Source organism: Marinobacter changyiensis (genome assembly GCF_009193265.1).
GTDB classification, from domain to species: Bacteria; Pseudomonadota; Gammaproteobacteria; order Pseudomonadales; family Oleiphilaceae; genus Marinobacter; species Marinobacter changyiensis.
The window spans coordinates 1-56670 of record NZ_VZZZ01000009.1 but is presented as its reverse complement, the minus strand read 5'-3'; the positions used below and the strand labels follow the sequence as shown (position 1 = coordinate 56670).

Sequence of the window (56670 nt, the reverse complement as noted above, 5' to 3'; positions counted from 1 at the left end):
TATTTTGAATCGTTTAATAATAACCAATTCAACCGCTTAACACCCGCTTGGCGGCTGGCCCTTCCGGCCTTGTCCCCCAAGCGAGATGCGCATTCTACAGACACCCACCTCAGTGTCAACGACTTGCTCAGATTTATTTACTCAACGTCTCGATTGCCGGCCACATAGCGGCATAAATTACAGCGTTACCTTAATAGACGCTGCCGCTGCACTGGCCTTCTCCCTCGCCAGCTCAACGGTCTCGGCATTGGCAAGTGCAACGCCCATCCTGCGACGACCGACAATGTCCGGCTTGCCAAAAAGTCGTATCTGGACGTCCGGCTCAGCGAGCGCCGCCTCGATGTTACTGAAAAGAGGCTTGGTTGACTCCCCCTCCGGCAGAATGACTGCCGATGCTGACGGCCCCTGCTGCCGAATGACCGGGATTGGCAAACCAAGAATGGCACGGGCATGAAGCGCAAATTCCGATAAGTCCTGGGAGACCAGAGTTACAAGACCGGTATCGTGGGGCCGAGGTGAAACTTCCGAGAAGTAAACATCATCGCCCTTTATAAATAGCTCCACTCCATACACACCGTACCCGCCAAGGTTTTCTGTGACCGCCGAGGCAACCTCTCTTGAACGATCCAGCGCTATTTGACTCATTGCCTGTGGCTGCCAGGATTCACGATAATCTCCATCTTCCTGGCGGTGCCCTATTGGATCGCAGAAGGCCACGCCAGCGGCATGCCGCACGGTCAGCAGAGTGATCTCGTAATCGAAGTCAACAAAACCCTCAACAATCACCCGCCCTTTGCCGGCCCGACCTCCACTTTGCGCATACTCCCAGCAGGCTTCGGCTTCCTCCAGACGTTTCAGCGTACTCTGCCCTTTCCCGGAAGAGCTCATAACCGGCTTGACGACGCAGGGCACACCCACTTCGTTCACCGCCTCCAGATAGTCCTCGAGAGAGCTGGCAAAACGATACGGCGAAGTCGGAAGCTGAAGCTCTTCCGCCGCCAGGCGACGGATACCTTCACGGTTCATGGTCAGGTTGACAGCCCGAGCCGTCGGAATTACCCGGACCCCTTCCTGCTCAAGCTTTACGAGCTCCGATGTCGCTATGGCTTCTATTTCGGGCACTACCAGATCGGGTTTCTCGAGTTCAACTATTCTGCGCAACTCGGCGGGATCGAGCATATCGATCACATGGCTGCGATGCGCCACTTGCATTGCCGGGGCATTCTCATATCGGTCTACGGCAATAACTTCAACTCCGAAGCGCTGAAGCTCAATAACGACTTCCTTGCCCAACTCACCAGAGCCACAAAAGAGAACCCGATATGCATTTTCTTTTAGAGGTGTGCCTATGCTGACCATATTAGTGTCCAACAGCTGAGGGGTTGAAGAACCTGTTATTGAAGGCATACAGACTAGACGACAAACTTCTGCTCGCGTTTCGCCACTTTCGCCAGAACTTGCCGCTTCTCCTGATTACTCATTTGAGTCCAATGCATAATTTCATCGCCGGTTCGACAGCATCCGGTGCAAATGTCATTTTCATCGAGCACACAGACACTCACACACGGCGACCGAACTTTGTCGCTAACACTCACTTGGAGTGCTCTGCGAGCGTCAACTCTCTTATATACCGCTCACCATTGTGCACATAGTGAGCGGCGCTCAGCTCCAGCATTCTTTTCTGATCATCGCCAAGCTCTCGCTTGATCTTGCCCGGAGAGCCCACCACCAATGAACCGTCAGGCACTACCATCCCCTCCGGAATAAGAGTGTTGGCGCCAATGAGGCAGTATTTTCCGATTTTGGCGCCATTGAGCACCACTGCGTTGATGCCTATCAGGGAATAGTCTCCCACCTCACAGCCATGAAGCATGACTTTGTGCCCCACAGTGACGCCACGACCCAATGTCAGTTTGACGCCCGGATCCGTGTGCAGAACCGAGCCGTCCTGAATATTTGTCTCGGGGCCAACGGTGATCAGATCATTGTCTCCACGGATCACCACGTTGAACCAGATACTACATTTGTCATCCAACAGAACGCTGCCGATCACGGTGGCGTTGTCAGCAACAAAATGGTCACTGCCCCGAAACTCGGGGGAGCGCCCTTCAAGTTCATAAATCATGTGGTTTTCCTCTATCTCGGTTCAAGCAGGTCAATTTTTGCATCGTACACGGCATTCAGAAAGTCGACCAGAATCACCGCCGATAACCCCCAAATCTGATAACGCTCCCATCGGTAACAGGGCACATAAAAAGTGTGGTTAAGGAAGCTCAAAGCATCTGTCCGCTCTCGTCGATCCTCCAGGAAAAAATCAATTGGGACCTGAAAGATGCTTTCTATCTCATCGGGACTTGCGACCAGCGGGTAATCCTCCGGCACCACACCAACGTAAGGTGTTACCAATATCCCGTAGCGGGACATAACCTGACTGAGCGGGGCGATAACATGAACATGCTCTGGCGGAAGGCCGATCTCTTCGTGACTCTCCCGCAACGCCGTAGCCTCGAGGGAAGAGTCGGTAAGGTCTCTGCGACCACCAGGAAACGACACCTGACCCCGATGAGTTTTCAGATTATCGGAGCGGAGGGTAAAAATCAGCTCCGGTTGTTGGTGATTGTTTGTCACGGGCACCAGCACCCCCGCCTCGGGGTAATCCAGCGCGAGCTGCCGGGGGGCGTAGCCAGACAAACGTTCAGCTAGCAAGTTACGCAAACCAGTACTCCTTGTTGGATTCGTTTGTATGAGACACCGGGAGGCTACCTAGTTAAACTGCTATCATCATCCGGTTCAATTCAAGTATACGGGGGAATTAATGAAATATTGCAGCACTTGCGGCCATCCGGTTGAACATCGTATCCCCGCAGGTGATAACAGACACCGTTTCGTGTGCCCGAGTTGCGACGACATACATTATCAGAACCCGCGCATTGTCGCCGGCACGGTCCCTGTATGGGAGGGGCGCATCCTTCTGTGTCGCCGCGCCATCGAACCCCGCTACGGCTATTGGACTCTCCCCGCCGGCTTTATGGAAAATGCCGAGACGACAGTGGAGGCAGCAGAGCGAGAGACGCTTGAAGAAGCACTGGCCACCGTTCATATCGAAGGCCTTTATACAATTATTCACGTGCCTCACATCGATCAGGTCCATATGTTTTATCGGGCAACCCTCACCGATGGCAAGTTCGGCGCTGGTGAAGAATCGCTAGAGACTGAGCTGTTCGCGCTCGACGAGATCCCCTGGGGTGAAATCTCCTTTCCAACGGTTCGCAAGACGCTGGAATATTTCGTTGAAGATGTTGGCAACAACACCTACCCCGTTCGAGTCAGCGATATTCGATACCCTCTAAACAAAAAAGCGGGCTCATAAAAGCCGCTACAGGTCTTCCAGGCGATAGATCTCATAGGCTGGCTCTTCATAGGGGTGAGCGCTCTTGAGTGCGGCCAACGCTCCCCTTATGAGGCTATCCTCGCAAACCATTTCAACCCTGTACTCGCTCACCACTTCAACCGTGCCTTGCTGCCCAAGGTAGGGATTGCTGCCACTCGTGGGCCTGAACTGCCCTTGCCCAAGACACTGCCACGCACAGGAATCGTAATTGCCAATTTTACCCGCCCCCGCCTGAAAAAGTGTCGCTTTCGTGGACTCAACATGAGATTCCGGCACAAAATAACAAAGCTTGTACATACCTTTCTGATCTCCCTTCTGGTTTTTTGTACGCCATTGCCCATGCCAAAACGGACAAAATCATCCATTCATCAGCAGTTAGCGAGTTACCCACAGAAACTGTGGATAACTCTGGGGAAAGATTTTGGGAAACCCCCTCTAACCCCCGTGGTTACAGTACTGACCTCAAATTGGCGACAAATTCACCTAAACAAACAAATCGTTATTTTTCAATTGGTTGCGAGTCCTGATTAAAAGTTGAACCGTCACCCGCAACATTGTTTAAGGATCATCCAGACAAGCGTCGGGAATGTGCATAAAAACCGCAAGTCAAGACAAAAAGTTCTGTTTTAGCACTTGAAAGTGATTGAAAACCGACGCGAATTCATGATGTCTGGCGATGGATTTCCGTTATTCTCCAAGTTTGAAAATTATCAACCACGGATTCGACAAAAATGGTAACGAGTAGTGTTACCAGATCACTCACTTCTGTTTTCGAAAACCCCGATTGCTGAATACAAGACACAAAAAAACCGGCTCAGTGTATCTACCTTAGCAGATACCTCTGGCCGGTTTTCGAGTCCTTTCGACTTAGCTCACGCCAGCCATTTCCGGGCGTTCCTGAACATCCGCAACCAGGGACCGTCTTCGCCCCATTCGCTGGGGTGCCACGAATACTGAGCTGTACGGAAGACTCTTTCCGGATGGGGCATCAGCAGGGTTACACGGCCGTCTTCAGACGTAATACCGGTGAGTCCGCCGGGAGAGCCATTCGGATTGTATGGGTAGCGTTCGGTCGCCTCTCCGCGGTTATCAACAAAGCGCATCGCGACCATGTCGGATTGCTGAAGACTGTCCAGCAGTGAAACGTCCGGGAACTCTGCCCGGCCTTCACCGTGAGCAACCGCAATCGGCATGCGCGATCCCGCCATACCATTGAGGAACACCGACGGTGATGCCTGCACCTCCACCATGACCAGACGAGCTTCGAACTGCTCGGATTCGTTACGAACAAAGCGCGGCCAGCAATCACTTCCAGGAATCAGCTCATGCAGGCTCGATAGCATCTGACAACCGTTGCAGACCCCTAATGATAGTGTATCGGCGCGCTTGAAAAAGGCCTCAAACTGATCTCTGACACGGGAATTGAAAAGAATGGATTTAGCCCAGCCTTCACCGGCTCCCAAGACGTCGCCATAGGAGAAGCCGCCACAGGCTACCATTACCTTAAAACTGTCGAGCGTTACCCGGCCGGACAACAAATCGCTCATGTGAACGTCTACTGCATCAAAGCCCGCTCGATCGAACGCTGCGGCCATCTCAACCTGGCCATTTACACCTTGCTCTCTGAGAACGGCGACCCTCGGTCGGACTCCGGAAGCAATATAGGGGGCCGCCACATCCTCCGAAGCATCAAAGGTCAGTACCGCGCTGAGGCCCGGATCACCACTATCCCGCAGGTTCTCGTATTCTTCCCGGGCGCAGTTCGCGTTGTCCCGGAGGGACTGGATCCGAAAGCTGGTTTCGGCCCAGAGACTGTGAAGGTCCGCACGGTCCTCGTCTATAACGTAGTCTCCACTGAATGAAAACCGGATGCGGTCCTCACTATTCAGCGTACCAATCACAGCAGAGTTTTCACCCAAACCCGCAGCAGAAAGTTGTTGCAGCACAAACGGGGTATCCTCCTGCCGAACCTGAATAATGCAACCCAGCTCTTCATTGAATATTTCACGGGCAAACTGGCTGCTTTCTTCGGCCAGACCATCCAGCTTGATATCCACACCCGTGCGGCCCGCAAACGCCATCTCACACAGTGTGACGAGCAAGCCGCCATCTGAACGATCATGATAGGCCAGCAATTTATCATCACCGTTAAGACCCTGGATAACAGCAAAAAATGCTTTCACGTCTTCAGGATCATCCAGATCAGGCGCGACTGCTCCCACCTGCCCATACACTTGGGCCAGCGCTGACCCGCCCAGCCTGTTCTGGCCGGCTGCCAGATCAATCAGGAGCAGATCTGTCTCACCTTCCGTGCTGCGCAATTCCGGTGTCAGGGTCTTGCGTATATCGGTAACCGGTGCAAAGCCGCTGATCACCAGGGAAAGCGGTGATGTCACACTCTTCTGCTCTCCGCTGTCCTCTTCTTCCCAAACGGTCTTCATGGACATGGAGTCCTTACCGACAGGAATGGTGATACCCAGCGCAGGACACAACTCCATGCCAACCGCTTTAACGGTTTCATAGAGGTTTTCGTCCTCACCGGGATGGCCCGCTGCGGCCATCCAGTTGGCTGACAGGCGGATATCAGATAAACGGGAGATCGAGGCCGCCGCCAGATTGGTGATAGCCTCGCCTACAGCCATTCTTCCGGAAGCCGGCGCATCAATGGTTGCCACAGGCGTACGCTCGCCCATGGCCATGGCTTCGCCTGAGTACACATCGAAACTCGCCGCTGTGACGGCGACATCGCTTACGGGTACTTGCCAGGGCCCGACCATTTGATCACGCGCCACTAAACCGGTAATTGTCCGGTCACCAATGGTGATCAGAAAGCTTTTACTTCCCACAGAGGGAAGCCGAAGCACACGCCGGATAGCATCATTGAGATCGACCTTGGTCGAATCAAAGATCGGCTTGGTAAACGAGGTGCGTTGAACACTGCGATGCATCCGGGGCGGTTTGCCGAACAGGACATCCATCGGCAGGTCCACGGGGCTATTATCAAAATAGGCATCTGCCAGGGTCAGATGGTGTGCTTCCGTTGCTTCGCCAATGACTGCATAAGGGCAACGCTCGCGCCGGCAAATAGCATCGAAGCAATCAATATTCTCAGGTGCAACCGCCAGCACGTAACGCTCTTGAGATTCGTTGCACCATATCTCAAGCGGTGACATGCCCGGCTCGTCATTCGGTATTTCCCGCAGTTCGAATTTTCCACCACGGCCACCGTCCTTGACCAGTTCCGGCATCGCATTGGACAGGCCACCCGCACCCACATCATGAATGAAGGCGATCGGGCTGGTGTCGCCCATTTGCCAGCAGCGATCGATCACTTCCTGACAGCGGCGCTCCATCTCCGGGTTTTCACGCTGCACCGAGGCAAAGTCCAGATTCTCCTGACTGACCCCGGAATCCATTGAGGATGCTGCGCCGCCACCCAGGCCAATCAGCATCGAAGGGCCACCCAGTACGATCAGTTTCGCACCGGCCGGAATATTGCCTTTTTCCACATGTTGCGGTCGAATATTGCCCAGACCACCGGCGATCATTATAGGCTTGTGATAACCACGAACTTCATTGCCGGCAGGACCAGCAACTTCTTCTTCAAAGGTACGGAAATAACCTGTCAGGTTGGGCCGACCGAATTCATTGTTAAAGGAAGCGCCACCAATGGGCCCGTCAATCATGATGTCGAGCGCTGACGCAATCCGGTCAGGCTTGCCATAGTGGCCTTCCCAGGGCTGAGGATCATCCGGTAGGTTAAGATTCGAAACGGTAAAGCCCGTCAGACCGGCCTTTGGTTTCGAGCCCCGACCGGTAGCGCCCTCGTCGCGAATCTCCCCGCCTGAGCCGGTGGCGGAACCTTCGAAGGGGGAGATGGCGGTTGGATGGTTATGAGTTTCCACTTTCATCAAAATGTGGATGTCCTCGGCAGTATATCCGTATATCCCGGACTCCGGATCCGGAAAGAAACGACCGCCTGCACTGCCCGCAATCACTGAAGCGTTATCTTTGTAGGCAGAAAGCACACCCTCGCTATTCATTTCAAAGGTGTTGCGAATCATGGCGAACAAGGACTTCTCCTGGCCTTCACCGTCGATATCCCAGGACGCATTAAATATCTTGTGACGGCAGTGCTCCGAGTTCGCCTGTGCGAACATCATCAACTCAACGTCAGTTGGATCACGGTCGAGGCCGTTGAAAGAGTCAACCAGGTAGTCAATTTCGTCATCCGCCAACGCCAGCCCCAGGCGGGCATTGGCTTCTGTCAACGCGGTTCTGCCCCCCGCCAGGACCGGAACCCGGTTCACCGGACGGGGTTCGTCCTTTCGAAAGAGCAGCTCTGCTCCTCCCATTTCGTGGAAGACCGTTTCGGTCATCCGGTCGTGAAGAATAGCTGCGATCTGTTTGCGCTCGTCGAGGCTCAGCTTTTTATCTGCGTGAATGTAAAAAGCAATACCACGTTCGATCCGCAAAATTTGTCGCAAACCGCAGTTGCGCGCGATGTCGGTGGCCTTGCTTGACCAGGGCGAAAGGGTTCCAGGGCGAGGAACGACCAGAAACAGCACGCCGCCGGTCGCTTCAACGTCAACAGTCGGGCCGTAGGTCAGCAAACGGTCCAGCACCAGTTGATCACTGTCGGTCAGATCGAAGTCAAGATCGGCAAAGTGCATAAACTCGGCGTAAAGGTGGCTTACCCGGGGCACTATAGAGCGCACTTGCTTGATGAGCTTTTCGGAGCGAAATGGCGAGAGAGCGGGGGCGCCGCGGAGTTCCAGCATGGTCAAAACCTGTGTCATGCGAATCGGGGTGCATGGGTGAGATGCTACGCCATATACCAACCTGGCATCTTGATGGCAGCAACCTCACCCGGCTGTCTGAACGGGCGCAATAATACTGGAAACCAGGCTCCGGATACAGCCATGTTAACTTTCGTTTGCTTGTTATTATTCTCGCCTGCAAGCCCCTTTTAAAGCCGTGAGGCAACTGACATCGCGCCTTTCAGGGGTGGTCAGATAACAATCGATTAACAGGGTTTTGCATATTAAATGCACAGTTTCGTTGACCAACTCTCAATATCTGGGAGATCATTGAGCTATGCGGGCGTTTTCAGATGCCTCTTTTGCATGGACAGCTAACCAACGTGATTCGCGGGCGATGTCTGCCGCGGAGCTCCCGATACCAATGATCGGACAGCGGAACGTTACGTACACCTTCGGACTTGATGTACGGGAGACTATGGATTTGGTAAGACAAGCCGCTTTGACTTTTTATTCCAGTTTGCTGGCGGGTTTTCGTTGGCCCCTGTTAATCAGCCTTATACTAGTCACGGCTGGATGTTCACAGCCTACCACACTGGAAGAAATTCGATCTGAAGGCGTTTTACACGTCATCACACGCCAGGCGCCATCCATTTATTACGAGGGGCGAGACGGCCCCACAGGTTTCGAGTACGAACTGGTAAAGCGTTTTGCAGATGAGCTCGGAGTGGAGTTGCGAGTCAGAGTTGTTGAGGGAAACGGAGAGATTCTGTCCGTGCTGGACCGTAATTATGCCCACATAGGACTCGCGGGCCTCACCGTTACACCCGAACGTGAAGCTTCTTACCACACGTTGCCAACCACTCTCGATACCCGGTCGATTGTCATTTACAACCGCGATACGCCACGGCCAGAATCCCCAGAGGACCTCGCCGGCTCACCCGTTCATGTACTGACCGACAGCAACCACATCCGCCACCTGGAAACCTTGAAGGAACAGTCTCCGGGTCTGGCCTGGCAGGCTCACCCGGATCTTGATACCGCAGGCTTGCTGGAGCGCGTTGAATCCGGCGAATTCCCGGTAGCGGTCGTTGATGCCAATGAGCTGGCACTGAATCACGTCTTCTTCCCCGACATCAAGCGAAGCTTCAGCCTGAATGAGCAGGAAAAGCTCGCCTGGCTGTTCCCGGCAGAGCAGGACAACACTCTGTTGGATGCCGCCCGGAGCTTCTTCACGAATATCGAGAACGATGGCAGTCTGGCGCAGATCAAAGAGCGTTTTTACGGCCATCTGGACCGCCTGAACTATGTCGGTGCGCGAACCTTCGTTCATCATGTGCGCAACCGGCTGCCTCGCTACGAATCGTTGTTCCAGGATTACGCGGGAGAGCACAGTATCGACTGGAGGCTGCTGGCAGCGATTGGCTATCAGGAGTCGCACTGGAGACCCAATGCCGTCTCCCCCACTGGCGTCAAGGGCCTGATGATGCTGACCCGCACGACGGCCAAATACATCGGGATCGACAATCGACTTGATCCTGAAAAAAGCATCCAGGGTGGCGCCCGGTACTTCATGATGGTGCACGCGCAGATTCCAGACCACATCCCCGAACCTGACCGCACCTGGTTTGCCCTCGCCTCCTATAACGTTGGTTATGGTCACCTGGAGGACGCGCGCATACTTACTGAGAGCGCAGGCAAGAATCCGGATCGATGGATGGATGTAAAAGAATTCCTGCCCCTGCTGGCGCAAAAAGAATGGTACTCAAAAACCAAATACGGATACGCTCGCGGCCATGAGCCGGTCACTTACGTGCAGAATATCCGACGCTATTACGATGTACTGGCCTGGATGAAAGACCCGGCCGCACCGACTGATCAGCTTGCCCGCCAGGGCCTGTTTGATCTGACCACAGAAAGCATGAATGAGGTCAGTGAAGACGCCTCAACACCGACATTACCGAAGGCGCTTGGGGTAGCGCCGCCGACGCTTTAATTCTCTGTCAGACCCTGCCCGGGTTTCAGGGCTCCAAGGTTTCGCGCACCTCAAGTGCTTGTTCTACCTGCTCACCGGTATAGCCTCGTTGGGCGAGAAAACGAGCCTGCCGGGCCTTCTCCGTCCAGTCGTCCGTAATATCCATAAGCCCGAATTTTTTCTTCCTTGCCTTGAGCGCCAGTGCGACCCAGTCGGCTTCTGTCATACCGCTCAGGCAATCCGGCCACAACCTGACGCCTCGCTGTTGCAGCTCACTGCGAATCCGCACCGGCCCATAGCCCAGATCCCGTCGCTGCCGGCCATACACATCGGCAAACCGCTCGTCGCTGAGCCAGCCCTCATGTTCGTACTCATCGAGAACCCGGTCAATAATCGATTCCGGGGTTTGACGCTGGCGCAGTTTGAGGACTAATTCCTGCCGGCTATGCTCGCGCCTTGCCAATAATCTCAGTGCGGATGCCCGGGCCTTCTGCTCCGGATCATCCTGATTTTTATCAATTACCATCCTGCCTCTTTCCGCCTTCGCGAACAAAGCGCTAGACTAACGCGAGATTGATCATCCAGATGATTCTGTACTCGGCTCCGGGCAACCCCGGAACACCCGATTTGTTGTGTTGCGGCGACTACTCTGCCGGACACAGTATGCTGACTTCAACATTGAAGGATAACTCCATGGCCGCATTCATCCAGAAGTTTTTCAAAGGACGCAAGACATCAGAGAAGCCAGTTCAGGCCGAAAGCACTCCAGAGGCACCGAGCCAGGACCTGCTGGTTGAGCAACAACAGGTGCTTGCAAACAATCCGAGCGATGAAATTCTGGAGCAGCTTGCGCTGGAAGGTAAAACTGCAGAACTGCGCTTGCAGGCTGCAATCAGGCTGACAGACCCAGAGACGCTCCAACGTCTTCAGAAGTCAGCCCGCGGAAGAGATAAAGGCGTCTATCAGGTCGTGCGCCAGAAACTTCAAGAGCTGCGCGACGCCGAAGCCGGACGGCAGCGCCTTGCCGACGCAATCCTGACCGTCATCAAGCAAGCTGAAGATCATGCTAAAACGGATAACACCCAACTTTACGAAGCGCGATTTGAAAATCTTCTCAAACAGTGGGAAACGCTTGAACCCACTGCCTCTAATGAGCAAAAAACACGCTTTCTGAGCGCTGCCCACCGATGCCGTGAACGTATCCAGCAATCCCGGCAGGCTGAAGAGGCAGCGGAGACTCAGGCGGACAAAGCGCGAGAGCGCGCCCAGACCCTCAACGTCCTGAAATCGACTCTGGAGGAACTGAAGGCGCAGCCGGAAGACCGCACCGCGTCGCTGTCCTCCCTCGATGCCATGCAAACCACGCAAGAGAACCGGTGGCTGGAAGCGACCCGGGACGCCGACGTGTCGAAAGCTGAACAGAAAAGCTACGAAATACTCATGCATGATCTGCGAGGCTATATTTCGGCTGTGCAGCGCCTTCAACAACGTAGTGAGCAGATCTCCGCACTGCTTGATACCGGAGTCGGAGACAGCTCCCCGCAACAACACGACCACGAGCTTCTCACTACCCTGGTCCGGGAAATCGACTGGCCTACCGGTTACGACCAACCTTCCGAACTCAACAAAATCCAGGCCATGGCGGGCGACTCGCGACCGAAACCCAAACCCCGGCCGCAAGCAGACCCCCAAACTCCAGAAAAAGAAGAACTGACAAATACACTGGAAGCGTTAGAGCAGGCGCTTGAAGCCAGACAACTGAAAGAATCCAGGCACCATTTCAAACGCGCCCAGCAGCAAATGAGCGCACTGCAGGACCGTAATGGCAAAAGCTTCCAGGCCAGGTTTCAGTTGCTCCACGGCCAACTCCGTGAGCTTCAGGACTGGCAGGGTTTTGCCACCCAGCCCAAACAGATTTCCCTGTGCGAGCGAATGGAGCACCTGGCAGACCAACACATGGAGCCAGAAATAAAAGCTGAAAAAATCAAGGAGCTGCAGAATGAATGGCGGGAACTGGGCGGTTCTTCAGACCGAGACCTGTGGCAACGTTTCAAGCAGGCCTCGGATCTGGCATATGAGCCGTGCAGGGACTACTTTTCGGCAAAATCCGGCCTTAAAAAAGTAAATCTCGAAAAACGTCGGGAGATATGCCACCAGCTGGCACTCTTCGTTGAACAGATCGACTGGGCATCGGTTGACTGGAAAGCCGTTGAGCGAATTGACCGAGTAGCAAAAGAAGAATGGAAGGCAGCCTGGCCAGTGGAATTCCGTGACAATCGTGCGATCCAGAAACAATTTGATGCCTTGCTCGCAAAGCTTGAAGAACCCCTGAATACCGAGCGCGACAAAAATGAGGCGATGAAACGGGCCATCGTCGAACGCGCAGAAGCTCTGATGAGCCATGAGCCTTTGGCAGAGGCCATGGAACTTGCCAAAGCCCTGCAGGGTGAGTGGAAGGCCATCGGTATCACCCGGCATCGTCAGGACAGGAAGCTCTGGCAAGCCTTCCGGGCCGCTTGCGATTCAGTGTTCGGGCGCCGTGACGCACAAAAACAGGAACAGGCCGCGCAGAACCGTGAAGCCGAAGCCCGGATGGAGGGTTTGCTGCAGCGCTCTGCCGAACTAACAGCCGCCGCGGATCAGCCGACGCTTTTGGCAATGGCCGAAGAGCTTCAGAACGCCGGCACCGAGCCCGCCTCGCCCGGGATGACAGGGCGTCTGCGCCTGGAGCTGCAGCGTCTGAAGACCCTGCAACGTGACATTCAACGGGCTGAGCAGTTGGCGGGATGGCATCAGCGCATTCAGGCCAGAGTCGATAGCACGTTGCATCCCGATACTTGCCCGAAGGGCTGGGCTCAGAGGGCGGAAGCACTGGCGGGCATGACAGCTGCAGAACTGGTGATCCGCGCGGAAATACTGACCGAGCAGCCATCCCCCACTGAAGATCAGGCGTTGCGTATGGAGATTCAGGTGAAACGTCTGGCCGATGGTATGTCCGGTAGCAGGCACTCCGGTGACCTTCAGGACCAACTGGAATCCCTGGTAGCCGCCTGGTGCCTCGGCGACGCATCCACAGTCCGGCCCAAAAACTTAGCGGACCGTCTGGCGGCCGCCCTCAACGCAAGCTCGTAAAGATAAGGCGGGATCACTGCCGGCGGGTCTCTCACCCATGAGCACTTTCGCCACTCCGATTGGCAGTGAGTGTCATTACGCCATCAAGCAGTGTCGGGCTATGGTTACCCAATACAGCCACCCATCTCAAAGGATCAGTAATGACCACCGAAGCGTACATCTTCGACGCCGTGCGTACTCCCAGAGGACGCGGCAAGAAAGACGGTTCACTCCATAGCGTCAAGCCCATCACCCTGCTGACAGCCGTTCTCAAGGCCCTGCAAGAGCGCACAAGCCTGGACACCTCACAGGTCGATGACATTGTGATGGGATGTGTCACCGCAGTGGGTGATCAGGGTGCGGACATCGCCAAGACCGCAGCACTGGCTGCGGACTGGCACGACGTGGTGGCCGGTGTGACTCTAAACCGCTTCTGCGCATCAGGCCTCGAGGCCGTCAATCTGGCCGCCATGAAAGTAAGGTCAGGATGGGAGGACCTGGTCGTGGCAGGCGGTGTTGAAGCCATGTCCCGCGTACCCATGGGTTCCGATGGTGGCGCCTGGGCAACAGACCCTGCAACCAACCTGCACACCGGCTTCATGCCCCAGGGTATCGGCGCAGACCTGATCGCGACGCTGGAAGGCTTCAGCCGGGAAGATGTTGACAGCTTTGCCGTCCGGTCCCAACAGAAGGCGGCCAACGCCTGGGGTAAAGGCTACTTCGCACGTTCGGTCATTCCGGTCACCGATCAGAACGGCGTAATGATCCTGGACCGGGACGAACACGTTCGCGCCAACACCACGCTGGAATCCCTGGGCCAGCTCAAGCCCTCCTTCCAGATGATGGGCGACATGGGCTTTGACAGCGTTGCGCGGGAAAAGTACCACTACGTGGAGAAAATCAACCACGTCCACCATGCAGGTAACTCTTCCGGCATAGTGGATGGTGCCACCGCGATGCTGATTGGCAGTGAGGCCAAAGGCAAAGCTTTGGGACTCACGCCGAGAGCCCGTATTGTCGCCACCGCTGTCACCAGCACCGATCCGACCATTATGCTGACCGGGCCAGCGCCAGCCGCCAGAAAGGCCCTCGAGAAAGCCGGTATGACAGCGGATCAGATCGACCTGTTTGAAGTGAACGAAGCTTTTGCCTCGGTTGTCATGCGCTTCCAGCGCGAACTCTCGGTACCCGATGACAAGGTCAACGTGAACGGCGGCGCCATCGCCATGGGCCACCCTCTCGGAGCCACCGGCGCCATGATACTCGGTACGCTGCTTGATGAGCTCGAACGCCGCGAACTTCGATACGGCCTTGCCACCTTGTGTGTCGGTGGTGGTATGGGCATCGCTACCATCATCGAACGCTGCTGAGCCCCTATTCTGAGAGGAGAACCGATTTATGAGCGCCATTGGTTACACTATTGATGCCGACAAGATTCTGACCCTTACCATTGATATGCCCGGGCAGTCCGCCAACACCATGAACAGCGATTTTCGCGAAGCTTTGTCTGAAACCGCCGACAAGGTAAAAGCAGACATCGACACTATTCGCGGCATCATCATCACATCTGCCAAAAAGACTTTCTTTGCTGGCGGCGACCTGAATGAGCTATTCAAGGTTACCCGGGCAGATGCCGCGATGTTTGAGCGCATGGTTACCGATCTGAAAGCCGACATGCGAGCGATCGAAACCTGCGGTAAACCGGTCGTCGCGGCCATCAACGGCTCTGCTTTGGGAGGCGGGCTCGAGATTTGCCTGGCGTGTCATCATCGGGTGGCACTGGATGACGACAGCATTCAGCTTGGGCTTCCGGAGGTCACGCTTGGTTTGTTACCCGGTGGTGGCGGCACCCAACGCCTGCCACGCATGATTGGCCTGGAAGCAGCCTTTCCTTTTCTGATGGAAGGCAGGAAGGTGAACCCGAAAGCGGCGGTGAAAGCAGGTATTGTGGATGAGCTCGCCGCTTCCGCCGAGGATCTGATGGCAAAAGCCCGCGCCTTCATTAATGCCAACCCCACCTGCCAGCAACCATGGGACCAGAAAGGCTTCCGCTTTCCCGGCGGCGCACCGCATCATCCGGCCATGGCGCAAAAACTGGCGATTGCGCCCGCCATGCTGAAACAGAAAACCCGTGGCTGTTATCCGGCTCCGGAGCGTATCCTGTCGGCGGCTGTTGAAGGCGCCCAGGTGGATTACGACAACGGTGACAGAATCGAGACCCGTTATTTTACCGAATTGGTGATTGGTCAGGTCGCCAAGAACATGACCGGAACCTTCTGGTTCCAGCTAAACGCCATCAAGGCGGGCGAAAGCCGACCAAAGGGTATCGGGAAAGCCCGGTTCTCCAAAGTCGGGGTATTGGGTGCGGGCATGATGGGTGCCGGTATTGCCTACGCGACCGCTACTCGTGGCATCAACGTGGTGCTGAAAGATGTATCGATGGAGAAAGCGCAGAAAGGCAAACGTTACTCGGAAAACCTGTTGGCCAAAAAGGTCAGTCGCGGGCACCTGACCGAGCAAGAAAAAGCGGCAACCCTGGACCGCATCACCGCTGCGGCGGACTCTGATGACCTGACCGGTTGCGATCTGGTCATCGAAGCCGTTTTTGAAGACAGTGGCCTGAAAGCCAAAGTCACTCAGGAAGCCGAACCACGGATGGCAAACGGAGGCATTTTTGCATCCAACACCTCCACCATCCCCATTACGCAGCTGGCCGAAGCCACCGCAAAACCCGAAAACTTTATCGGATTGCATTTTTTCTCGCCCGTAGACAAGATGCAGCTGGTGGAAATTATTGTCGGTGACAAGACGTCCGACGACACCCTGGCCAGAGCCTTTGATTACGTTCAGCAAATTGGCAAAATTCCTATCGTTGTCAACGACAGCCGGGGCTTCTTTACCTCCCGGGTATTTGGCACGTTTGTCAATGAAGGTGTCGCCATGCTCGGTGAGGGCATCCACCCCGCCAGTATCGAAAATGCCGGGTTGCTTGCGGGCATGCCGGTCGGGCCGTTGGCGGTCAGTGATGAGGTCAGCCTGACGCTGATCCAGCACATTCGCGATCAAAGCCGCAAAGACCTCGAAGCCGCCGGCAAGGAATGGCAGTCCCACCCGGCTGAAGCCGTCATAGATACTCTGGTGAACGAGCACGGACGCAAGGGCAAGGCAGCAGGAGCGGGGTTCTACGACTATCCGGCCAGTGGCAAAAAGTCGCTGTGGCCTGCGCTAACAGACGTTTTTGTTGACCAGCTCCAAGCGCCCCGGGTCGCACTCCAGGAACTGAAAGACCGGATACTGTTCATTCAGGCTATCGAAACCGTGCGTTGCCTGGAGGAAGGGGTATTGCGAACAGTAGAAGATGCCAACGTTGGCAGTATCTTCGGAATCGGGTTTGCACCCTGGACCGGGGGTGCCATCCAGTTCATCAATCAGTATGGCGTCAGAGCCTTTGCTGAGCGCGCCGGTGAGCTTGCAGCCAAATATGGCGAAAGATTCACTCCGCCGAAATTGCTGTTGGAAAAAGCCGAAAACAACACCGCTCTTGCCTGAACCCCCGGCCCGGTGGTCATGCCGCCGGGTCCGACCTTCCCCGCCCTTCACGCGAATTACTGAAGTCCGTACACCCCGGCAATAATGTGGACATATTGTCACAAGCTGGGACCCGTAGCCTATGGCAACCGGACAGTCCGTTGCCTACAATGAAATTAACCGACAGTCTGCTGCGATCACTGTATCGTATACAAAGCAGGCAATGCGCCATGACCTTACATCCAACATCGGGTACGCACGATTATGACCAACGCGAAATGCACTTCCTCGCCTCGGGCAGCCTCATTGCTGGCGAGCAGGCTTAAACAGGGCTCTCTGGCGTTGGCATTCGGCTTCCTGATCACGCCTGCGCTTTTGTCTGCTAATGTCAAGTATGATTCGGACTTTGAGCCAGTCGCGCCAACGGTAGACCAGGCAAGGGCCAATATCCTGATTTCCCGTCAGCTGCAGTTCACCCATTTCCGAGACCAGAAAATTGACGACACTTTGTCTGGCGAGGTCTTCGACGCGTATCTGGAATACCTGGACGGGCAGAAAATCTACTTGACCCAGCAGGATATTAACCGTTTCAAATCGGTTCGGGCGAATCTTGGCTCAGCACTCAAAACCGGCCGCCTGCAGCCCGGATTCGACATTTACAATACGGTCCAGCAACGCATTATCGAACGCCTGGATTTCGCACTGGGGTTGCTTGACGACGGCATTGATCAATTCACATTTGAAAACGACGACCAACTGACACTGGACCGGTCGGAAGCGGCCTGGGAAGAAAACCGCGATGCCCTCGACGCGCTTTGGGTCAAGAGAATCAAGAATGCGGTGCTTGCCCAACGACTGAACGGCAGCGATAACGACACTATCGAAGAGGCCCTCACCCGCCGCTATGAGAGCCAGCGTAAGCGCGCCGTCCAGATGCGCAGCGAAGATGCTTTCCAGGCCTACATGAATGCCTTCACGGGAATCTGGGACCCCCATACTTCGTACTTCTCCCCCCGCACCTCTGAAAACTTCAATATCAATATGAGCCTATCACTTGAAGGTATCGGGGCAGTGCTGCAAGCCGATAATGAATACACCAAGGTGGTTCGACTGGTACCGGGTGGCCCGGCGGCCAAGCAAGGTCAGCTCAAGCCCGCAGACCGCATTGTTTCGGTAACCCAGGAAGATGAAGACAAGCCAGTAAACGTCATCGGTTGGCGACTGGATGAGGTTGTCGACCTGATCAGGGGCCCGAGAGAGTCAACAGTTACTCTAGAGGTGATTCCAGCCAGTGCTTCTGACGAAACCCTGACCCGTTCAATCGATATCACCCGCGACAAGGTCAAGCTTGAAGAACAGAGCGCCAGCAGTGACGTTATTGATCTGGAACGGGCCGGTAGCAGCTACCGTATCGGCGTTATCAATATTCCGACCTTCTACGCCGACTTCAAAGCCATGCAAGCGGGGGATCCCAATTACAAAAGCACGACACGGGACGTACGTCGGCTGATTGAGGATCTGAAGGGCGATGATGTCGACGGCGTAGTGATAGATCTGCGAAACAACGGCGGCGGTGCCCTGCACGAGGCCAATGACCTGGTAGGACTGTTTATAGACGAAGGGCCCACCGTGCAGATCCGCAACGCAGACAACGACGTCCAGGTTCTCACCGATCAGGACCCCTCTGTGGTCTACGACGGCCCTCTGGTAGTGCTGGTAAACCGCATGAGCGCTTCAGCATCTGAAATTTTTGCTGGCGCAATTCAGGATTATGGCCGGGGCCTGGTGGTGGGTTCCCAGACCTTTGGCAAGGGCACTGTGCAGGCGGTCAGACCGCTGAATCATGGCCAGCTGAAGATTACACAATCCAAATTCTATCGGGTTTCAGGGGGCTCTACCCAGCACAAAGGTGTGGTGCCCGACATTCACATTCCGAGCCGGATTGATAAAACCCGCATCGGCGAAGATGCCCTGGACCGCGCCCTACCCTGGGATCAGATTGAAGCGGTACCCCACACTCGTTACTACGATTTCAGCAGCATTATTGATCAGTTGCGGGAAAATCACGATGACCGCTTTGCCAAGAGTCCGGAATTTCGGCTGCTCCAGCAGGAAATTGACCTGCTCAAGGAACAGCGCGAGATTACGTCCGTAAGCCTTAACGAGAAATCCCGCAAAACCTACCAGGAAACCCTTGAGGATCGGCAACTTACGATCGCCAACACCCGTCGCCAGCTGAAAGATCAAGCCCCTTTCAGCACCCTCAAGGAGCTGGAAGACTGGCAGGACCAGCAAGCTGCTGATCCTGAAGGCAATGATGAGAGGCTCGATTTCATTGTTCGTGAAGGTGGTCATATCATGGCGGACTTGTTGGAACTTGACCGCCGTATGGCATCCATCATCGATCCCAAACTCATTACGGCAGAAACCGGCCAGTAACCATCAAAGAATCGCCAGGCAGGCCCTCAAAAGCCTGCTGGCGACCCCGACAGAAATCCCCTGGTCAGCCTTTACTGAACAGCGCCCTCATACCCGTGATATCCGGGTCATGAATCACGCCGCGCTCTGTAACGATCGCATCAATCAGGCTGGCGGGGGTAACGTCAAACACCGGATTGAAAACATCAATACCGTCAGGCGCAATCTGAACGCCCTTTATCTCGCAAATCTCCCGGCCATCACGCTGCTCTATCGGTATCTCCTGACCTGACTCCAGGCTCATATCCACCGTACTGGCGGGCGCCACCACCATAAACCTGACGTTGTGATGACGAGCCAGCACCGCCAGGCTGTAAGTGCCGATTTTATTGGCGACATCCCCATTGGCGGTGATCCGGTCCGCGCCCACGACCACCCATTTGACATCACCCTGACTGAGAATCACCGCTGCCGCCCCGTCAGCATTGAGCGTTACCGGAATGCCGTCTCTTGCCAGCTCCCAGGCCGTCAGCCGGCTGCCCTGTAACCAGGGACGGGTTTCATCAGCGTACACTCGTTTAAGCATTCTCTCTTCGTGCAGGCGCCGTATGACACCCAGTGCCGTACCGTAGCCACCGGTGGCCAGAGCACCGGTATTGCAATGGGTCAATACCGAAAATGGGGCCCTGTCATCCATAACGGCCAGGGCGTGATCGGCCATTGCCAGATTCGCCGCCAGATCATCCTTATGGATACCGATAGCCGCCTCAGCCAGACGCCTGAGAGCCTGGTGCCGGGTATCGCAGGTCGCTAGCACCACGCGCATCCTGTCGAGTGCCCAGAACAGATTAATCGCCGTGGGGCGAGACTCCGCCAGCACCTGCATGTCCGCTTCGATCGTTTGCTTCCAGCCATTTTCAGTCGCCCGTTTTGCTGCCAGCACGACGCCATAGGCTGCGCTGATGCCGATTGCAGGCGCCCCCCGCACCACCATATCCCGAATACTGGTTGCTACTTCGGTGGCCCTGGTATGGGGCAACCAGACTTCCTCTACCGGAAGCAAACGCTGGTCCAACAGCTCAAGGCTGTCACCGTGCCAGCGCATGGCCACGGTACCAAGAGCTCGATCCACAGGGTTTGGGGCAGATAAATCCGACATGCATACACTCCGTAGCGGGGTAACAAAAACCGTCGCCAGTATACCGGCTTTGGGCCTTCCCGGAGCAATCGTGGAAACTACCGTTCAACGCAGACGGGCAACGTCAAGGGTGGTCGCTGGGAGGGCGGATCGTTATACTTTGCGATCTTTTAAACGGGCCAGAAGGCTGATTGCATGACTGCTGAAACCATCATCGCGGTAGATACCCGAATCAATGCCCGCTGGGTAATTCCCATCGAGCCCGCCGGGGTGATCCTTGATCACTATGCAATATTGATTCAGGGCGACCGGATTGCCGGTATGGTCCCCCAGCAGGACGCAGATCATCGCTACCACGCCCGCGAAACCATTGATTTGCCCACTCATGTGTTGATGCCGGGATTGATTAATATGCATGGTCACGCAGCCATGTCACTGTTTCGCGGTCTGGCTGACGACTTACCCTTGATGACCTGGCTTAATGATTACATCTGGCCTGCAGAGGGCAAATTCGTAGATGCCAGCTTCGTTGCTGACGGGTCCCGGCTGGCGATCGCTGAAATGTTACGCACCGGTACGACCTGCTTTTCCGATATGTATTTTTTCCCGGAAATTGTCGCGGAAACGGCTTATGACACGGGTATCCGGGCCCAAATCTGCTTTCCTTTGCTGGACTTCCCAACCGTGTGGGGCGCAGGGCCGGACGAGTACCTGGCAAAAGGTGCCAACCTGATAGACCAGTGGTCAGACGACCCCTACATCATGCCTGCAATTGGCCCTCACGCGCCCTACACGGTGTCTGACCGACCTCTGCAGCGCGCCATTCAGCTGGCCAGCGACAAAAATGCGCGAATCCAGCTGCACCTGCACGAGACCGCATCCGAGGTCGCCGATGCCATCGAGAAAACCGGCAAGCGTCCCACCAGCCGGATGATGGAGCTGGGGCTGCTCACACCCCGAACCCAATGTGTCCACATGACCCAGATGGATGATACCGACCTCTCTTGCCTGGTGGATTCCGGCGCCCATGTGATTCATTGTCCGGAGTCCAATCTCAAGCTGGCCAGTGGGTTCTGCCCGGTTCACAGGATGCAGCAGGCGGGCGTCAATGTTGCAATCGGCACCGACGGGGCCGCCAGCAACAATGACCTCAACCTGTTTGGCGAACTCAATACCGCCGCCCTGATCGCCAAGGCAGTCTCTCAGGATGCCACCGCCCTCTCCGCCCACCAGGCCCTCGCCATGGCGACGCTCCACGGTGCCAAGGCACTGGGCCGAGATCATGAACTGGGCACGCTGGAGGCAGGCAAGCTGGCGGATATTATCGCGATCGACCTGAGTGATCCTTTTTCCCAGCCGATCTATAATCCCGCTTCGCACCTGGTCTATTCCGATCGCGGTCGTGATGTCAGCCACAGCTGGATTGGCGGCGTGCCACAATTACAGGATGGCCGTCTGACGCGGGTTGATGTACCGGATCTGATGCTCAGGGTGGCATCTTGGGCCAATCGAATTCGCGCAGGCTCGTCCGACTGAGCCCCGGTACCGTACACTCTCTTGAATCAGACTTCCCAGGCGGAATAAGCACCATGAGCAATCACAACGTAGACCGAAATGAAATTGCCAAGTTTGAGGCGCTCGCCAGCCGGTGGTGGGATCCGGGTAGCGAGTTCAAGCCGTTGCACGACATCAACCCGCTCAGGCTGAATTACATTGACGAGCGCGTGCCCCTGGCTGGCAAAAAAGTGCTTGATGTGGGGTGTGGCGGCGGCCTGTTATCAGAAGCGATGGCCTCTCGCGGCGCTCATGTCACCGGCATTGATATGGGTGAAGCGCCGCTTGCGGTTGCCAGGCTCCATGGGCTCGAATCCGGAATCAAAGTCGACTACCGCCAGATCACAGTTGAAGCGTTGTTGGAGGAGTCCGGCCAGGCAGGCCAATACGACGTCGTAACCTGTCTCGAGATGCTCGAACACGTTCCGGACCCGGCATCGGTGATTCGCACTTGCGCTAAAATGCTCAAACCAGGCGGCTCGCTCTTTGTGTCTACCATCAATCGCAACCCCAAATCCTTTCTGTTTGCGATTGTGGGAGCCGAGTATGTCTTGCGCTTGTTGCCCAAAGGCACTCATGAATGGAAAAAGTTCATCCGTCCGTCAGAAATGGCTGACCATCTCCGCAGCGCCAGCCTGGATGTGCAGGAACTCACCGGCATGACCTACAATCCGATCACCAGGATCTACCGGCTCGGTCGTGACGTGGATGTAAATTACATGATGCACGCGACTCTTGATCGTGGGAATCTGGACGAGAGCAATACCCAGTGAGACAGACGCTCGCCGTGGTTCTGTTTGATCTTGATGGCACCTTGCTGGACACCGCGCCGGATTTCATCCGTTGCGTTAACCAGCTCAGAGAACGCCATAGCCTGCCGGCATTACCGCCGGAGACGATAAGACCTTCGGTCTCGAACGGTGCCCGAGCGATGATCGAAACCGGCTTCGGGCTTACCCCGGACCACACCGATTACCTGCCGAAGCATACCGCGTTTCTGGATCTGTACGAGGCCACCGTTGCCCAGGAAACGCGGCTGTTCCCGGGCATGGATAACTTGTTGTTATGGCTCGAGCGATCCCGGGTCCCCTGGGGCATTGTCACCAATAAACCCGTACGTTTCACCACGCCATTGCTGGCCGCCCTGGGGCTGGATAAGCGCTGCTCTGCGGTGGTGTGCCCCGACCACGTTACCCAGCGCAAACCCCACCCGGAGTCACTTTATCTGGCCCGTCAACAACTCGCAGCGGAATCCGGCCCGGGCATTTACGTGGGAGATCACCAGCGGGACATTGAAGCTGGCCGCAGTGCCGGTATGACCACCATTGCCGCCCGTTACGGCTACATCGATGAGCCCGATCAGGTCGGCGGCTGGAACGCTGATTACATGGTCGATTCTGTAGATGAGCTGGCCCTGCTGCTGGAGCGGCTGCAGGCCTCGCAGCAATAAATTTGGCCTGCAGTGTCGATCCATTGTTAAATCAGGCCTGATTCTGATTGCCGCAGCCGTTACAATAGGTCCTCTGATTAACATGTTACCGACGTCACCCGGAGACGATTCCCATGCACGACTATAAAGCCCCGGACGCCCTGCTGAAGGACCGGATCATCATGGTGACCGGCGCCGGCAGCGGTATCGGACGCACGGCCGCGAAAACGTACGCAGCTTACGGCGCCACCGTTATTCTTCTGGGCCGCACCATCTCCAAGCTCGAATCCGTCTACGATGAGATTGAGGCCGCCGGCCACCCTAAACCGGCGATCGTGCCGCTCAATCTTGAAGGTGCGGCAGTCAAAGATTATGAAGAGATGGCAATGACCATTGAGGACAACTTTGGTCAGCTTGATGGTCTGTTGCACAACGCCGCAATTCTGGGGCAGCGCACACCGGTTGAACAGTACGATCCGGAAACCTGGAATCGAGTGATGCAGGTAAATGCGACGGCACCGTTTCTGCTCAGCCGGGCGGTGATTCCTTTGCTCCGCAAATCCTCTGACGCGTCGGTCATATTCACCTCCTCCAGCGTGGGACGGAAGGCGAAAGCTTACTGGGGCGCCTACTCGGTATCCAAATTTGCCCTTGAGGGTCTCAGCCAGCTGATGGCGGATGAGCTCGATGATGAGCGCCATAACATTCGCGTAAACAGTTTGAATCCCGGTGCAACCCGCACCAATATGCGTGCCCATGCCTACCCGGCAGAGAACCCGGCGACCAATCCGACTCCCGAAGAGCTGATGTCCAGCTATCTCTATTTGATGGGTCCGGACAGTAAAGGTATTACCGGGCAGCAAATTGACGCGCAGAAAAAATAATGCAGCTGAGGTTCTTCACTACGTCCCACTGTCAGCTTTGCGAACGGGCAGAAGCCTTGCTCATACAAACGCCATGGCCGGAACCGATGCCGGTTGAGGCCATTGATATCGCGCAATCAGAGGCCCTGGTAGCAGAGTACGGTACCCGTATACCCGTGCTGAGACGGGAAGATACCGGCGCCGAGCTCGATTGGCCTTTCGACCAGGCCAGGCTGCTGGCCTTCCTGGCGCCCTGATACGGCTGATCACTGACCCGTAAAACCTGGGCGCATCCATAATTCCACGAGGTTCACCTGACATGCTGATGGTAATTTCCCCTTCAAAAAAACTGGACTACGAAAGCCCGTTAGCTACGGAGGAACGCACCCAACCGATGTTTCTGGATGATGCCTGCGAACTGATCGACCAGCTTAAAAAGCTTGAGCCCCATCAAGTCAGTAACCTGATGAGCATCAGCGAAAAACTCGGCCTGCTGAACGCCGACCGCTTCAGAAGTTGGCACACGCCGTTTACCCCGGACAATGCTCGCCAGGCGGTGTTGGCGTTCAAAGGCGACGTTTACACAGGTCTGGATGCAGAGAGCTTCCAGCCCGGGGACTTCACTTTCGCCCAGAGCCACTTGCGGATTCTGTCCGGCCTTTACGGTGTACTTCGCCCACTGGATTTGATGCAGCCTTACCGACTGGAGATGGGCACCCGATTCGAAAACAGTCGGGGTAAGGATCTCTACGCCTTTTGGGGGCAGACATTAACCGATACCCTGAACGATGAGTTGGCCAATGACGACGGCGTCCTGGTTAACCTGGCGTCCAATGAGTATTTCAAAAGTATTCAGCCCAAGGCCCTGGAAGGGCGCATCGTAACTCCTCAGTTCAAGGACTGGAAAAACGGGCAGTACAAGATGATCAGTTTCTATGCCAAGAAAGCCCGCGGTCTGATGTGCCGCTATGCCATCCAGAACCGGATCACCCAGGTCGGGGACCTGAAAGGCTTTAACCTTGAGGGCTACCGCTTCAGTGACGAGCAATCCAATGGCGACACCTGGGTATTCCTGAGAGATGAACAGACAAACTGAAAAGTGGATATTTGATGGAGTAACCGAATGAACGAAGCCGTTTTCTCCCAGATAGCGATGGCTGTATCGCTTACCGCCTTGATCGTCTTTATGGGATTTATTGTCTGGGACCTGGCCAAAAAGTCCGAAGCTGGCCGCTTTGGCACTTTCACCCTTTTTATCGTACTGGGTGCTGGCGTTTTCGGGTTCATTGTTAAAACTGTGATGGTCGAAGTCATGCAACTTTAGCCGGCACCTCAAACTCTTTTTCCTGAACCGATCTATAACAAGGACCGACCGCCCATGTGGTTTCGCAATGCCCGCGTTTTTCGTTTTACCAAACCTTTTGAGATCACCGCTGAAGTACTGGAAGAAAAGCTCCAGGAAGACACCTTCAAGCCGTGCGGCCCTCAGGAAACCGCCCGGCATGGCTGGGTGCCACCGCTCGGAAAGCATGGTGAACAATTGGTCCACAGTGCTAATGGCTACCACTTGATCACCCTGCGCAAGGAAGAGAAATTGCTGCCAGGCGCCGTGGTCAAGGAACTGGTGACTGAGCGTGTTGAAGCTATTGAAATCGAACAGGCCCGCAAGGTTCGCAAGAAAGAGAAGGATGAAATCAAAGAGCAGGTTCTACTTGAGATGCTGCCTCAGGCCTTCTCCAAGAATCGCCGCAGTTATGCGTATCTTGCGCCTCAGGACGGGGTGCTGGTGGTGGATGCGGGTTCGGCCAAGCAGGCGGAAGATCTGGCGTCAACACTGCGCAAAAGCCTTGGCTCGCTGCCAGTAAGGCCGCCAGTAGTCGAGCAGGCCCCGACTTTTACCTTTACCGGTTGGCTGAATGAAACCATTGACCTGCCCTCAACGCTGACCCTGGGTGACGAGTGCGAGCTCAAGGACACCAGCGAAGATGGTGGTGTTGTTCGCTGCAAGGGCCTGGACCTGCAGGGAGATGAAATTCGCAACCACCTGAACGCTGGCATGCAGGTGACCAAGCTCAGCGTGACCTGGGACGATAATGTCTCGTTCGTGCTTGATGAAGAGCTGGGTATTCGCCGGCTGAAATTCGGCGAAACCCTCCAGGAAAAGATGGACGATGTGGACACTGACGATGCAGCCGCCCGCTTCGACGCAGCCTTCTCGTTGATGACCCTGGAATTGGCGCAGCTGATTCCGGGGTTGCTGGAGGCACTCGGTGGCGAGGATCGCTCAGCGATTGTCGACGCGGCCTGAGCCAGCCGTTTACAGTGCCCGACCGCGTTAATCGGGCACAAACTTGAGCCGCTCCCGCTGCCAGGCTTTCTCCGGTTCGTTCAGCACGAGCCGGAGATCCATCACCTCCTCCTCCCGGTTAAACGTCACCTCAAAACCCAACCGCTCCGCCAGCTTCAGCATCGGCCGGTTGTCGTGCAGTACGTTACCAACCATTTCCACGGTGCCCCGTGAACGGCAGTAATCGATCATCTTCTGCATCAGTGTCATGCCAAGGCCTTCGCCTTTCATTTTATCATGCACCATGACCGCAAACTCGCAGCGCAAATTGTCCGCGTCGGTCCAGACCCGCACGGTGCCCAGAGTTTCTTCGCCTTCCCCGTTTTCGCGGGGGGCATTGGCGACAAAAACCATTTCCCGGTCATAGTCGATCTGCACCATCTGGGCGACGTCCTCCCGGGAGAAATGCTTGCGGTACTGAAAGAACCGATAGCGGATCGATTCCGGGGATTGCAACTCGTGGAACACCCGGTGGGCAGGTTCGTCTTCTGCCCGCGCAGCCCGGAGGATCACCCGACGCCCGGACTTCGGTAGCACGATCCACTCTTCAAGCTCCCTCGGGTATGGCTGGATAATCGGCCGACCGGGTTTTGTCGAGAGGTCAATCGCCACCTCCACCGCAACTGCGCCCTCGTCATTAAACAGCAGTGGCAGAATTTCGAGGCCTTTGATCTCGGGAATATCAATCACAATCTGCGACAGGGTAACCAGCGTTTCGCCAATTGCCCGGATGTCTTCCTCAGGGCGGAGACTGAACTCTTTCAGCAACTTATACATGTAGGTGCGTTTCAAAAGCTCCCGTGCCAGCACCATGTTGAGCGGCGGCAGTGCGATTTGCCGGTCCGAGATCACATTGATGTGAGCGCCCGCAGCACCGCAAACCACCAACGGGCCAAAGGTGGCATCCCGGGTGATGCCCACACTGAACTCAATGCCACCTACATGCTGATAGGTGTGCTGCACGGCAAAGCCCAGGAACCCGCTATCGGGATAGCTGTGGCGATATTCATCCATGAGGATCTTGCAGGAATCCAGAATGGCACTCTCACTGTTTAAGCCCTGGATTGTCGTGCGGTAACCACTGCCCCCTTTTTTGTGCTCCATAAAAGGGTGGCAGGACAGTTCGTGGACCAAGGTTATGTTGATCGGGCGGCGCTCAACTGCAAAAACCTCCAGCACCCCTTCCACGTCATCACAGTACTGGGTTTCTACCGTTTTGATGCCGTAGTCGCGTATGACCTCCCGGGCCTCTTCGCTGGTTAAATGCAGGCGCTTCGCCCTTAGGGCATTCAGTACCAGTTTTCGTGTGTGGGTGCGGTCGGCAAAATGGTCCGTGAACGATTCGGGAGTTTCCTTCAGCAGGCGCTGAACACGCTGATGATTCACATGCTGCATGAACGCCTTCACGGCTTTTTCCGGCGAGAAAAAAGACGGCAGCCCCGCCCGGTAAAATTCGTCCCGGGCATCCATAACAGTGCTTTGTCCCAGCCAGCAGGTAAACACATTCAACCGTGTACCCTTGACCGCTTGCACCACTGAATCGGCAATCTGCAGGCTGTCTTCAGTCAGGCTTGGGGCGTATAGCACCAGTACATTGGCCACGCCGGGATCCCGGGCCAGTATGCGGATCGCATTGGCGTAGAGTTCCGGACAGGCATCGTAGTTAAGGTCGATCGGGTTTTTACGGGTCCAGTACGGGGGCAGATGTTCCGCCAGGGCATCAATGGTTTTGGGTGCCAGCTCGGCGAGCTCGCCTCCGAGGGCAGCAAGTCTGTCAACCGCCAACACGCCCGGCCCAACGCCGTTGGCCATGATGGCGAGAGACTCCTTGCGCAAAGGCCGCATGCGGGTAAGTGTTTCAAGGGCATCGAACATCTGGTCCAGCCCGTCTACCCGCAACACACCCCCACGTTGCAGCATGGCGTCAAAAATCGGGTCGCTGCGGCTGATACCTGCAGGCAGGGCGTAAGGAAACCATTCGGATTCGGGCACGCGTCCGCTTTTCACCGCAATCACGGGTTTGGTTCGGGAAGCCACACGCACCGCCGACATGAATCGCCGTGTGTTGGGAATATTCTCGATGTGCAGAAGGATGGCGCGGGTATGGCTGTCCTGGGCGAGGTAATCAATCAGATCATCATGATCAATGTCCATCCCGTCACCCAGTGTAAGAAAGTAGGAAAACCCCACCCCCCGGGCAAAGGCCCAGTCAATCAGTGAACTCGCAACTGTGCCGGACTGGCCGATAAACGCTACCTTACCCGGGATAACCCCCATATGGGCATAAGTCGCGTTCAGGCTGCGCCCCGGCACCATCAAACCGATGGTGTTCGGCCCCAGCACACGGACGCCCGTCTCCCGGGCAGCATCCCGCACCGAATACATCAGAGGCTGCCCGGTTTTGCTGTGGGCCCGTGACATCCCGCCAGTCATCACAATGGCGGTTCTGACACCGGCTTTACCAAGTTTCCTGATCAGTTTCGGGACGGTATCCGGGGGCGTGCAGATAATGGCAAGGCTGGGGCTGAAGTCCATCTGGGAGATCCGGCGTATGCAGGGTACCCCGTGAACATTTTCATAATCATGCTCGTTAATCACCAGCAGGCGGCCGGGATAGCCGCCGCCCATGATGTTCCTTAATACCATGCCACCCAGATTGTCGGCGCGTTCGGAGGCCCCGACGATGACAATCGATGCCGGGTTGAAAAGACTTTCGAGATAGCGGGTACCCAAATCAGGCCTCCTTGTGAAAAGCGACGGCTGGCGTTTTTTGCTCCGGCGGCAGGTGCGTGTCCTCACCTTAGGCACTTGGGGGACCATGTAAAACGTCAATCGAGGATATCGTCAAACTTCGAGCAAAGAAAGGCAGCAGTATGCCGTCATCCCTGATAAAATTTTAATCAAATAACAGCAACCCGGACTTATCGAGCCGGTTCAGGATCGGATGCGTTATGACCACCGCGTTTTTTTCACACGATGATTGCCTGAAACACACCATGGGAGCCGAGCACCCGGAATCGCCGCAAAGGCTGGCCGCGATTGTCAGTTACCTTGCCGATACCGAGTTGGAGCAGACGCTGGACTGGATCAAACCAGAAGAAATTACCCGGGATCAGTTATTGGCAGTCCATCCGGAACGCTATCTGCATCAGCTTGACCTGATGCAGCCCACTCGCGGCCGGGTATTTACCGATCCGGACACCGCGATGATGCCCGACACCCTGAGAGCCGCCAGACTGGCAGCCGGGGCAAACGTTCAGGCCGTGGACATGGTGATGAGTGGCCAGATCACTAACGCGTTCATTTGCGCCCGGCCCCCTGGGCACCACGCCGAACGTACCAAGTCAATGGGCTTTTGCTTCTATAATAATGTAGCACTGGCAGCGGCGCGGGCACTGAACTTTCATCATCTGGAACGGATTGCCGTTATTGATTTCGATGTACACCAGGGTAACGGTACCGTAGACGCTTTTCAGGGTGATGACAGGGTTCTGATGTGCTCCAGTTTCCAGCACCCGTTCTACCCGCATTCCCACGTTCACCGGCAGGCCGAAAACATTGTCAATACCCCGATAACGGCCGGCACCTCAGCGAAAGACTATCGCAAGATTGTGGAAGCCCAGTGGTTGCACAAGTTACAGGACTTCAAGCCGCAACTGGTGCTGGTGTCGGCCGGGTTTGACGCCCACCGGCTGGACCCGTTGGCAGAGCTCAACCTTGAAGCAGAGGATTATCGCTGGCTGACAGACATGCTCACCAGTGTGGCCCACGATTCAGCCAATGACCGCCTGATCTCAACCCTCGAGGGTGGCTATCATCTGAAAGCCCTGGCCGAGAGCGTTACCGCACACCTGGAGGGTCTGTCAGCCATTCGATAAACCCGACCTAGCCGTTGGCATCGTCTATGTAGGTGCTGTTGGCGCGTTGTAATGCAGGCCGCCCGCCCTGACGTTGCAGGCGAATCGTGGTTCGGCGGTTATCCGCCGCTCGCTGTGAAGCAGGAAACTGATCACCGTGGGCGCGAACCGTCAAGCGGTCCTCCGGGATGCCCTGCTCTTTCAGATACTCCGCGACAATATTGGCACGCTGCTCGGATAAGGCTCGGTTATTGATCCGGCTGCCAATGCTGTCGGAATGGCCATCCACAAACACCCGTTCTACCGTCGAGTCAGCCTGTACATAGAGCACTATCGAATCCAGCAACTCGTAATCGGCGTTCGACAACCGCGTACTTCCGGAGGTGAACGGAATCCGCGAGCGTTTTATCTGATCGTAATTTACCGGCAACAGGCTGGCGACACAGCTACGGTAGCTCTCGAAAGAGCGCGCAAAGTTGATGTTGGAGAGACTGATACGGATGCTCTCGTCGCTGTACCAGGCTTGCCGACTCAGAGTCGGCGCCATCCCCTCAAGCAGCCCCCCAATGATCAGCATCGATTGCCTGGCATCCAGCGTGACCGGCCGGTGGCTCTCATCCACGTCGATGTGACCAATTGAGCGCGGGTTGGACCCGGGACGCCAGGCTGGCGCTTCAACGATCAATTGGCCCCGTCCGGGGCGCATCAACCGGTTACCGGACTCAAGATAAAACGATAGCTCTTTGCCCGCCTGATGCCGGAACACAGCCTTGCCGTAACTTGGAACATCGTGGGTCAACGTGCAGTCGAAAACCGACTCCGACAGATACCACTGGCTGTTTTCGATGCCCGCACCGTATCGGGCACCCAACGCTGGCGCTACCATCAACGCCAGCGCCACTAGCGCTGATAGTCTGCCCCGCAATAAATGGATCATGGCCTGTCGTCCGTCTGGTCATAAAATCAACTGGTGCCGAGATAACCTGCGCACCGGACAACCAGCGTCCAAAACCGCTGGAGAAAACAGATACGCAACAGGGTTAACGGCAGACAGAGTGTATTCTTTAACTCCTGCCGATCACCCATGAAATACTGCTTCTGGTATACTCCTCCCCTCTTGATATTCTGACCACAATGACCAGGACGAAGCCGCCGCATGACCAAGCGCCTGACCCTTACCCTTCCCGACGACTGGCATCTCCATCTGCGCGACGGCGACGTGCTGGCAGACGTTGTACCGGCCACCGCCCGCTGCTTTGGCCGGGCCATTGTGATGCCCAATCTGACGCCCCCGATTACCACTGCCGACGCGGCGCTGGCCTACCGTGAGCGCATATTGGCCGCTCGCGGCGACCACCAGGGCTTTACGCCCCTGATGACGCTGTATCTGACGGAACAGACCACCCCGCAGCAGATTCGTGAAGCCCACCAGGCGGGTATATTGGCAGCCAAACTTTATCCTGCCGGTGCGACCACCAACTCAGCCTCTGGCGTGAAGGATATCCGCAGTATCAGTGAGGTTTTGGCGGCCATGGCCAAGTGCGGCATGTTGCTGCTGGTTCATGGCGAAGTAACGGCTTCGGACATCGATATTTTTGACCGCGAAAAAGTCTTTCTTGAGCAAGTACTGGCGCCGACCCTTGAGCTGTTCCCCGACTTGAAAGTCGTGCTTGAACACATTACCACGGCAGATTCTGTTGATTTTATTCGTCAGCACACCACAGGCATGCTGGGCGCCACCCTCACGCCCCAGCACCTGATGTATAATCGCAACAACATGTTAATGGGCGGCATTCGGCCACATTTGTATTGCCTGCCGATTCTCAAGCGTCAACGCCATCAGCAGGCGCTTCAGGATGCAATAGTAAGCGGCGATACCCGATTCTTTCTTGGCACAGACTCAGCGCCCCACAGCCGCGGCCGTAAAGAAGCAGCTTGTGGCTGCGCGGGCTGTTACTCTGCCTTCGGCGCCATTGAGCTTTATGCCGAGACCTTTGAGGATCTGGGCGTGCTGGATAAACTGGAAGCCTTTGCCAGCTTTAACGGTGCGGACTTTTACGGCCTGCCCCGAAACCAGCAAACCATTACACTGCTGAAAGAGCCCTGGTCAGTACCTGACGAACTGCCCCTGGGCAATGACACCATTGTGCCACTGAGAGCCGGGGAGACGATTCGCTGGCGCCTAGCCGACCCGACCAAAACTATCCAAGGAGTTTGAGTGACTGACGAAACAACGCAGCCGTCCCCAATGGCGGCTCGATTCCGGGGCTTCCTCCCGGTGGTGGTAGATGTGGAAACCGGTGGATTCAACTGTCGTACCGATGCGCTGCTGGAAGTGGCCGCCGTTATTCTCGAGCTTGATGAAGATGGCTGGCTACGCCGCCAGCAGACCATCGTTCAGAACATCGACCCCTTTGAGGGCGCCAATCTTGAGCAGTCAGCACTGGATTTTACCGGCATTGACCCCTGGGATCTGGAACGGGAAGCGGTGCCAGAGCGGGAAGGTTTGAGCGAGATTTTCAGCCCGATCCGCAAGGCGGTGAAAGCCCAGGGCTGCAAACGTGCGGTTCTGGTCGGCCACAATGCCACCTTCGATCACAACTTCCTGTTCGCAGCGGCAAATCGGGCAGATATTCGGCGCAACCCGTTTCATCCATTTTCAACCTTTGATACCGCCACGTTGGCGGGTCTGGCTTACGGCCATACGGTTCTGGCTCAGGCCTGCAAGCTTGCCGGCATTCCGTTCAATAACAAGGAAGCCCACTCCGCCGCCTACGATGCGGAGAAAACTGCCGATCTATTCTGTGGAATTGTCAATCGCTGGAAAGAACTCGGTGGTTTTCCGCCCCCGGTTATTGATGATAGCGAAGAGTAAACAGGCCAAAAAAAACCCCGCTCATTTAACAGAGCGGGGTTTTTCATACTGCCGGAGCGCCTTACAGACCGCTAGCATTCTCTGACAAGTACTTGGCAACGCCATCAGGAGACGCGTCCATACCTTTATCACCCTTCTTCCAACCGGCAGGACAAACTTCGCCATGCTCTTCATGGAACTGAAGCGCGTCTACCAGACGTACCAACTCGTCGATATTACGGCCCAGCGGCAGATCGTTGATGATTTGTGAACGGACAATGCCTTCTTTGTCGATCAGGAAAGCACCGCGGAACGCCATACCACCTGCAGACTCGACGTCAAATGCTTTGGCGATGTCATGGTTCATGTCAGCCGCCATGGTGTAACGCACTTTACCAATACCGCCTTTGTCTTCAGGCGTGTTGCGCCAGGCGTTGTGAGTAAAGTGGGAATCAATGGATACGCTGATTACTTCAACGCCACGCTCTTCAAAAGCGTCCATCCGATTGTTCAGAGCAATCAGCTCTGACGGGCATACGAACGTGAAATCCAGCGGGTAGAAGAAAATAATCGCCGGTTTGCCATTGATGGCTTCAGACAGATTGAATTCGTCAACGATTGTCCCGTCACCCATTACGGCGGGAACGGTGAAATCCGGTGCGGGTTTGCCTACTAAAACTCCCATGATGAAATCTCCATGTGTCAGCGGTGGGATTAAAAGCAAAGCCGGACGAGTGTCCGGCCCTGAAAAATCGTGTTGGCTCTATATATGAGGCCCGGCCAACAAACTTCAACCCCGATATCATCACCTTGAATGAAATTCATGACACGCTGATGTCAGGCCGCAGGCGACCAGGGCCTGCCGCCCGCAACCGGCATTTCAGGAGTTACCAGTGGATACCCCGCAAAATGGCGGCAAAGGCCACCTGTTCTGTGGAAACCCGGGGCTTTTCACCCTTACGCACGCCACCCAGAGAGGGCGTATCCGGGAACATCCGATACCCGGTATTCATCAGAATTTCACCCATTTTCGGCGCCACGGCGTGAAGTACCTGGGCGAAAATGCCCAGACGCGTGGCAACGCGTTTAGGCCGGTAAACGATTGCATCAACAACCAGGTCGGCGGCTTCCTCCGGTGACAGCGTCGGAACCGAATCGTAGATTTTGGTAGGCGCAATCATCGGTGTTTTGACCAGCGGCATATTGATGGTCGTGAAGTTGACGTTGTAGTCCGACCACTCCGAAGCCGCACAGCGACTGAAAGCGTCCAACGCCGATTTCGAGGCAACGTAGGCCGAGAAACGGGGCGCATTGGTCAGCACGCCAATGGAGGATATATTGATCACATGGCCACGGCGATTTTCCAGCATGGTAGGCGCAAAGCCCATGATCAGGCGTACTGAGCCGAAATAATTCAGCTGCATGGTGCGCTCGAAATCGTGGAAGCGTTCAAAGGACAACGCCAGCGACCGGCGAATGGAGCGACCGGCGTTGTTGACCAGCACATCGACCTGGCCGTGGTTATCCAGAACAGTCTTCACGAATCGGTCACAGTCTTCCATGTCCGAAAAATCACACTGGTAAGCGTGAACATTACCGCCTTTGGCTTCCAGTTCCGCCACTACGTCGTCCAGCTTGTCCTTGGTACGGGCACCGATGACCAGAATGGCGCCAGCTTCGGCAAGTTTGTGGGCTGTTGCAAGGCCGATACCCGAGGTTGCGCCGGTAACAACGCAAACACGACCTTCAACCGCCCCTTGCAACGTACGGTCCTTGAACAGATCCGGGTCCAGATGACGTTCCCAGTAATCCCAGATAACGGGAGCGTAACTCTCAAGCCGCGGAACAACGATGCCGGTGTCCTTCAGGGCCCGCTCGGTTTCGCGGGCATCAAACCGGGTGGGGTAATTGATGAACGACATCACCGACGGCGGGATACCCAGATCATCCAGAATGGCACTGGTGAGGCGTTTCACTGGTGGCAGGTTTTTCACGCTTTGCCGGATAAACGGCGGGATAAAGCCGAACATCCGTGCATCAATACGCATTGCCATACGGGGTGCATGGCCTGCTTCGGCGAATATATTCAGGATCTCACCTACTTTGTAGGGATCAGAATCGACCAGGTGGAAACAGTTGCCGTCCTCACCGTCGAGGTGAGCGATATGGTCCATAGCGTTAACGACGAAATCCACCGGAACCACATTCAGGCGACCGCCCTCGATGCCGATGGTGGGCACCCACTGGGGCAGAGCGTTGCGGATCTTCTGGATCATCTTGAAGAAGTAATAAGGTCCGTCGACCTTGTCCATCTCACCGGTTTTCGAGTGGCCGATCACCATACCCGGCCGGTAGATGCGATAGGGAATCTTGCACTCTTCCCGTACTACTTTTTCCGATTCATGCTTGGTTTTCAGATAGGGATGCTCGAGGCCTTCAGCTTCCTCGAACATGTCTTCACGGAACGTCCCCTTGAACAGGCCTGCCGCTGCGATGGATGACACATGCTGGAAGCACCCTGCCCCCATGGCGGTCGCCGCATCAATGGCGTTGCGGGTGCCTTCGATATTCACCACGGACTGGGACTCTTCATCTGCCCCCATGTCGTACACAGCAGCCAGGTGGAATACGTGATCGACTTTGCCTTTCAGCGTTTTGAAGGTTTTTGCGTCGATGCCCAGTTTCGGTTGCGCCAGATCTCCGATCACGGCTTTGACCTGATCATCCGTGGCGCCCCAGCGCTCGCGCAGCCTGTCCAGCTTGCCGAGGGACTGTTCCCGAACCAGAACATGGACAGTGCCACCCCGGGCCAGCAACTTTTCTACCAGAAAACGACCGATAAACCCGGTTCCACCTGTTAAAAAGTAATTCATGAATACCTCATCCTGCTTGTCATTGTGATGTCCTGATCGTGCCGCATTGTACTTAATTGTTTTTCTCATGTATTGTCGTTTTTTACAGAATTTACTCATTAACTGCTTGTTTTTAATTGAGTAAAAACTCTAAAACATCGTTCAAACCACACTCCAGTCAAACCGTCCTGGAAACCAAGTTGTCTTGAGATTAGCACAGCCCCGCCACACCGCGTTGAGAGTGAGCGTCTGCCGTCCCTACCTCACAGCCAATGATTAAAAGATAGACATGAAATGGGCCGCCGCCGGTGACATAATCATGCCATCAAAACATCCTTCCATCTGCAAAATCCGGGTACTTGTCATGGCCAACCAGAACGCTAACGCAGAACGCTATATTTCCATTGCCCGCGCCTGCCTGAAGGCTATTAATGAAACCGCGTCTGAAAAAGGCTCCAGAGAAGAAAAAATTCAGGCTGTTTACGAAGCCATTGATACGGCTTTTCAGGAAGAGTTCGCAGAGTATCGGCAATCCGTTGCAGTGATGGCGTCCGTATTGGAACGTATCGCCGGCGGACAGCTGGATGCTGACAGTGCAGCCAGCCTCGCCCGAAAGACGCTGGACCAGCAACCTGCCAGCACCCGTGATTCCGTTATTCACTGAATCGGGCTACTTTTACCTGAAGGACACCGCCAATGCTTAACCGCACAGTACACCACTCAGGGTGGGTCACAGTCGTCCTGACCTGCTTTTTCCTGTTGGTCAGCGTTGTGGCTCAGGCCGCTGTTTCTCCGGCCAAGAGCCCGAATGACCAAAGCGATTACCGGTACCTGGAACTGGACAACGAGCTGAAAGTTCTGCTCGTCTCGAATCCCGACGCTGACATGGCAGCCGCTTCACTGGATGTCGCGGTCGGCAGCGGTGATGATCCAACTGACCGTGAGGGCCTGTCCCACTTTCTGGAACACATGCTGTTTCTAGGGACCGAAAAGTATCCCGACGCAGGAGAATACCAGCAGTTTATAAAAAGTCACGGCGGCAGCCACAATGCCTTTACAGCGTTTCAGGACACCAACTATTTCTTCGATGTGCAGGCCGATCAACTCGAGCCCGCCCTTGATCGTTTCGCACAACAGTTCTCAGCACCGCTTTTTACCGCCGAACTGGTCGAACGGGAGCGCCGGGCTGTGCACTCGGAATACAGCTCAGCCTTGAAGGATGATGGCCGCCGAATCTACTCGGCGAAAAAAGCGGCAGCCAATCCAGAGCACGCTTACAGCCAATTCGCCGTCGGTAATCTCACGACCCTTGATGACACTGACCAGCGCCCCCTCAGAGCGGACCTGCTCGAGTTCTGGCGCAACCATTACTCATCCGATGTCATGACGCTGGTGGTGATGGGACCGCAACCTCTGGAAGAGCTGGAAGCCATGGTGCGGCCGAGGTTTGCCGAGATTGAAAACAGGAACCTTGCACCCAAGGAACACACAGCACCGCTGTTCAAGCGCGAAAACCTGCCGGCCATCCTGCAAGTGCAGGCGCTCAAGGATATCCGCCGGTTAACCCTGACCTTTCCGATTCCGTCCCAGCAGGACCACTACAAGAGCAAGCCTGACCATTACGTAGCCAACCTCCTGGGCCACGAAGGCCCCGGCAGCCTGTTGGATGTTCTGAAACGGCAGGGTCTGGTAGAAAGCCTGTCAGCGGGCATAGGAATGGATACCGGCAGCAATGCCACCCTTGAGATATCCATGGCTTTGACACCGGAGGGGCTGGCGCAACGGGACGTCATCCAGGCATTGACCTTTGACTACATCGATCTGGTGAGGTCGAAAGGTATCAATCGCCAGTATTTCGAAGAAATGCAAAAGCTCGCAGAGATCAGCTTTCGTTTCCGGGAGCAACCCAATCCGATCCAGCTGGTAAGCCGCCTCTCCATGCAAATGCACCATGTGGACCCGGAAGACGTACTCCGGGCACCCTGGGTAATGGAAAACTATACCCCGGCCCGCTACCTGGAACTGTTGAACCACCTCACCCCTGACAACGTCCTGATCACCGTGGTAGCACCGGAAGAGCCAGCACCCGAAGTTGAGCGAACCACCTGGTATGACACCGTTTATAGCCTTACCCCCATAGCACCGGCGTCAGTTACCGGAACGGTTCCCGAAGCGTTGGCCAACCAGTTGGCACTGCCGGACGCCAATCCGTTCATTCCTGAAGAGCTGGGCATGGTAGCGGGCGCCAGCATGGAGCAACCAATCCAGCTGACCAAAGGCAACTCCGCCGGCGATATTGAACTCTGGTATGCACGCAACACCGAATTCAAGACCCCCCGGGCCAATGTCTACCTCAGCCTGCGATCGCCCGGTGCCCGCGCCTCTGCCCGCAGCCAGGTGCTGACCCAGTTGCTGGTGGATGCCATCAATACCAACCTTAACGCATGGGCCTACCCGGCCCAGCTGGCAGGCCTGGACTACGCGGTATATAACCACCTGCGCGGTGTAACCATTCGGGTGGGGGGATATAGCGATAACCTGCATCTGCTCATGAGCCGGATTCTGAGTCAGTTCGCGGCCCCGACCATCACCGAGCAACGCTTCAACATCGCGCGCCGGCAATTGATTGACGAGCTCAGGAACCAGTCCCTCGAACGGCCGGTGCAACAAGCTTCCACTGTGCTTCAAAGTGCTCTGATCGAAGGGGCCTGGACCGTTGAGGAAAAACTGGAAGCTGCGGAAGCCGTTACTCTTGATGAGCTCGAGCGATTTGCCAAGGTACTGCTGGAGCAGGTTGACCCGGTAATGCTGGCCCACGGTAATCTTACCGAAGCCTCGGCCCTCAACCTCACCCGGTTTGCAGAAGCTCTGGTCCTCCAGGAAAGCGCCCCGATCGAGGTCCCGCGCAGCGGCGTCCACACTTTACCCCCGGGCCTCACGGACCTTCGGATGCAGGTTGATCATCCGGACACCGGTTACGCGCTTTACCTGCAGGGGAACAGTACAACATTTGCGGAGCGCGCCGGGTACAGACTCCTCGCCCAGATTGTGAGCGCCCCGTTTTATGAGCAGATTCGCACCCAGCAGCAACTCGGCTATGTGGTTTACGCCACCAGCTATGAGATTCTGGAAACCCCGGCCCTGGGCTTTATTGTGCAGTCACCGAGTGCAACAGCGGAAGAAATCGACACCGCCACCCGGGAGTTCAGCCAGGCATTTGCCGATACCTTGCAGCAAATGACCGAGGCAGAACTGGAGCGCGAGAAACAGGCTGTCATCAGCGGGTTATTGGAACGTGAGCGGTCACTGGGCGACATTTCCGAACGCTTCTGGCGAGAGATTGACCGGGGCGAAACCGACTTCAATTCCCGCCAGCAACTGGCCGACGCTGTCCGGGAGGTCGACCATGCTGACCTTATTGCCAGCTACGAGTCAGCAGTTATCGAACGCAGTAAAGCGCTGAAAGTGATCACCACTGACGAGCCCGGCAACATGAAGGCCGTTATCGAGCAGCTTCGTGAGCGCCCGACAGTCGAATAAAACGCTCCCAATCCTCGGCTTCGTCAACATCCCACCGCGGCTCTAACAGGCGGTGGGATAAACCTAGTTCCCGCAATTGCCCGCAGGTTTGCTCCAGAACCTGCGGGCTCCCCCAGGCTATACCGTCGAGCATACCTGGGGTGGTCCGGCGTGCCCCGATGAGAACATAGCCGCCATCATCCGACGGCCCCATGACCACATCAGTCTGATCCAGCGCCGACACTGCCTCGGCCACATAACCGGCCTCAACCGACGGACAATCACTGCCGACAATCAGCACCTTGTGATACTGCTCCAACCCCGATGCCAACGCATGTTGCATCCTGGCGCCCAGATCTGAGCCTTCCTGGAAGCATTGAGCTACGCTCGCAGCGAGAATTTTATCCAGTACAGAGTCAGCCTCAACCGGCGGAGCCGCCAAAGTCCGGTCCCACCAGAACTCCACTGGCAACCCCGTGGCCAGCAGATTATCCAGAACCGCAAGCGTCAGGCGTTGATGTGCCGCCAAAGCGCCCTGCTCCCCCAACGCCGGAATCAAACGGGTTTTGACCTTACCCAGCTCCGGCCATTTGGCAAACTGGATCAGCAACACATTCTGGTCAGGGCTTGCGGACATCGGACCGGTATACCTTTGCAAGTTCATCAGGGGATTCCCCACGCCAATAGCGCCAGCGCAGCTGCCACATCAGCAAGATAGTTCGCCACGCGCCCTGCCGTTGCCAGCGACGGCTGTCAGTGACAACCGGATCAGAGACGCAGTATGGGCGGGAAGCCAGTTTTAACCGGCCAGAGAATTCAACATCTTCCATCAGAGGTATATCCGCGAAACCACCCAGGGCATCAAAGGTCGAGCGGCGCACGAACATGGCCTGATCACCGGTGGCAATTCCGGTCAGCCGGGAACGTTGGTTCATAAACCAGGCAATCACCCGGAACAGTTTCCTGTCGCCGGTGAGACGCACATCAAACCGCCCCCAGTGCCGGGAACTCTGGAAGAATTCACCCAGACGATCGGCAGCACCCACCGGCAGCTGTGTATCGGCATGAAGGAACAGCAGCACATCGCCCCGGGCACTGGCAGCGCCCATGTTCATCTGAACCGCGCGGCCCCTCTCTCCAGCCAGCACCCGGTCACAATAACCGGCAGCCCGCTCACGGGTTCCATCATCACTGTCACCATCCACCACAATGACCTCATGCCCGGATTGTCTGAACGAATCCAGAGCCTTGAGGGTTTCGACAATGGTTTCAGCTTCCTGCCAGACAGGAACAATCACACTGATTACAGGATACGTAGAGGCCATAAAACAGGACAATACCACATCAAACAGCGGTCACGCCTTGAGACAGGCGACCGGTACCGCTATCATACCGCCGCTGCAATCAGTTTGCCCCAGTAGCTCATCTGGATAGAGCGTCCCCCTCCTAAGGGGAAGGTAGCAGGTTCGAGTCCTGCCTGGGGCACCATTAAAATCAAAGGTTTACGACCATAAAACCCATTCCCGAAAAGCAGAATAGCCATTCTGGGTCACTCCCTGGGTCATTTTGAAGGTTGGTGCGCCCTACTTTGCCTCTTCTCTCATAGAGAGATATCGCTTTGCCTCTTTAGGAATTGTCGACCGGCAACTGTCTCGTTAATAGACTCATACCTGACCCTCTATTTCTGTCGTCACTCCAACCGAAAAAATGAAATGACCATGACGACACATCACGAATTTCTGAGCACCACCTACCCTGATGAACTGGCTCTCAAAAGGGCTGAAGGAGTCCGGATAGACGTGGCCTACCCGCTCGATCTATCTGGCAGCGAGGCTGGATTGCCACTCTGGCGCGTAGACCTCAACAACCAGGAACCTGTATTCACAACCAATCTGGCCGACGTAGAGGCCGCTATGCTGTCCTCGAAACTGCACCGGGTAACAGAAGTGGAGATAGTGAACCTGTAATCAGTCCGCGTCGGGCATGGTCGCAAGTGGAGTTAGTCGTTGGCAGCTAATTGGTCCGGGCTTATCCCCGCTCGTTCAGCCGGTTTAGCCCTTGTGCGCTCACGTATGGCGTGCCACGCCTACCGGGCGCTGTCTGACGAGATGCAACTACGGGGACTGGGGGCGGCATTGTCTATCCCGCGTCTCACCAACCAACGGCGGGACTGGGCAGGGCGGAAAGGCTTCAACTGCTCACAGGAACATGATGAGCGGGGAAGGCGCACCAGACCGGAGAAGCGGGCAGCACACACTTAACCTCAAACCACCTACCCCACCCCCCCGGGGTACACCAGACGTGTGCAATTCCCACCCTCTTAGGGCTCTCAAGAAAATATGAGTAAATTTTGAACTTTCCGACCCGAGGGCTCGCGACTCCTATCAATACCCGACTTGACCCCCTTCATCATCCGGTGCAACAGGAAAGCATCTACAATGGGTGCGCTTCCACGGTGCAACCTGTCCACAGGACTTGTGGTCTTAGTTCAGCATAATCAGGGAGGGGTTCTACCCCGTTTTCACGGACGGATCTGAAGCTGCCTCCATTTGAGGCTGCGGGGTGTCCGGATTATCGGGGGAAGTCCAACCTGCTGCTGTTTTTATGACCGGCATTCATCTATAAACGCGTCGATCCAATCAGTCTCTTCGAGCCGCGCTTCAAGCTTGTATATCCTGGTCAACCGATAAAATCGGGCCACGTAGCCACAGGCTCCACTTGGCGGAAGCCATTCATTCGGTCCTCTCGCCCCTTTGCTCCTGTTGAGAGAGGCTTCAACAGGCCACAGATTGCGTTCGTCGTTTGCAAACCTTTCTCGTCTCGCGTCAGACCAGTTGCTTGCGCCCCTCTCCCAGGCCCAGGCGAGCGGCACCACGTGATCAATGTCGATCTCGCTGCTGTTCTGTATCACGTTCCCTGTGAAAGGGCTGACCCAGCGACCACTGACAACTCGACAGCCTTTGTCCGTCCCAAAACGCACGGTCGTGCTGGACGTTGCAATCAATGCCTCGGCACGACTGTCCTGGCAATCACCATCTTCATCGTCCCAACCGTGACCAAAAGCAGACCGCTCATAGGCTTCAGGGGAGGCTCTAGTTGATTTGGTTGAGTGCGTTTCAGCCACCCCCTTGGGTAGGCGCCCTCCACTTGCGAGGCACTCCTCAAGGGAATCAAACGCACGGAAGTTCTGGGTCCGTTCGTAGTGGGAGCTTGTCGGTGGATGACAGATGCCTGAAGACGTTTTTTTGATGGTTTCAGCAGACACAGGCTCAAACCCAATGACGAGTATGAGCGCCAGTAATGAAGACGGGAGATACCGCAACTACTTCTCCTTAAATACAAAAAGCGTAATTTGGCGGCCATCGTATCGGGAACGGCCTCGCTCGTCTCGCTGTAGGAGATATCCCAATCGTTTTGCAGTGATATCGGCTTTCGCCGGGCGCCCAAGTCGCAGATACTGGTTGGGAGTCAATTGATCCGGAGGATCGGGGCTCAACGCCGGCAAGGATGCCAGGCAAACGCGACACCTGCCCAGTGGTGTGACCCGCCAGGGAGAGGCCTGGCTCCCTTCGTACTCAAATCTTGTTCACCATAACCTCAGATTATGCGCAGTGAAAATCCGGTATTACAGGCCTAATCTTTTTTCTCTCCCATTGATTGATTTTCTTTGACAGATAAGATGTATGTATAGCCAGCATCAATGAAGAAAACCCATTATATGGTATATAATTCAGTTGTCGGAGCACTATATATAGTTCTGGCATCTTTCGCACTAATGGCACTTCGGAAGATTTCCAATGCCTGTTTATGCAATATCGTATGACCTGAACTCACCAGGTCAAAAATATCAGAGAGTAAAAGATGCAATTGAAAGTTGTGGAGATTCTATCAAACCAATGGAATCATTTTGGTTAGTCGATAGCAGTCTGACTTACTTGCAGATCTCGCAAAAAGTGCGTCAAGCACATGATGATAATGACAGGCATCTAGTTATGCGGATGTCGAGTGAGAATCAGGGATGGCTAACACAAGATGCATGAGATTGGCTAAACCAGCGTCAACATAAACTAGCTGCTTAGGAGGAAATACATGGCTAGCACTAAAAGCGGTAAAAAGAAGGTGCACGTGCCAGAGCACCAGAGAAAAGGTAAGAACGGTGAACGCACGAAAGTGCGAGAGCATTACCGCTCTACCCCTAATTAAAGCAATCAAATAAACTATACCTTTCACCGGGCGGCAACCCGGTGAAAGGTATTTAAAAACCTAGCCTCACATTTAGCAACCTTTTCTCGGAAAAATTTTGTAACAGTCGTTTAATGAGGTTACCAGGAAACTGATGTGGTAAAGCTAGCGCCTAATTATCAATTCCTTAATTTATATAGATTTTTCCAAGGCATCCATAATTTTAGCCCGTATTTCTTTGGGATCTCCTCGTTCCATCGTCACCATCACGAACACCGCTTTACCTTCCGAAGCCTTTGCCCACTGCTGACCGATGAGTTCTTTCTCCTGCGAGTCTCGGCTTTCCTGTGGCGTCCGGTTTTTGCCCTTGTACTCAACGACAAGCAAGCGACCATCTTCCATGAGGGCAACAAAGTCAGGGTAGAACTTGTCAGTTGATGTTGGCAGAGAAAAAGAATTCCGATGCCTACTGACATTTCTTGCCCAATATTTGAGGCCAGGCAGCATGTCGAGTGCGAAGGCACACTTAACCTCTTCGCCATCGTCTTTACCGTCAAAGGTGGGTACTTCGTTTGAGCCCATAAAGTGGTTATTGAATTTGTACATTCCGCGATACTTGAGGACGTCAACATACATGTCATCGAAGAAGCGAACGCCTTGGTCAAACGAGACTTCAACGCGTGCTGTTTGGCCGAAGAGATTAGTCTGATAGACCGTGTCACGTTCAATCTGTCGGAAACTCTGTATCTTCTCTATCAGCTTTCGGGCAAGAATAAACTTGCAGCGCATAAGTTGAGAGATTGGAAGTTTCCTGTCTCGTGTGAGATCTGTAATCACATCATTTAACCATGCGAGGAGCTCTGTCTGGCTAATCCAAGGGTCTCGAATACGGGTGTCGAGCCAGCATACGAGGCTGTTAGCTGTCCAGTCTTCTACGGCAATATCCAGCGCCAGCTGATCGGAGCTATCCGTCCCGGAAACGGTCAAGCGATTACCGTCTAAGTCGATCTCAAATGTGTTCGTTGTCTCCACAATATCAAATTCAGCGGGTGTCAGGCGCGCGGGGTAATCGCTCAATGACCAGTCGTGATATTCCATGAAGGTGTCAGTGTCACCTAACACTAACTCTCCCTGTACCAGAGCCATTAGGCAGGGAATTGTAAAGGTTTCGCCCCGATAAGCTGGTGAGATTTCACTAGCGTGTTTGGCCTTGAAACTATCCAGCTGTTCCCGCAGCACGGCGTGCATGCGTTTTGGAACTTTCTCAAAAAGGCGACCCTCCTCCTCGTGCCTTGGTATCCCGCTAAACTCAATCTTCGATTTACCATCCTCACCTGTAAGAACTTTGATTTTTCCGGGAGCTACGGTATCGATTTCTTTCTGCTCTTCCGGTGTAACCTCGATCTCTACGGTCATTGTCGGACGCGGGCGAGAGTGTCTTCCAAAAAGATCATCGTCCAAGCCAGGCTGTTCAGGTTCGATATTGGCTTCGGCTTCACTTTCATCGAAACCCATAGCCACCAGTTTGTCGCGCAGAGTCATAGCGGCTTCAGAAAAGCTTTTGGATACCAATTTGGCGTAGGACTTATTCAAGGCCATTTTCTTACGCCGCTTGGCGTAGGGCATCCGCAGTACTCGCCCTAAAAGTTGTTCAGCATCAGTCGAACTTCGAATGTTAGCAAGCGAACAAAATACATAGGCAAATGAGCAGTCCCAGCCTTCTTTTAATGCTTCAATCGTAATGACATATTCGATGGGGCAATCAGGCTTGAACAGATTGATACCATCTAGCTCCCGCTGCATCCCTGTGGCTACTGCGATCTTGCGCTCATCGATATTCTCATTTTCGACGAGGTGTTTTTTCAGCGCTTCAACGGTGACTTCTTCATTTTTCTTCTGGGCTTGAAATAAAACTATAGGACGAATATAACCTTCACGATCATTATTCGCGTATTCCTGCAATTCTGCGCGTTTGAGAATGGCGGAATTGACCGCGCCCTGCCATGTTTCAGCTTCGTCTAGCACGACTGGCATCTTGATCATTTCTTCGTTCTTCAGCTCCTGGGCGGAAACGGAGTGAAGAATGTTGTTGAAACCCTTTGGAGTTGCAGTGAACTCTATGCAAGCAGAGGGATTGATCCGCTCATAAATTTCTTGGCTTAGCTGCGATCCGGCCTTGTGTGCCTCGTCCATGAGAACCAGGGGCCGATGGAGGTGCATTAGATTGGCGAAGCTGAATCGAATATTGTCTTTATTAGGCCCGTCATCAATGCGCTCTAGTCCCAATGCATTTGATGGAACCGAGGAAAAGTGCGGTTCCAACATTTCGTGATGGGCGTATACTTTGCGCCCGTCTGTATTGTTTACACGCAGCGTTTGTATTGTCCCTACCACCACGCAGAGGTTTGAGCGCAGGTCATGAGGCGTTATCTGAGTAAAGTCACCAATATCAAAGACTCGGACACGACCATCAAAGGTCTCATCTAAAACCTGCCGATAAGGGTGGCGAGGGTTTTTTAACGCTTCAGCAGTTTGAATTCGAATGGTGTTTGTTGGTACCAGCCATAAGACGAAGGGGAAGTCCTTTTCGATCCAGGTATCCTTAGCCACTGCGATGGAGTGCGATGCAAGGATCGTTTTCCCGCCTCCGGTGGGTAGGCGCAGACAGACATAAGGCACCTGGGGCAGGGTCTTTATCGGCTTGTACCGAGCAGTATACCCGCGCAGTCGTTTGGCCAGCATTGGTTGAGCTGTAATATCTTTATATGCAGCCTGAGGGCCAGTGATGCGTGCCTCTTTAAAGAACTCTCTTAGCGTAGCGAGTGAGGCTTTTTGGTATTCCTTCAGCTTCATTTGCGTGCCTTCACGTCATAGGGTGTTTGTTTGAACTCTATTTCTTCGGTTTTTAGTGTTGCTTCAGACAGTGCTGTGCGTTCGCCATAGACCTTGAGCGGGCCGGTGAAGTCACCTTGTGCGGAGCGAATAGTAGCCAAAGTTTTTCGAGTCAGGACGTTGCCACCCGAAACCGACTTGTCGCCTAGAATGCCGTTATAGAGCAATACATAGCCATGGCCGTCGCTTGCTCCCATGAAAGGAGTGAGGATTTTTGGCTCATTCCATGGTGTTGCAGTTTCAGCAAACCAGATATGTGCAGCCAGAACAGGGAATCGAATATCCGGCTGGAGCTGCCCATCTTCTGTGAACACGGATGGACCAAGACGATAAAAACGAAACCCACCTCCAGTAGCTGGTATTTCTGCCTTTTCGTGACCATTTATTGCAGCTTGAAGCCTTCGGTAGGAAATGTTTTGTGCATTCTCTTCAGACATCTCAATTGCGATGAATTTACGTTTACAGCCATCTTGTCGATTGGCTTCAAGAACAGCATGAGCGGTTGTTCCGCTTCCAAGAAAGCTATCTAAGACAAGGTCAGACCCATTCGAGAATATCCGCACTAAATAGGTGATTAGATCAATTGGTTTAGGATACGTGAATTTGAGCCCAAGTTTCTCAAGCTTCATGCGGCTCTTATTGGTCGTACCAAAACCGCGTAAAACTGAGATGATGTGACCCTTATCTTGTTTCCGTCCCTTTATGTATTCGATCGCGCCCGTGCGAGTGATCTCAAATCGAGTTTCCTGTCCTTTACTATCCACAACAGGCTTGAAGTCGTTTTCGACGAACTGCTCTAAAATTTTTCGGGAGCTCCATCCGGAGGTGGCTGTTGCCCCTGTCGTAAGTCGCCCTTCAGAAACCTGAAACTTACCGTCCCATTGAGGGTAAGAGGTGGGATCAGGAGAAAATTCGCCGTCTGGCAAAGAAGCTGGAAACCCTGCGGGTATTTTTACAGTCTTTAGAGGATTCTTAGGGCCGTTCTTTACGACAGTATTCCGGATCTCTGGGTTGTTGAGTTTACTCGTTTCGCCTGTGTTGGGATCTACCACACCGGGTGTGATAGTTAGCTGACCTTTGCAATAGATCAGAATATACTCGTGATAGTTGATGATCTGGGCTTGATTATCGGTATTACCTTCATAGTGCCAGACAAAACTTCCCTTGAATGATTTTCGACCAAATATCTCGTCACAAATTATTTTAAAGTAATGGGCCTCATCGTCATTCAAGCTCACAAGAAGGATGCCATCCTCTCGAAGCAATTCTCTCAACAGCTCCAATCGGGGCCACATCATGGCCAGCCACCGCGAATGCTCTAGATTATCGTCGTAGTGCTCAAAGGCTGACCCGGTGTTGTAGGGAGGATCGATATAGATACATTTCACTTGTCCTGCATAATACGGGAGTAGTGATTTCAACGCATCTAGGTTATCGCCCTGAATCAGTATATTACCGTCGTGGAGATCGCCGTAGCCAAACTCAGGCACCTCCTCAAGCAAGCGATACGGAACTTTATCAGCAGCGCGAACATCATTGTCTCGGGTCAGCCATCGCAGTGTAGGCATACTTTAAATTGGTTCCTAAATAGAAGAACATTGTTTGATGACCATGAGATAGGAGCACGTTAGTCAACTCCTATCTAATTTTATTAAGCGGAACTTCGCCAAGTCTCTGAAGCGAAGCATTTAGCGTTGTTCGGGTAACACCAAAATGTGCGGCAACCCCTGTCTTCGTGATTTGGGAGTCAGACAACATGGCCGCAGCCTTCCTTATGTCGGAGTCCGACATGGCTGGCTTTCGGCCGCCTTTTCGACCTCGGGCCCGGGCCGCCTTCAACCCAGCGATGGTTCGCTCCCGAATCAGATCATGCTCGAACTCAGCCAGCGCTCCAAAAATATGGAACACTAGGCGACCGCCGGAACTGGTGGTATCGATGGATTCCGTTAGTGACTTAAATCCGATTTCCCGATCATGGAGGTCCTGAACAATTTCAACCAAGTCTTTAAGTGACCGGGCCAAGCGGTCCAGCTTCCAGACAACTAAAACGTCACCCTTTCGTAACGTACGCAGGCACTGCGACAGTTCAGGTCGTTCTCGCGACTTACCCGTTATTGTTTCCTGGAAGATCTGTTCGCTCCCAGCTTTCTCCAAAGCATCCACCTGGAGATCCGGATTTTGATCTTGGGTGCTGACTCGTGCATAACCTATGATCATAAAAGGTGCCTTTTCTGCCCATAGATTGTTGTACGTGATTGTTGATCATAAAACAATGGGAAATTGGGCTTTTTGAGGAGATCAGGCGAGCGTCCAGAAAACGACCGTTTGTTGGAGTCGATCGAAAGGGTGAATCGTTATGCTGAATGATTGGAGTAAATGAAGTTTTGAGAATTGTCGATCCTCAACGCCAACATGGTCCGGCGCTGGATCAGCGCGGCCCGGCGAGTGGGCCAGGGGCCACCAGCTTCATCGGCCTTTGTGCCGGTTAGACTGCCGGCAGCCGCCAGTCATTCCAGCAATGCAATCACCGAAAATCTCACCCACGAAGCGGCAGTCCTCAAGCGCCACAGGTTCGCCAGCCACAATGAGCAGATGGGTGCGGTTCAGGGCTGGCTGCTGGTGGCCATTGACCATGATGAACTGCTGCTCTCATGACAAAAGATGACTACTGATTCTATCGTGGTTTGACTTCCGATCAATAGCGGCTATCTTTACCTTGTAAAATTAAACTTCTTTGAGCTTTAGAAGAACTCTCCAGAGAGGCATCCAGCTCCGCGCACATATCCGCTATAAGCGCAGTAGAAGTCAAAATATTTTGGTTTTGTTCGGAGGAACGTATGCCAGCTGGCTCGTCGATGATGACCATGCCTCTCCAGATATCATCACTTATTCGCCACGCCGATCGGGTCCATGGGGATGTCCAAATTGCCACTGCTGCCAATGGCGAAGTAGTGCACCGTCAGACCTGGTCAGATACCCATCGCCGCAGTAGCCAGCTTGCAGCCTCGCTTTTGGCGCTAGGTATCTCCGCCGGCGAGCGGGTTGCGACAATGGCTTGGTCGAGCCACAGGCATCTAGAAATTTACTACGCGGTCACTGGCATTGGTGCTGTTTGTCACACGGTAAATCCAAAGCTATTCGTAGAACAGGTCCGCTACACCATGCAGCATGCGGAGGACGCCGCTGTCTTTGTCGATTTAGATTTTGTGCCTCTGCTGTTACAGATATTGCCGGATTGCCCCTCGCTACGGCACATAGTGCTTCTCGAAGACGACCCCGAGGCGCTCCGGTTGATTCCGACTGCTATTAGCTACGAGCAGTTTCTTGCGCAGGGTGACGAGGATTTCGAGTGGCCAGGGTTCGACGAGAATGCTGGAGCTTACCTGTCTTATACCTCCGGCACCACGGGCAATCCAAAAGGAGTGCTTTACAGCCACCGATCGACGATCCTACATACTTGGGCGCAATCCCTCCCGGACGCGATGAATTTGCGTTCACAGGATGTAATTGCGCCGGTTATTCAGTTCTTCCACGTTAATGCTTTCGGTCTCCCTTGTGCAGCTGCAATGGTGGGAGCGAAATTGGTGTTTCCGGGGGCCGCGGTCGATGCGGCAAGCCTTTATGCGCTCTTTGAGTCAGAGCAGGTCACCATGAGTGCGGCGGTGCCAACGCTATGGCAACAGATGTTGAACCATCTAGAAGCCAACAACTGTCAACTCAACACGCTCGAACGCATTGTGGTTGGCGGATCAGCATGTCCGCCTAAGCTCATGCATGCTTATCAGAAGCAGTATGGAATAAAGATTCGTCACGTTTGGGGTATGACGGAAACGAGCCCACTCGGCGTGACTAACGCCTTCAAGGCGAAGCACGAAAATATAGGGGAGGAACAGCGTTATGCAGTCCAGGCCAAGCAGGGCCGACCTCTCTTTGGCGTCGAAATGAAAATCGTTGATTCAGAACAAAAGGAGCTTCCCCGGGATGGCCGCGCTGCAGGAGATATCGTTGTGCGTGGTCCCTGGATCTGCCGGGAGTATTACCGCTCCGATGCCCCTGCGCTAAATGAGGATGGCTGGTTCATGACGGGAGATGTCGGCACCCTTGATCCTGATGGGTACATGCAGATCACCGATCGAAGCAAAGATGTAATCAAGACGGGGGGTGAGTGGATCAGCTCGATAGCGCTTGAGAATATTGCGCTATCTCATGACTCAATCGCTGATGCTGCCGTAATTGCTGTGCCTCATCCCAAGTGGGACGAGCGCCCCTTACTTGTCGCAGTGCTGAAACCTGGTTCGAGCGCTAAACCTGACCAAATTCTCGCACACTTTAACGGCAAAGTTGCCAAATGGTGGATCCCTGACGACGTCGTGTTTGCCGATAGCCTTCCCTACACAGCGACAGGAAAGATCGATAAAAAGCGAATTCGCGAGCAGTGGCGGAAACAGAAGCCTGTAAAACAATAAATTCCGGAGGAGTCGATCAATGAACCAGATAACGCTCAGTAAACTTGGCCGTGCAATCCTGACAACGGCGGTCATCACGGCTGCGACCAATGGCGCTCAAGCTGCGAATGTATCCGACGAAGTCGTGCGCATTGGCGTTATGACCGACATGTCAGGGCTTTACGCAGCGCAGAACGGCCCGGGATCCGTTGAAGCTGTGAAGATGGCGGTTGAAGACTTCGGTGGTAAGGTGCTAGGCAAACCGATTGAAGTCATTTCGGCAAATCACCAGAACAGGGCAGATACCGCATCGAGTTTGGCGCGGGAATGGTTCAGTGATGGGAAAGTCGACATGATTGGGAATCTCGGTCCGTCCCATACTGCGCTTGCAGTTGTTCAACGCGCTGAAGCTAGTAACCGCATCGCTATTTCGACCGGGGCCGCCACCACAAAACTTACTAACGACGAGTGTACCCCGAACTCCGTTCATTATGTCTACGATACTTATGCAATGGCTAATGGTACGGCCCATGCGCTCGTTGAACAGGGTAAAAAAACGTGGACCTTCATTACTGTCGATTACGTTTTTGGTCGCGATCTAGAGAGGGATGCGATAGCCGTGGTCGAATCCAACGGCGGCGAAGTTCTTAGTAAGTTAAGCCATCCGCTCAAAACCAGCGACTTCACCTCACAAATGTTGACTGCGCAAGCGTCGGGCGCTGAAGTTATTGCTCTAGCTAATGCCGGTGGAGATACAATCAACGCCATCATGACGGCGAGCGAATTTAATATTACTACCTCCAACCAGACAGTGGCTGCCTTGGTTCTGTTTCTATCCGATGTTCACTCACTCGGCCTGGAAACGGCGCAGGGCCTGATGCTAACCACGGCATGGTACTGGGACTTTTCCAACGAAACACGAAAGTGGTCGGAGCGCTTCCTCGAGCGTACCAACAACATGCCTAGCGATGCTCAGGCGGGGGATTACTCTTCAACCTTGCATTATCTTCGAGCGGTTGAAGCGGCCGGCACCGACGAAGCAAGCGCGGTTATGGCTAAGATGAAGTCAATGCCGATCAATGACATGTTCGCCACCAACGGCCAAATTCGCGAGGATGGACGTATGGTACACGATATGTATCTTGCTCAGGTCAAGACACCGGCGGAATCCAAACGTATGTGGGACTATTTCGACATCATAGCGACAATTCCAGCCGAGGATGCCTTCCAGCCAATATCAAAGGGGAACTGCCGCCTCGTGACGGACACAGAGTAAGGCGGTAAGTCGTTGCTCGACGAGCACCGTTCAGGGATTTCAACGAATAATCAGCTGTCTTTGCGGCTTGAGCACTGTGTCTTATTCGGGAGCGATCACCATAATGAGCGAAATATTGCTGGAAACTCGGGGCCTCAGTAAGGAGTTCAAAGGTTTTACTGCGGTCAGCGCGGTGGATTTGCAGATCCACCGTGGCACGATTCATGCTCTCATTGGTCCCAATGGAGCTGGTAAAACCACAGTATTCAATCTGCTGACCAAGTTCCTGCTGCCGAGTGGGGGGGAAATCCTCTATAAGGGGCGCGACATTACCGCGGCCAAACCAGCAGACATCGCCCGCCAGGGCATCGTGCGTTCGTTTCAAATCTCTGCCGTATTTCCGCACCTGACTGCGCACGAGAACCTCTTGATTGCGCTGCAGCGCAAGGAGGGTCTCACGTTTCGTTTCTGGCGCTCACGACGGAGTCTAGACAGATTTCACGACCGCGCCCGGGAATTGCTCGCCAGTGTAGGGCTGGAGGACCAGGCCGAGACAGTTGCCGTGGAGTTGCCCTACGGGAGTAAACGTTCCCTGGAAATCGTTACAACATTGGCATTGGATCCCGAACTACTGTTGTTAGATGAGCCGACCCAGGGAATGGGCCGCGAAGACGTGGACCGGGTGGTTGACTTGATTCGTGCGGTCTCCGCAAACCGCACCGTGCTCATGGTTGAGCATAACCTTTCGGTTGTCTCTCGACTCTCGGATCACATTACGGTGCTCCAACGGGGCTCTGTGGTGGCTGAGGGGAACTACGAAACAGTCTCCAATAATCCCGAGGTTCGGGCGGCGTACATTGGAGGAAGGCATGAAACAACCAAGGCATGAGGCTCAGTCGGCGGCTTCGTCGAAAATTGCCGACAACGCCGAAGAGCATCTGTGCATACGTGACCTCCATGCATACTACGGTGAGTCTCATATTCTGCATGGTCTAAATATAGAAGTTTGGCGGGGAGATGTTGTTACTTTACTCGGACGAAATGGTGCCGGCCGCTCGACGACCCTGCGCGCAATTATGGGATTAGTGGATAAGCGTAGTGGTTCGATTCTGCTTAGTGGCACGGAAACGGTGCAGTTACCACCGTATCGCATTGCCCGACTGGGTGTAGCCTTTTGTCCGGAAGAGCGAGCAATTTTCGCCAGCCTGAACGTTGAAGAGAACCTTATGTTGCCGCCGATAGTGGGAACCGGGGGCATGAGTATTGAGGAAATTTACTCGCTTTTCCCCAATCTCGCCGAACGCCGCAAGAGCCAAGGTACCCGGCTATCCGGCGGAGAACAGCAAATGCTCGCTATCGCACGTATTTTACGCACAGGTGCCGACCTGCTACTCCTCGACGAAATTACTGAGGGTCTGGCACCAGTGATCGTTGAGCGCCTGAGCGAAGTGATTGCCCTGTTAAAACAGCGGAGGTATACCGTCATCCTTGCTGAACAACCTTCCTTTGCAGCACCGCTAGCCGATCGAAACTACATAATTGAGCATGGGCAAGTAGTCGAGGAGATCGCTGCCGAGGAAATGGAGGCAAAGCATGAACTTGTGGAGTCATATCTCAGTGTGTAGCAAGCGGAGGGTGATGCAGGACCTATGGCGATCTCGCGCTGAGCCAACTCGGTTCGCCGTGTAAACATAAACTAGTGGGGCGTCACCATGTTGGCGTTGCGACGGCCTTGAGCGATTAGGGGGACTAAGAAATGGACGAGATCTTCGGTTTTCCACCGCAACTTTTGTTTGCCCAGATATTCATGGGCCTGATCAATGGCTCATTTTATGCGGTACTTAGCCTCGGGCTCGCTATAATCTTTGGACTGCTACGTATCATCAACTTTTCCCATGGCGCAATGTACATGCTAGGTGCGTTCTCTGCTTGGTTTGGCCTGCAGTACCTTGGCATCAACTATTGGATTGCTCTCGTTCTTGCTCCTTTAGCAGTCGGTTTGTTTGGGCTCCTAATTGAGCGCACTATGTTACGCAGGATCCGCCATGTGGACCACCTCTACGGTTTGCTGCTGACATTTGGAATAGCATTAATTTTGGAAGGGGCGCTCGTTCAATTCTTTGGCGTGGCGGGTCAGCGATACCCAACGCCCGACGAGCTACAAGGTGGTATCAATCTTGGTTTTATGTTTCTCCCGTACTACCGGGCCTGGGTGATTATCGCATCGGTAGTTATCTGTCTGGTCACATGGTTAATTATCGAGCGCACTAAAATTGGAGCCTACCTGCGCGCCGGAACCGAAAATCCTGACATGGTCCAAGCTTTCGGAATTAATGTTCCCCTCATGACGAGCCTGACCTACGGTTTTGGTGTTGCGCTTTCGGCATTCGCCGGTGTGCTAGCAGCTCCTATTGTGAGTGTGAGTCCGTATATGGGCTCAAATCTCATTATCGTCGTTTTTGCAGTAGTCGTAATTGGTGGTATGGGCTCTTTACTCGGTGCGGTTATTACGGGACTAGCCTTAGGCGTTATCGAGGGGTTGACTAAGGTCTTCTACTCAGAAGCAGCCGGTCTAGTCATCTTCATGATTATGATTATCGTCCTGCTAGTGCGACCGGCAGGTCTATTTGGACGACCAGAGTAGGAGGGGCGCTCGATGAACCGTACCATTGTATTTTATGTAATCCTGTTTTTGGCAGCCATGGTTGCGCCCGTCGTCTTGTACCCTTTTCTCTTAATGGAGTTGCTTTGTTTCGCTTTGTTTGCCAGCGCCTTCAACCTGTTACTTGGTTATGCGGGTCTTCTGTCGTTCGGCCATGCTGCATTTTTCGGAATGGCTGCCTATATCAGTAGTATCCTAATGCGCGACTATGGCTGGCCTATAGAATTCGGACTGCTTGCCAGCATTCTTGGCAGTGCCTTATTGGGCCTTGTTTTTGGTTGGATCGCTATTCGCCGTTCGGGTATCTATTTCGCAATGATAACGCTGGCTCTGGCCCAGGCAGTGTATTTTTTAGCAGTCCAGGGAAGCGGTATTACCGGAGGTGACGATGGATTGCACGGTGTTCCCCGGGGAAAATTTTTTGGACTATTAGATCTCAGCGAGCCTCTAATTCTTTACTACTTTGTGCTTGCATTGTTTATCGGCGCATTTTGGCTAATCCAGCGTATTGTGCACTCACCTTTCGGCCTGATTCTCAAGGCGGTTCGTGACAACGAGCCTCGCGCAATTTCTCTGGGCTATGATGTAGGCCGCTACAAACTACTTGTGTTCGTATTGTCGGCTGCACTTGCGGGTTTGGCGGGATCGTTGAAATCCATCGTATTCCAGCTTGCATCGCTCTCCGATGTTCATTGGCATACCTCGGGGGAAGTCATTCTAATGACACTGCTGGGGGGGGTGGGTACAATTTTTGGACCTCTAGTGGGCGCAGGAATTGTAGTGATGTTTAAGCATTCCTTAGCTCAGGGAATTCTCGCCGAGTCGCTGCCAATCGTAATGGGTTTCCTCTTTGTGGTGTGCGTTCTGGTCTTTCGCCGTGGCGTCGTGGGGGAGGCCCACGCGTTTTTGAAATCAAGAAGTAGCAATGGCATCAAACGGGATGTCCCGCCGAACCGCCGCCGTTAAACTAACGGATGCTACTCCCGATATGCGTAAACTTTGGTAGCTAATTCGATATTCACAGTGCAAATACGTTATCGAGCCGATCAGCGGCTGAATTAAACATATTCGGAGTTTCCGCCAGTTTAGTATGCAGTTGTTATCGGCAAAATCTGGGTGGGGATGGCTGAGGTTAGGTTAGTCCTTTAAACCCGATTGTTCCGATTTTCCTTTAGGTGGATAACAAGGAACTTGTCCTTGTGAAAGGAGTTATAATTGGACTTGGTGTTTGAGGATTTGAAAGAAGGGAAGGCGGCGTATCTGGCTGTTAGGCAATCGCCAAACAACCAAACCAATCAGAGGTTGGACTTCCCCGATATTTTAGACACCCGGTGCTTTTCGGGTATTTGTACAGCGTTGCCGCTGGTCTCGGCATGGGCAATGCTGAACCTCTGAATCATCGGAGGGACAGACCATGTACGTTACCCAGAACAAACAAACCCTGACCTATACCGGCCTGAGCGGACTGCAAGAACAAGTCCGACAATCGGGCATTGAACGCTTCCAGTCTGAATACCCTGACCTGCCCCCAATCACTAAACCACTCACTGCTTAGTAATGTCGGTTAATTTCGACCCTTTTCCCGTAGTCCGGTAGCCAGCGGCAAACTCCAGTGGTGTCTGGTAGCTCAACGCTGAA

At 54.4% G+C, this 56670-nt stretch carries 45 protein-coding genes and 1 tRNA gene; 28 read left to right on the top strand and 18 right to left on the bottom strand.

Going from position 1 to position 56670, the window contains the following annotated elements:
• Window positions 1–177 precede the first annotated feature (177 nt).
• The 4 genes from purT to F6Y09_RS19705 are packed head-to-tail and all read right to left on the bottom strand — an operon-like array spanning window position 178 to window position 2715.
• Window positions 178–1359 (bottom strand): formate-dependent phosphoribosylglycinamide formyltransferase, encoded by a 1182-nt coding sequence (purT, locus tag F6Y09_RS19720; protein WP_152208670.1) that lies wholly within the window; start codon window positions 1357–1359, stop codon window positions 178–180.
• 53 nt (window positions 1360–1412) lie between these two features.
• Window positions 1413–1562, bottom strand: a complete 150-nt coding sequence (locus F6Y09_RS19715) for a DUF1289 domain-containing protein (protein WP_425481864.1) — start codon at window positions 1560–1562, stop codon at window positions 1413–1415.
• 29 nt (window positions 1563–1591) lie between these two features.
• On the bottom strand, window positions 1592–2125 hold the full coding sequence (locus tag F6Y09_RS19710; RefSeq protein WP_152208668.1) for a gamma carbonic anhydrase family protein: 534 nt from the start codon (window positions 2123–2125) through the stop codon (window positions 1592–1594).
• An 11-nt stretch (window positions 2126–2136) separates the two neighbouring features.
• On the bottom strand, window positions 2137–2715 hold the full coding sequence (locus tag F6Y09_RS19705; protein WP_152208667.1) for an NUDIX hydrolase: 579 nt from the start codon (window positions 2713–2715) through the stop codon (window positions 2137–2139).
• A 100-nt stretch (window positions 2716–2815) separates the two neighbouring features.
• Here F6Y09_RS19705 and F6Y09_RS19700 point away from each other — a divergent pair, with 100 nt between their 5' ends.
• Entirely contained in the window at window positions 2816–3370 is a 555-nt protein-coding gene (locus F6Y09_RS19700) for an NUDIX hydrolase (protein ID WP_152208666.1), read from the top strand.
• A gap of 6 nt (window positions 3371–3376) precedes the next feature.
• On the opposite strand, the gene F6Y09_RS19695 is transcribed toward F6Y09_RS19700, so the two are convergent.
• Both F6Y09_RS19695 and purL read right to left on the bottom strand, forming a co-directional pair.
• A complete protein-coding gene (locus tag F6Y09_RS19695) occupies window positions 3377–3688 on the bottom strand; it encodes a YqfO family protein (protein WP_152208665.1) in 312 nt (103 codons plus the stop codon).
• A 575-nt stretch (window positions 3689–4263) separates the two neighbouring features.
• Window positions 4264–8172, bottom strand: coding sequence for a phosphoribosylformylglycinamidine synthase (purL, locus tag F6Y09_RS19690; protein WP_152208664.1), 3909 nt, complete (start codon window positions 8170–8172; stop codon window positions 4264–4266).
• Window positions 8173–8629: 457 nt separating this feature from the next.
• Between purL and mltF the strand changes: the two genes are divergently transcribed.
• On the top strand, window positions 8630–10147 hold the full coding sequence (gene mltF / locus F6Y09_RS19685) for a membrane-bound lytic murein transglycosylase MltF (RefSeq protein ID WP_152208674.1): 1518 nt from the start codon (window positions 8630–8632) through the stop codon (window positions 10145–10147).
• Window positions 10148–10172: 25 nt separating this feature from the next.
• Here mltF and F6Y09_RS19680 read toward each other — a convergent pair whose 3' ends face one another.
• The gene (locus F6Y09_RS19680) at window positions 10173–10652 is read right to left on the bottom strand and encodes a regulatory protein RecX (RefSeq protein WP_152208663.1); all 480 of its coding nucleotides are present in this window, start codon (window positions 10650–10652) and stop codon (window positions 10173–10175) included.
• 167 nt (window positions 10653–10819) lie between these two features.
• Between F6Y09_RS19680 and F6Y09_RS19675 the strand changes: the two genes are divergently transcribed.
• The 4 genes from F6Y09_RS19675 (at window position 10820) to F6Y09_RS19660 (ending at window position 19204) form a co-directional block, all read left to right on the top strand.
• Window positions 10820–13258, top strand: coding sequence for a DUF349 domain-containing protein (locus F6Y09_RS19675; protein WP_179959478.1), 2439 nt, complete (start codon window positions 10820–10822; stop codon window positions 13256–13258).
• A 140-nt stretch (window positions 13259–13398) separates the two neighbouring features.
• Window positions 13399–14607, top strand: a complete 1209-nt coding sequence (locus F6Y09_RS19670; RefSeq protein WP_152208661.1) for an acetyl-CoA C-acetyltransferase — start codon at window positions 13399–13401, stop codon at window positions 14605–14607.
• Between the two features lie 28 nt (window positions 14608–14635).
• Window positions 14636–16786, top strand: a complete 2151-nt coding sequence (locus F6Y09_RS19665; RefSeq protein ID WP_152208660.1) for a 3-hydroxyacyl-CoA dehydrogenase NAD-binding domain-containing protein — start codon at window positions 14636–14638, stop codon at window positions 16784–16786.
• Window positions 16787–17029: 243 nt separating this feature from the next.
• Window positions 17030–19204: a carboxy terminal-processing peptidase gene (locus F6Y09_RS19660; RefSeq protein WP_152208659.1), complete on the top strand. Its 2175-nt coding sequence runs from the start codon at window positions 17030–17032 to the stop codon at window positions 19202–19204.
• 64 nt (window positions 19205–19268) lie between these two features.
• Here F6Y09_RS19660 and mtnA read toward each other — a convergent pair whose 3' ends face one another.
• Window positions 19269–20342: an S-methyl-5-thioribose-1-phosphate isomerase gene (mtnA, locus tag F6Y09_RS19655; RefSeq protein ID WP_152208658.1), complete on the bottom strand. Its 1074-nt coding sequence runs from the start codon at window positions 20340–20342 to the stop codon at window positions 19269–19271.
• 174 nt (window positions 20343–20516) lie between these two features.
• On the opposite strand from mtnA, the gene F6Y09_RS19650 reads away from it, so the two are divergent.
• From F6Y09_RS19650 to rdgC, 8 genes are all read left to right on the top strand, one after another.
• Window positions 20517–21857: a TRZ/ATZ family hydrolase gene (locus F6Y09_RS19650; RefSeq protein ID WP_152208657.1), complete on the top strand. Its 1341-nt coding sequence runs from the start codon at window positions 20517–20519 to the stop codon at window positions 21855–21857.
• Window positions 21858–21910: 53 nt separating this feature from the next.
• Entirely contained in the window at window positions 21911–22648 is a 738-nt protein-coding gene (gene ubiG / locus F6Y09_RS19645; protein ID WP_152208656.1) for a bifunctional 2-polyprenyl-6-hydroxyphenol methylase/3-demethylubiquinol 3-O-methyltransferase UbiG, read from the top strand.
• On the top strand, window positions 22645–23325 hold the full coding sequence (locus F6Y09_RS19640) for an HAD-IA family hydrolase (protein WP_152208655.1): 681 nt from the start codon (window positions 22645–22647) through the stop codon (window positions 23323–23325). Before ubiG ends, F6Y09_RS19640 begins: the two co-directional genes overlap by 4 nt.
• 113 nt (window positions 23326–23438) lie before the next feature.
• On the top strand, window positions 23439–24188 hold the full coding sequence (locus F6Y09_RS19635) for a YciK family oxidoreductase (RefSeq protein WP_152208654.1): 750 nt from the start codon (window positions 23439–23441) through the stop codon (window positions 24186–24188).
• Window positions 24188–24424: a glutaredoxin family protein gene (locus F6Y09_RS19630; RefSeq protein WP_152208653.1), complete on the top strand. Its 237-nt coding sequence runs from the start codon at window positions 24188–24190 to the stop codon at window positions 24422–24424. The genes F6Y09_RS19635 and F6Y09_RS19630 overlap by 1 nt, the downstream gene beginning before the upstream one ends.
• Before the next feature lie 62 nt (window positions 24425–24486).
• Window positions 24487–25263, top strand: coding sequence for a peroxide stress protein YaaA (gene yaaA / locus F6Y09_RS19625; protein WP_152208652.1), 777 nt, complete (start codon window positions 24487–24489; stop codon window positions 25261–25263).
• A 27-nt stretch (window positions 25264–25290) separates the two neighbouring features.
• Entirely contained in the window at window positions 25291–25491 is a 201-nt protein-coding gene (locus F6Y09_RS19620) for a DUF2788 domain-containing protein (protein ID WP_152208651.1), read from the top strand.
• Between the two features lie 54 nt (window positions 25492–25545).
• A complete protein-coding gene (gene rdgC, locus F6Y09_RS19615; RefSeq protein ID WP_152208650.1) occupies window positions 25546–26475 on the top strand; it encodes a recombination-associated protein RdgC in 930 nt (309 codons plus the stop codon).
• A gap of 27 nt (window positions 26476–26502) precedes the next feature.
• Here rdgC and F6Y09_RS19610 read toward each other — a convergent pair whose 3' ends face one another.
• On the bottom strand, window positions 26503–29247 hold the full coding sequence (locus tag F6Y09_RS19610; protein ID WP_152208649.1) for a bifunctional acetate--CoA ligase family protein/GNAT family N-acetyltransferase: 2745 nt from the start codon (window positions 29245–29247) through the stop codon (window positions 26503–26505).
• A 218-nt stretch (window positions 29248–29465) separates the two neighbouring features.
• Here F6Y09_RS19610 and F6Y09_RS19605 point away from each other — a divergent pair, with 218 nt between their 5' ends.
• The gene (locus F6Y09_RS19605) at window positions 29466–30392 is read left to right on the top strand and encodes a histone deacetylase family protein (RefSeq protein WP_152208648.1); all 927 of its coding nucleotides are present in this window, start codon (window positions 29466–29468) and stop codon (window positions 30390–30392) included.
• A gap of 7 nt (window positions 30393–30399) precedes the next feature.
• Here F6Y09_RS19605 and F6Y09_RS19600 read toward each other — a convergent pair whose 3' ends face one another.
• Complete coding sequence (locus F6Y09_RS19600) at window positions 30400–31308, bottom strand: flagellar protein MotY (protein ID WP_152208647.1); 909 nt, start codon at window positions 31306–31308, stop codon at window positions 30400–30402.
• Between the two features lie 219 nt (window positions 31309–31527).
• On the opposite strand from F6Y09_RS19600, the gene pyrC reads away from it, so the two are divergent.
• The gene (gene pyrC / locus F6Y09_RS19595; RefSeq protein ID WP_152208646.1) at window positions 31528–32589 is read left to right on the top strand and encodes a dihydroorotase; all 1062 of its coding nucleotides are present in this window, start codon (window positions 31528–31530) and stop codon (window positions 32587–32589) included.
• Entirely contained in the window at window positions 32590–33246 is a 657-nt protein-coding gene (gene rnt, locus F6Y09_RS19590) for a ribonuclease T (RefSeq protein WP_152208645.1), read from the top strand.
• A gap of 61 nt (window positions 33247–33307) precedes the next feature.
• On the opposite strand, the gene F6Y09_RS19585 is transcribed toward rnt, so the two are convergent.
• Window positions 33308–33910 carry a peroxiredoxin gene (locus F6Y09_RS19585; RefSeq protein WP_152208644.1) on the bottom strand — a complete coding sequence of 201 codons (603 nt, stop codon included), beginning with the start codon at window positions 33908–33910 and terminating at the stop codon, window positions 33308–33310.
• A gap of 202 nt (window positions 33911–34112) precedes the next feature.
• On the bottom strand, window positions 34113–36098 hold the full coding sequence (locus F6Y09_RS19580; protein WP_152208643.1) for an SDR family oxidoreductase: 1986 nt from the start codon (window positions 36096–36098) through the stop codon (window positions 34113–34115).
• A 298-nt stretch (window positions 36099–36396) separates the two neighbouring features.
• Here F6Y09_RS19580 and F6Y09_RS19575 point away from each other — a divergent pair, with 298 nt between their 5' ends.
• A complete protein-coding gene (locus F6Y09_RS19575; protein ID WP_246180611.1) occupies window positions 36397–36741 on the top strand; it encodes a hypothetical protein in 345 nt (114 codons plus the stop codon).
• A 32-nt stretch (window positions 36742–36773) separates the two neighbouring features.
• The gene (locus F6Y09_RS19570; protein ID WP_152208642.1) at window positions 36774–39617 is read left to right on the top strand and encodes an insulinase family protein; all 2844 of its coding nucleotides are present in this window, start codon (window positions 36774–36776) and stop codon (window positions 39615–39617) included.
• Here F6Y09_RS19570 and F6Y09_RS19565 read toward each other — a convergent pair.
• Both F6Y09_RS19565 and F6Y09_RS19560 read right to left on the bottom strand, forming a co-directional pair.
• A complete protein-coding gene (locus F6Y09_RS19565) occupies window positions 39580–40233 on the bottom strand; it encodes a TIGR04282 family arsenosugar biosynthesis glycosyltransferase (protein ID WP_152208641.1) in 654 nt (217 codons plus the stop codon). The two genes, F6Y09_RS19570 and F6Y09_RS19565, sit on opposite strands and share 38 nt — an antisense overlap.
• Window positions 40217–40921 carry a TIGR04283 family arsenosugar biosynthesis glycosyltransferase gene (locus F6Y09_RS19560; RefSeq protein ID WP_152208640.1) on the bottom strand — a complete coding sequence of 235 codons (705 nt, stop codon included), beginning with the start codon at window positions 40919–40921 and terminating at the stop codon, window positions 40217–40219. Before F6Y09_RS19560 ends, F6Y09_RS19565 begins: the two co-directional genes overlap by 17 nt.
• A gap of 86 nt (window positions 40922–41007) precedes the next feature.
• Between F6Y09_RS19560 and F6Y09_RS19555 the strand changes: the two genes are divergently transcribed.
• Both F6Y09_RS19555 and F6Y09_RS19550 read left to right on the top strand, forming a co-directional pair.
• Window positions 41008–41084, top strand: a tRNA-Arg gene (locus tag F6Y09_RS19555).
• Between the two features lie 230 nt (window positions 41085–41314).
• Window positions 41315–41563 carry a hypothetical protein gene (locus F6Y09_RS19550; RefSeq protein ID WP_152208639.1) on the top strand — a complete coding sequence of 83 codons (249 nt, stop codon included), beginning with the start codon at window positions 41315–41317 and terminating at the stop codon, window positions 41561–41563.
• A gap of 635 nt (window positions 41564–42198) precedes the next feature.
• Here F6Y09_RS19550 and F6Y09_RS20635 read toward each other — a convergent pair.
• The 4 genes from F6Y09_RS20635 to F6Y09_RS19525 all read right to left on the bottom strand — a co-directional run bounded on the left by F6Y09_RS20635 (window position 42199) and on the right by F6Y09_RS19525 (window position 48887).
• A complete protein-coding gene (locus F6Y09_RS20635) occupies window positions 42199–42576 on the bottom strand; it encodes an HNH endonuclease family protein (protein ID WP_281348233.1) in 378 nt (125 codons plus the stop codon).
• A 1394-nt stretch (window positions 42577–43970) separates the two neighbouring features.
• Entirely contained in the window at window positions 43971–46631 is a 2661-nt protein-coding gene (locus F6Y09_RS19535; protein WP_152208636.1) for a DEAD/DEAH box helicase, read from the bottom strand.
• Window positions 46628–48238 carry a site-specific DNA-methyltransferase gene (locus tag F6Y09_RS19530; protein ID WP_152208635.1) on the bottom strand — a complete coding sequence of 537 codons (1611 nt, stop codon included), beginning with the start codon at window positions 48236–48238 and terminating at the stop codon, window positions 46628–46630. The genes F6Y09_RS19535 and F6Y09_RS19530 overlap by 4 nt, the downstream gene beginning before the upstream one ends.
• 70 nt (window positions 48239–48308) lie before the next feature.
• Entirely contained in the window at window positions 48309–48887 is a 579-nt protein-coding gene (locus tag F6Y09_RS19525) for a recombinase family protein (protein ID WP_152208634.1), read from the bottom strand.
• A gap of 174 nt (window positions 48888–49061) precedes the next feature.
• Here F6Y09_RS19525 and F6Y09_RS19520 point away from each other — a divergent pair, with 174 nt between their 5' ends.
• From F6Y09_RS19520 to F6Y09_RS19490, 7 genes are all read left to right on the top strand, one after another.
• Complete coding sequence (locus tag F6Y09_RS19520) at window positions 49062–49325, top strand: hypothetical protein (RefSeq protein ID WP_152208633.1); 264 nt, start codon at window positions 49062–49064, stop codon at window positions 49323–49325.
• A 182-nt stretch (window positions 49326–49507) separates the two neighbouring features.
• Window positions 49508–51136 carry a long-chain-fatty-acid--CoA ligase gene (locus F6Y09_RS19515; protein WP_218944210.1) on the top strand — a complete coding sequence of 543 codons (1629 nt, stop codon included), beginning with the start codon at window positions 49508–49510 and terminating at the stop codon, window positions 51134–51136.
• 19 nt (window positions 51137–51155) lie between these two features.
• On the top strand, window positions 51156–52391 hold the full coding sequence (locus F6Y09_RS19510; RefSeq protein ID WP_152208632.1) for an ABC transporter substrate-binding protein: 1236 nt from the start codon (window positions 51156–51158) through the stop codon (window positions 52389–52391).
• 103 nt (window positions 52392–52494) lie between these two features.
• Window positions 52495–53259 (top strand): ABC transporter ATP-binding protein, encoded by a 765-nt coding sequence (locus F6Y09_RS19505; RefSeq protein WP_218944209.1) that lies wholly within the window; start codon window positions 52495–52497, stop codon window positions 53257–53259.
• Complete coding sequence (locus F6Y09_RS19500; protein ID WP_152208631.1) at window positions 53240–53995, top strand: ABC transporter ATP-binding protein; 756 nt, start codon at window positions 53240–53242, stop codon at window positions 53993–53995. The genes F6Y09_RS19505 and F6Y09_RS19500 overlap by 20 nt, the downstream gene beginning before the upstream one ends.
• 131 nt (window positions 53996–54126) lie before the next feature.
• Window positions 54127–55014, top strand: a complete 888-nt coding sequence (locus F6Y09_RS19495) for a branched-chain amino acid ABC transporter permease (protein WP_152208630.1) — start codon at window positions 54127–54129, stop codon at window positions 55012–55014.
• A gap of 12 nt (window positions 55015–55026) precedes the next feature.
• Window positions 55027–55998, top strand: a complete 972-nt coding sequence (locus F6Y09_RS19490; RefSeq protein WP_152208629.1) for a branched-chain amino acid ABC transporter permease — start codon at window positions 55027–55029, stop codon at window positions 55996–55998.
• Window positions 55999–56670 lie beyond the last annotated feature (672 nt).

Excerpts from the sequence above, each read along its gene's own strand:
- F6Y09_RS19620 (WP_152208651.1), top strand. The coding sequence starts at position 25,291 with ATGAACGAAGCCGTTTTCTCCCAGATAGCGATGGCTGTATCGCTTACC.
- pyrC (WP_152208646.1), top strand. The coding sequence starts at position 31,528 with ATGACCAAGCGCCTGACCCTTACCCTTCCCGACGACTGGCATCTCCAT.
- mltF (WP_152208674.1), top strand. The coding sequence starts at position 8,630 with ATGGATTTGGTAAGACAAGCCGCTTTGACTTTTTATTCCAGTTTGCTG.
- F6Y09_RS19700 (WP_152208666.1), top strand. The coding sequence starts at position 2,816 with ATGAAATATTGCAGCACTTGCGGCCATCCGGTTGAACATCGTATCCCC.
- F6Y09_RS19710 (WP_152208668.1), bottom strand. The coding sequence starts at position 2,125 with ATGATTTATGAACTTGAAGGGCGCTCCCCCGAGTTTCGGGGCAGTGAC.
- mtnA (WP_152208658.1), bottom strand. The coding sequence starts at position 20,342 with ATGTCGGATTTATCTGCCCCAAACCCTGTGGATCGAGCTCTTGGTACC.
- F6Y09_RS19660 (WP_152208659.1), top strand. The coding sequence starts at position 17,030 with ATGACCAACGCGAAATGCACTTCCTCGCCTCGGGCAGCCTCATTGCTG.
- F6Y09_RS19550 (WP_152208639.1), top strand. The coding sequence starts at position 41,315 with ATGACGACACATCACGAATTTCTGAGCACCACCTACCCTGATGAACTG.
- F6Y09_RS19630 (WP_152208653.1), top strand. The coding sequence starts at position 24,188 with ATGCAGCTGAGGTTCTTCACTACGTCCCACTGTCAGCTTTGCGAACGG.
- F6Y09_RS19575 (WP_246180611.1), top strand. The coding sequence starts at position 36,397 with ATGCCATCAAAACATCCTTCCATCTGCAAAATCCGGGTACTTGTCATG.
- F6Y09_RS19650 (WP_152208657.1), top strand. The coding sequence starts at position 20,517 with ATGACTGCTGAAACCATCATCGCGGTAGATACCCGAATCAATGCCCGC.
- F6Y09_RS19565 (WP_152208641.1), bottom strand. The coding sequence starts at position 40,233 with ATGTCCGCAAGCCCTGACCAGAATGTGTTGCTGATCCAGTTTGCCAAA.
- F6Y09_RS19675 (WP_179959478.1), top strand. The coding sequence starts at position 10,820 with ATGGCCGCATTCATCCAGAAGTTTTTCAAAGGACGCAAGACATCAGAG.
- ubiG (WP_152208656.1), top strand. The coding sequence starts at position 21,911 with ATGAGCAATCACAACGTAGACCGAAATGAAATTGCCAAGTTTGAGGCG.
- F6Y09_RS19535 (WP_152208636.1), bottom strand. The coding sequence starts at position 46,631 with ATGAAGCTGAAGGAATACCAAAAAGCCTCACTCGCTACGCTAAGAGAG.
- F6Y09_RS19560 (WP_152208640.1), bottom strand. The coding sequence starts at position 40,921 with ATGGCCTCTACGTATCCTGTAATCAGTGTGATTGTTCCTGTCTGGCAG.
- purT (WP_152208670.1), bottom strand. The coding sequence starts at position 1,359 with ATGGTCAGCATAGGCACACCTCTAAAAGAAAATGCATATCGGGTTCTC.
- F6Y09_RS19570 (WP_152208642.1), top strand. The coding sequence starts at position 36,774 with ATGCTTAACCGCACAGTACACCACTCAGGGTGGGTCACAGTCGTCCTG.
- F6Y09_RS19680 (WP_152208663.1), bottom strand. The coding sequence starts at position 10,652 with ATGGTAATTGATAAAAATCAGGATGATCCGGAGCAGAAGGCCCGGGCA.
- rdgC (WP_152208650.1), top strand. The coding sequence starts at position 25,546 with ATGTGGTTTCGCAATGCCCGCGTTTTTCGTTTTACCAAACCTTTTGAG.
- F6Y09_RS19530 (WP_152208635.1), bottom strand. The coding sequence starts at position 48,238 with ATGCCTACACTGCGATGGCTGACCCGAGACAATGATGTTCGCGCTGCT.
- F6Y09_RS19665 (WP_152208660.1), top strand. The coding sequence starts at position 14,636 with ATGAGCGCCATTGGTTACACTATTGATGCCGACAAGATTCTGACCCTT.
- F6Y09_RS19510 (WP_152208632.1), top strand. The coding sequence starts at position 51,156 with ATGAACCAGATAACGCTCAGTAAACTTGGCCGTGCAATCCTGACAACG.
- F6Y09_RS19605 (WP_152208648.1), top strand. The coding sequence starts at position 29,466 with ATGACCACCGCGTTTTTTTCACACGATGATTGCCTGAAACACACCATG.
- F6Y09_RS19490 (WP_152208629.1), top strand. The coding sequence starts at position 55,027 with ATGAACCGTACCATTGTATTTTATGTAATCCTGTTTTTGGCAGCCATG.
- F6Y09_RS19505 (WP_218944209.1), top strand. The coding sequence starts at position 52,495 with ATGAGCGAAATATTGCTGGAAACTCGGGGCCTCAGTAAGGAGTTCAAA.
- F6Y09_RS19515 (WP_218944210.1), top strand. The coding sequence starts at position 49,508 with ATGCCAGCTGGCTCGTCGATGATGACCATGCCTCTCCAGATATCATCA.
- F6Y09_RS19635 (WP_152208654.1), top strand. The coding sequence starts at position 23,439 with ATGCACGACTATAAAGCCCCGGACGCCCTGCTGAAGGACCGGATCATC.
- F6Y09_RS19670 (WP_152208661.1), top strand. The coding sequence starts at position 13,399 with ATGACCACCGAAGCGTACATCTTCGACGCCGTGCGTACTCCCAGAGGA.
- yaaA (WP_152208652.1), top strand. The coding sequence starts at position 24,487 with ATGCTGATGGTAATTTCCCCTTCAAAAAAACTGGACTACGAAAGCCCG.
- F6Y09_RS19585 (WP_152208644.1), bottom strand. The coding sequence starts at position 33,910 with ATGGGAGTTTTAGTAGGCAAACCCGCACCGGATTTCACCGTTCCCGCC.
- F6Y09_RS19495 (WP_152208630.1), top strand. The coding sequence starts at position 54,127 with ATGGACGAGATCTTCGGTTTTCCACCGCAACTTTTGTTTGCCCAGATA.
- F6Y09_RS19580 (WP_152208643.1), bottom strand. The coding sequence starts at position 36,098 with ATGAATTACTTTTTAACAGGTGGAACCGGGTTTATCGGTCGTTTTCTG.
- F6Y09_RS19600 (WP_152208647.1), bottom strand. The coding sequence starts at position 31,308 with ATGATCCATTTATTGCGGGGCAGACTATCAGCGCTAGTGGCGCTGGCG.
- F6Y09_RS19695 (WP_152208665.1), bottom strand. The coding sequence starts at position 3,688 with ATGTACAAGCTTTGTTATTTTGTGCCGGAATCTCATGTTGAGTCCACG.
- F6Y09_RS19525 (WP_152208634.1), bottom strand. The coding sequence starts at position 48,887 with ATGATCATAGGTTATGCACGAGTCAGCACCCAAGATCAAAATCCGGAT.
- purL (WP_152208664.1), bottom strand. The coding sequence starts at position 8,172 with ATGCTGGAACTCCGCGGCGCCCCCGCTCTCTCGCCATTTCGCTCCGAA.
- F6Y09_RS19500 (WP_152208631.1), top strand. The coding sequence starts at position 53,240 with ATGAAACAACCAAGGCATGAGGCTCAGTCGGCGGCTTCGTCGAAAATT.